The organism is Pseudonocardia sp. ICBG1142, from assembly GCF_020496255.1.
Lineage (GTDB): Bacteria > Actinomycetota > Actinomycetes > Mycobacteriales > Pseudonocardiaceae > Pseudonocardia.
Map to the genome: position 1 here is coordinate 1 of NZ_JAHLJC010000034.1, position 55,962 is coordinate 55,962.

Annotated in this window: 59 protein-coding genes, 1 tRNA gene and 3 pseudogenes; 39 read left to right on the top strand and 24 right to left on the bottom strand. The window is 66.8% G+C overall.

What is annotated here, in order from left to right:
• Positions 1-257: 257 nt before the first annotated feature.
• From KPL59_RS32410 to KPL59_RS32420, 3 genes and pseudogenes are all read right to left on the bottom strand, one after another.
• The gene (locus KPL59_RS32410) at positions 258-2,618 is read right to left on the bottom strand and encodes a UvrD-helicase domain-containing protein (protein ID WP_226363162.1); all 2,361 of its coding nucleotides are present in this window, start codon (positions 2,616-2,618) and stop codon (positions 258-260) included.
• A 36-nt stretch (positions 2,619-2,654) separates the two neighbouring features.
• Positions 2,655-2,921 (bottom strand): annotated as a pseudogene (locus KPL59_RS37925) (DUF5710 domain-containing protein); the annotation flags it as partial.
• A gap of 40 nt (positions 2,922-2,961) precedes the next feature.
• Positions 2,962-3,162: a hypothetical protein gene (locus KPL59_RS32420; protein WP_226360761.1), complete on the bottom strand. Its 201-nt coding sequence runs from the start codon at positions 3,160-3,162 to the stop codon at positions 2,962-2,964.
• 135 nt (positions 3,163-3,297) lie between these two features.
• Between KPL59_RS32420 and KPL59_RS32425 the strand changes: the two genes are divergently transcribed.
• The 6 genes from KPL59_RS32425 to KPL59_RS32465 all read left to right on the top strand — a co-directional run bounded on the left by KPL59_RS32425 (position 3,298) and on the right by KPL59_RS32465 (position 10,659).
• Entirely contained in the window at positions 3,298-3,432 is a 135-nt protein-coding gene (locus KPL59_RS32425) for a DnaB-like helicase C-terminal domain-containing protein (RefSeq protein WP_374111618.1), read from the top strand.
• 97 nt (positions 3,433-3,529) lie between these two features.
• Positions 3,530-4,294: a transposase gene (locus tag KPL59_RS32430; protein WP_226359944.1), complete on the top strand. Its 765-nt coding sequence runs from the start codon at positions 3,530-3,532 to the stop codon at positions 4,292-4,294.
• A gap of 124 nt (positions 4,295-4,418) precedes the next feature.
• On the top strand, positions 4,419-4,859 hold the full coding sequence (locus tag KPL59_RS32440) for a hypothetical protein (protein WP_226360777.1): 441 nt from the start codon (positions 4,419-4,421) through the stop codon (positions 4,857-4,859).
• A 319-nt stretch (positions 4,860-5,178) separates the two neighbouring features.
• Positions 5,179-9,384, top strand: coding sequence for a MobF family relaxase (mobF, locus tag KPL59_RS32455; RefSeq protein WP_308187867.1), 4,206 nt, complete (start codon positions 5,179-5,181; stop codon positions 9,382-9,384).
• The gene (locus KPL59_RS32460; protein ID WP_226360759.1) at positions 9,384-10,010 is read left to right on the top strand and encodes a hypothetical protein; all 627 of its coding nucleotides are present in this window, start codon (positions 9,384-9,386) and stop codon (positions 10,008-10,010) included. Before mobF ends, KPL59_RS32460 begins: the two co-directional genes overlap by 1 nt.
• Positions 10,011-10,230: 220 nt before the next feature.
• Complete coding sequence (locus KPL59_RS32465) at positions 10,231-10,659, top strand: nuclear transport factor 2 family protein (RefSeq protein WP_226360758.1); 429 nt, start codon at positions 10,231-10,233, stop codon at positions 10,657-10,659.
• A gap of 68 nt (positions 10,660-10,727) precedes the next feature.
• Here KPL59_RS32465 and KPL59_RS32470 read toward each other — a convergent pair whose 3' ends face one another.
• Positions 10,728-11,321: a hypothetical protein gene (locus KPL59_RS32470; protein ID WP_226360757.1), complete on the bottom strand. Its 594-nt coding sequence runs from the start codon at positions 11,319-11,321 to the stop codon at positions 10,728-10,730.
• 134 nt (positions 11,322-11,455) lie between these two features.
• Between KPL59_RS32470 and KPL59_RS32475 the strand changes: the two genes are divergently transcribed.
• From KPL59_RS32475 to KPL59_RS32520, 10 genes are all read left to right on the top strand, one after another.
• Positions 11,456-11,529, top strand: a tRNA-Leu gene (locus KPL59_RS32475).
• 176 nt (positions 11,530-11,705) lie between these two features.
• Positions 11,706-12,044 carry an Lsr2 family protein gene (locus tag KPL59_RS32480; RefSeq protein WP_226360756.1) on the top strand — a complete coding sequence of 113 codons (339 nt, stop codon included), beginning with the start codon at positions 11,706-11,708 and terminating at the stop codon, positions 12,042-12,044.
• A 45-nt stretch (positions 12,045-12,089) separates the two neighbouring features.
• Positions 12,090-12,236 carry a hypothetical protein gene (locus KPL59_RS32485; protein WP_226350831.1) on the top strand — a complete coding sequence of 49 codons (147 nt, stop codon included), beginning with the start codon at positions 12,090-12,092 and terminating at the stop codon, positions 12,234-12,236.
• A gap of 6 nt (positions 12,237-12,242) precedes the next feature.
• Entirely contained in the window at positions 12,243-12,779 is a 537-nt protein-coding gene (locus KPL59_RS32490) for a hypothetical protein (protein ID WP_226360755.1), read from the top strand.
• Between the two features lie 61 nt (positions 12,780-12,840).
• On the top strand, positions 12,841-13,473 hold the full coding sequence (locus tag KPL59_RS32495; protein WP_226363100.1) for a hypothetical protein: 633 nt from the start codon (positions 12,841-12,843) through the stop codon (positions 13,471-13,473).
• 342 nt (positions 13,474-13,815) lie between these two features.
• Complete coding sequence (locus KPL59_RS32500; protein ID WP_226363163.1) at positions 13,816-14,178, top strand: DUF4870 domain-containing protein; 363 nt, start codon at positions 13,816-13,818, stop codon at positions 14,176-14,178.
• A gap of 307 nt (positions 14,179-14,485) precedes the next feature.
• Complete coding sequence (locus KPL59_RS37930; protein WP_226363101.1) at positions 14,486-14,749, top strand: transposase; 264 nt, start codon at positions 14,486-14,488, stop codon at positions 14,747-14,749.
• A 190-nt stretch (positions 14,750-14,939) separates the two neighbouring features.
• On the top strand, positions 14,940-15,596 hold the full coding sequence (locus KPL59_RS32510) for a response regulator transcription factor (protein WP_226363102.1): 657 nt from the start codon (positions 14,940-14,942) through the stop codon (positions 15,594-15,596).
• A gap of 4 nt (positions 15,597-15,600) precedes the next feature.
• On the top strand, positions 15,601-16,998 hold the full coding sequence (locus KPL59_RS32515) for a HAMP domain-containing sensor histidine kinase (protein ID WP_226363103.1): 1,398 nt from the start codon (positions 15,601-15,603) through the stop codon (positions 16,996-16,998).
• Positions 16,995-17,936: a TAXI family TRAP transporter solute-binding subunit gene (locus tag KPL59_RS32520; RefSeq protein ID WP_226363104.1), complete on the top strand. Its 942-nt coding sequence runs from the start codon at positions 16,995-16,997 to the stop codon at positions 17,934-17,936. Before KPL59_RS32515 ends, KPL59_RS32520 begins: the two co-directional genes overlap by 4 nt.
• A gap of 63 nt (positions 17,937-17,999) precedes the next feature.
• On the opposite strand, the gene KPL59_RS32525 is transcribed toward KPL59_RS32520, so the two are convergent.
• The 3 genes from KPL59_RS32525 to KPL59_RS37935 all read right to left on the bottom strand — a co-directional run bounded on the left by KPL59_RS32525 (position 18,000) and on the right by KPL59_RS37935 (position 19,517).
• On the bottom strand, positions 18,000-18,308 hold the full coding sequence (locus tag KPL59_RS32525) for a transposase family protein (protein WP_226362093.1): 309 nt from the start codon (positions 18,306-18,308) through the stop codon (positions 18,000-18,002).
• A gap of 6 nt (positions 18,309-18,314) precedes the next feature.
• Positions 18,315-19,082, bottom strand: a complete 768-nt coding sequence (locus tag KPL59_RS32530) for a transposase (RefSeq protein WP_226361223.1) — start codon at positions 19,080-19,082, stop codon at positions 18,315-18,317.
• An 84-nt stretch (positions 19,083-19,166) separates the two neighbouring features.
• Entirely contained in the window at positions 19,167-19,517 is a 351-nt protein-coding gene (locus tag KPL59_RS37935; RefSeq protein WP_374111693.1) for a hypothetical protein, read from the bottom strand.
• Positions 19,518-19,591: 74 nt separating this feature from the next.
• Here KPL59_RS37935 and KPL59_RS32540 point away from each other — a divergent pair, with 74 nt between their 5' ends.
• Entirely contained in the window at positions 19,592-20,548 is a 957-nt protein-coding gene (locus KPL59_RS32540; protein WP_226363105.1) for a hypothetical protein, read from the top strand.
• Between the two features lie 298 nt (positions 20,549-20,846).
• Positions 20,847-21,092 (top strand): hypothetical protein, encoded by a 246-nt coding sequence (locus tag KPL59_RS32545; protein WP_226363106.1) that lies wholly within the window; start codon positions 20,847-20,849, stop codon positions 21,090-21,092.
• Between the two features lie 118 nt (positions 21,093-21,210).
• Here KPL59_RS32545 and KPL59_RS32550 read toward each other — a convergent pair whose 3' ends face one another.
• Positions 21,211-21,975, bottom strand: coding sequence for a transposase (locus KPL59_RS32550; RefSeq protein ID WP_226359944.1), 765 nt, complete (start codon positions 21,973-21,975; stop codon positions 21,211-21,213).
• 147 nt (positions 21,976-22,122) lie between these two features.
• Between KPL59_RS32550 and KPL59_RS32555 the strand changes: the two genes are divergently transcribed.
• The 5 genes from KPL59_RS32555 to KPL59_RS32575 all read left to right on the top strand — a co-directional run bounded on the left by KPL59_RS32555 (position 22,123) and on the right by KPL59_RS32575 (position 25,236).
• Positions 22,123-22,518, top strand: coding sequence for a hypothetical protein (locus tag KPL59_RS32555; RefSeq protein WP_226363107.1), 396 nt, complete (start codon positions 22,123-22,125; stop codon positions 22,516-22,518).
• 1,122 nt (positions 22,519-23,640) lie between these two features.
• Entirely contained in the window at positions 23,641-24,066 is a 426-nt protein-coding gene (locus tag KPL59_RS32560) for a hypothetical protein (protein WP_226363108.1), read from the top strand.
• The gene (locus tag KPL59_RS32565) at positions 24,036-24,464 is read left to right on the top strand and encodes a hypothetical protein (RefSeq protein WP_226351947.1); all 429 of its coding nucleotides are present in this window, start codon (positions 24,036-24,038) and stop codon (positions 24,462-24,464) included. The genes KPL59_RS32560 and KPL59_RS32565 overlap by 31 nt, the downstream gene beginning before the upstream one ends.
• Before the next feature lie 104 nt (positions 24,465-24,568).
• Complete coding sequence (locus tag KPL59_RS32570; RefSeq protein ID WP_226363109.1) at positions 24,569-24,955, top strand: hypothetical protein; 387 nt, start codon at positions 24,569-24,571, stop codon at positions 24,953-24,955.
• Complete coding sequence (locus tag KPL59_RS32575) at positions 24,952-25,236, top strand: hypothetical protein (protein WP_226363110.1); 285 nt, start codon at positions 24,952-24,954, stop codon at positions 25,234-25,236. Before KPL59_RS32570 ends, KPL59_RS32575 begins: the two co-directional genes overlap by 4 nt.
• A 430-nt stretch (positions 25,237-25,666) precedes the next feature.
• On the opposite strand, the gene KPL59_RS32580 is transcribed toward KPL59_RS32575, so the two are convergent.
• From KPL59_RS32580 to KPL59_RS32590, 3 genes are read right to left on the bottom strand one after another with little or no spacing between them, the layout of a single operon-like run.
• On the bottom strand, positions 25,667-26,134 hold the full coding sequence (locus KPL59_RS32580; RefSeq protein WP_226363111.1) for a DnaJ domain-containing protein: 468 nt from the start codon (positions 26,132-26,134) through the stop codon (positions 25,667-25,669).
• The gene (locus KPL59_RS32585) at positions 26,131-26,523 is read right to left on the bottom strand and encodes a hypothetical protein (protein ID WP_226363112.1); all 393 of its coding nucleotides are present in this window, start codon (positions 26,521-26,523) and stop codon (positions 26,131-26,133) included. Before KPL59_RS32585 ends, KPL59_RS32580 begins: the two co-directional genes overlap by 4 nt.
• On the bottom strand, positions 26,520-27,272 hold the full coding sequence (locus KPL59_RS32590) for a TraM recognition domain-containing protein (RefSeq protein WP_226363113.1): 753 nt from the start codon (positions 27,270-27,272) through the stop codon (positions 26,520-26,522). The genes KPL59_RS32585 and KPL59_RS32590 overlap by 4 nt, the downstream gene beginning before the upstream one ends.
• Positions 27,273-27,368: 96 nt before the next feature.
• Here KPL59_RS32590 and KPL59_RS32595 point away from each other — a divergent pair, with 96 nt between their 5' ends.
• Complete coding sequence (locus KPL59_RS32595) at positions 27,369-27,986, top strand: IS607 family transposase (RefSeq protein WP_226362080.1); 618 nt, start codon at positions 27,369-27,371, stop codon at positions 27,984-27,986.
• Positions 27,987-28,150: 164 nt separating this feature from the next.
• Positions 28,151-29,392: a zinc ribbon domain-containing protein gene (locus KPL59_RS32600; protein WP_226361076.1), complete on the top strand. Its 1,242-nt coding sequence runs from the start codon at positions 28,151-28,153 to the stop codon at positions 29,390-29,392.
• Here the strand turns inward: KPL59_RS32600 and KPL59_RS32605 are convergent.
• The 5 genes from KPL59_RS32605 to KPL59_RS32620 are packed head-to-tail and all read right to left on the bottom strand — an operon-like array spanning position 29,383 to position 33,714.
• On the bottom strand, positions 29,383-30,684 hold the full coding sequence (locus KPL59_RS32605; RefSeq protein WP_226363114.1) for a hypothetical protein: 1,302 nt from the start codon (positions 30,682-30,684) through the stop codon (positions 29,383-29,385). The genes KPL59_RS32600 and KPL59_RS32605 overlap by 10 nt on opposite strands.
• Positions 30,677-31,297: a disulfide bond formation protein DsbA gene (locus KPL59_RS32610; RefSeq protein WP_374111694.1), complete on the bottom strand. Its 621-nt coding sequence runs from the start codon at positions 31,295-31,297 to the stop codon at positions 30,677-30,679. Before KPL59_RS32610 ends, KPL59_RS32605 begins: the two co-directional genes overlap by 8 nt.
• Positions 31,298-31,306: 9 nt before the next feature.
• Positions 31,307-32,305 carry an MsnO8 family LLM class oxidoreductase gene (locus KPL59_RS32615; protein ID WP_255678272.1) on the bottom strand — a complete coding sequence of 333 codons (999 nt, stop codon included), beginning with the start codon at positions 32,303-32,305 and terminating at the stop codon, positions 31,307-31,309.
• A complete protein-coding gene (locus tag KPL59_RS37940; protein WP_374111695.1) occupies positions 32,289-32,930 on the bottom strand; it encodes a DUF6545 domain-containing protein in 642 nt (213 codons plus the stop codon). Before KPL59_RS37940 ends, KPL59_RS32615 begins: the two co-directional genes overlap by 17 nt.
• A gap of 19 nt (positions 32,931-32,949) precedes the next feature.
• Positions 32,950-33,714, bottom strand: coding sequence for a transposase (locus KPL59_RS32620; RefSeq protein WP_226359944.1), 765 nt, complete (start codon positions 33,712-33,714; stop codon positions 32,950-32,952).
• Between the two features lie 1,690 nt (positions 33,715-35,404).
• On the opposite strand from KPL59_RS32620, the gene KPL59_RS32625 reads away from it, so the two are divergent.
• The 9 genes from KPL59_RS32625 to KPL59_RS37950 all read left to right on the top strand — a co-directional run bounded on the left by KPL59_RS32625 (position 35,405) and on the right by KPL59_RS37950 (position 44,721).
• A complete protein-coding gene (locus KPL59_RS32625; RefSeq protein ID WP_226363117.1) occupies positions 35,405-35,896 on the top strand; it encodes a hypothetical protein in 492 nt (163 codons plus the stop codon).
• Positions 35,896-37,212 carry a MinD/ParA family protein gene (locus tag KPL59_RS32630; RefSeq protein ID WP_226363118.1) on the top strand — a complete coding sequence of 439 codons (1,317 nt, stop codon included), beginning with the start codon at positions 35,896-35,898 and terminating at the stop codon, positions 37,210-37,212. The genes KPL59_RS32625 and KPL59_RS32630 overlap by 1 nt, the downstream gene beginning before the upstream one ends.
• Positions 37,209-38,318 (top strand): glycoside hydrolase family 16 protein, encoded by a 1,110-nt coding sequence (locus tag KPL59_RS32635; protein WP_226363119.1) that lies wholly within the window; start codon positions 37,209-37,211, stop codon positions 38,316-38,318. The genes KPL59_RS32630 and KPL59_RS32635 overlap by 4 nt, the downstream gene beginning before the upstream one ends.
• A 166-nt stretch (positions 38,319-38,484) precedes the next feature.
• A complete protein-coding gene (locus KPL59_RS37945) occupies positions 38,485-40,545 on the top strand; it encodes a transglycosylase family protein (RefSeq protein WP_374111696.1) in 2,061 nt (686 codons plus the stop codon).
• Positions 40,542-41,687, top strand: a complete 1,146-nt coding sequence (locus KPL59_RS32645; RefSeq protein WP_226363120.1) for a hypothetical protein — start codon at positions 40,542-40,544, stop codon at positions 41,685-41,687. The genes KPL59_RS37945 and KPL59_RS32645 overlap by 4 nt, the downstream gene beginning before the upstream one ends.
• A 100-nt stretch (positions 41,688-41,787) precedes the next feature.
• On the top strand, positions 41,788-42,150 hold the full coding sequence (locus tag KPL59_RS32650) for a hypothetical protein (RefSeq protein ID WP_226363121.1): 363 nt from the start codon (positions 41,788-41,790) through the stop codon (positions 42,148-42,150).
• The gene (locus KPL59_RS32655) at positions 42,147-42,314 is read left to right on the top strand and encodes a hypothetical protein (RefSeq protein WP_226363122.1); all 168 of its coding nucleotides are present in this window, start codon (positions 42,147-42,149) and stop codon (positions 42,312-42,314) included. Before KPL59_RS32650 ends, KPL59_RS32655 begins: the two co-directional genes overlap by 4 nt.
• Before the next feature lie 5 nt (positions 42,315-42,319).
• Positions 42,320-42,949, top strand: coding sequence for an IS607 family transposase (locus KPL59_RS32660; RefSeq protein WP_226363123.1), 630 nt, complete (start codon positions 42,320-42,322; stop codon positions 42,947-42,949).
• A 1,079-nt stretch (positions 42,950-44,028) separates the two neighbouring features.
• Positions 44,029-44,721, top strand: a complete 693-nt coding sequence (locus tag KPL59_RS37950) for a zinc ribbon domain-containing protein (protein ID WP_226359788.1) — start codon at positions 44,029-44,031, stop codon at positions 44,719-44,721.
• 354 nt (positions 44,722-45,075) lie between these two features.
• On the opposite strand, the gene KPL59_RS32670 is transcribed toward KPL59_RS37950, so the two are convergent.
• From KPL59_RS32670 to KPL59_RS32680, 3 genes are all read right to left on the bottom strand, one after another.
• A complete protein-coding gene (locus tag KPL59_RS32670; protein ID WP_226363124.1) occupies positions 45,076-45,369 on the bottom strand; it encodes a hypothetical protein in 294 nt (97 codons plus the stop codon).
• Complete coding sequence (locus KPL59_RS32675; protein WP_226363125.1) at positions 45,366-45,755, bottom strand: hypothetical protein; 390 nt, start codon at positions 45,753-45,755, stop codon at positions 45,366-45,368. The genes KPL59_RS32670 and KPL59_RS32675 overlap by 4 nt, the downstream gene beginning before the upstream one ends.
• Positions 45,756-45,850: 95 nt before the next feature.
• Positions 45,851-46,267, bottom strand: coding sequence for a hypothetical protein (locus tag KPL59_RS32680; protein ID WP_226363126.1), 417 nt, complete (start codon positions 46,265-46,267; stop codon positions 45,851-45,853).
• A 1,151-nt stretch (positions 46,268-47,418) separates the two neighbouring features.
• Here KPL59_RS32680 and KPL59_RS32685 point away from each other — a divergent pair.
• On the top strand, positions 47,419-48,183 hold the full coding sequence (locus tag KPL59_RS32685; protein WP_226361573.1) for a transposase: 765 nt from the start codon (positions 47,419-47,421) through the stop codon (positions 48,181-48,183).
• Between the two features lie 24 nt (positions 48,184-48,207).
• Positions 48,208-48,522, top strand: coding sequence for an antibiotic biosynthesis monooxygenase (locus KPL59_RS37955; protein ID WP_226363127.1), 315 nt, complete (start codon positions 48,208-48,210; stop codon positions 48,520-48,522).
• Here KPL59_RS37955 and KPL59_RS32695 read toward each other — a convergent pair.
• The 4 genes from KPL59_RS32695 to KPL59_RS32710 all read right to left on the bottom strand — a co-directional run bounded on the left by KPL59_RS32695 (position 48,430) and on the right by KPL59_RS32710 (position 51,420).
• Positions 48,430-49,653 (bottom strand): ISAs1 family transposase, encoded by a 1,224-nt coding sequence (locus KPL59_RS32695; protein ID WP_226351754.1) that lies wholly within the window; start codon positions 49,651-49,653, stop codon positions 48,430-48,432. The two genes, KPL59_RS37955 and KPL59_RS32695, sit on opposite strands and share 93 nt — an antisense overlap.
• Before the next feature lie 230 nt (positions 49,654-49,883).
• Complete coding sequence (locus tag KPL59_RS32700; protein WP_226351808.1) at positions 49,884-50,189, bottom strand: hypothetical protein; 306 nt, start codon at positions 50,187-50,189, stop codon at positions 49,884-49,886.
• A complete protein-coding gene (locus KPL59_RS32705; RefSeq protein WP_226363128.1) occupies positions 50,186-50,776 on the bottom strand; it encodes a thioesterase family protein in 591 nt (196 codons plus the stop codon). The genes KPL59_RS32700 and KPL59_RS32705 overlap by 4 nt, the downstream gene beginning before the upstream one ends.
• 59 nt (positions 50,777-50,835) lie before the next feature.
• Entirely contained in the window at positions 50,836-51,420 is a 585-nt protein-coding gene (locus KPL59_RS32710) for a hypothetical protein (RefSeq protein WP_226363129.1), read from the bottom strand.
• 382 nt (positions 51,421-51,802) lie between these two features.
• Here KPL59_RS32710 and KPL59_RS32715 point away from each other — a divergent pair, with 382 nt between their 5' ends.
• The 3 genes and pseudogenes from KPL59_RS32715 to KPL59_RS36610 form a co-directional block, all read left to right on the top strand.
• Entirely contained in the window at positions 51,803-52,930 is a 1,128-nt protein-coding gene (locus tag KPL59_RS32715; RefSeq protein ID WP_226363130.1) for a glycoside hydrolase family 16 protein, read from the top strand.
• A gap of 765 nt (positions 52,931-53,695) precedes the next feature.
• The gene (locus KPL59_RS37960) at positions 53,696-54,625 is read left to right on the top strand and encodes a transglycosylase family protein (RefSeq protein WP_374111697.1); all 930 of its coding nucleotides are present in this window, start codon (positions 53,696-53,698) and stop codon (positions 54,623-54,625) included.
• A gap of 808 nt (positions 54,626-55,433) precedes the next feature.
• A pseudogene (locus KPL59_RS36610) lies at positions 55,434-55,769 on the top strand (NlpC/P60 family protein); the annotation flags it as partial.
• An 87-nt stretch (positions 55,770-55,856) separates the two neighbouring features.
• On the opposite strand, the pseudogene KPL59_RS32730 reads toward KPL59_RS36610, so the two are convergent.
• A pseudogene (locus KPL59_RS32730) lies at positions 55,857-55,934 on the bottom strand (antibiotic biosynthesis monooxygenase); the annotation flags it as partial.
• Positions 55,935-55,962: the final 28 nt, after the last annotated feature.

The window sequence follows — 55,962 nt, forward strand, 5'->3', positions numbered from 1 at the left end:
CGTGAACGTGTCCCGAGAAGCGACCGTACGGTCGGAATCTCCGCGTATCTTTCACAGCGTCTACGCCGCGCCGACCATCGTAGGCTGCTGTGCCATGAACGACCCTTCACGGTGAACCCCTGGATGCCTCGTGTAGTTTCCCCACCGTCTGGCCTGCATGACCCCATCCGGTGAGTCTGCTCACACTGTGGAGTGATACTCCTAAGTCGATGCCGGTGTCAACAGAAAGCCCGGTCACCAGCGGGAGGCGAGGCCGGTCACGACGCGGCCCAGCGCCGCGCCGCGGCGGGCACGTCGGGGTCGGTGCTGTGGCGGGTGGCGGTGCAGGCGCGATGGCTGGCGAGGATCTCCCCGATACGTTGCGGGTCACGATCGTGCTGCAGCTCCTGGACGGGGTCACGATCTCGGTGGTCTCGGTGGTTCCGGCCGTGGGTCTGGTGCCGGTGCACGGCGCCGCTGACGCCCCTGTCGCTGGTGTCCCTGTCGACGGGTTCGGTGCGGGTGCGGGGGTGGCCGGGTGGGTGGTGGATCCAGTCGAGGCTGCCGGGGTCGAGGTGGTGCTGAGCGCGGGTGACGGCGACGTAGGCGAGGCGGGCGTAGTCGGGGTCGATCTCCACGATCTTCTCCCCGGTAGCGGTCGGGTCGGGTCGGGTCGGGGGTGTGGGGAAGTCGTCGGCGATCCGCACGACCGGCCATTCACGGCCCTTGGCTTTGTGCGCGGTGGAGACCACGACCTCGGCGTCGTTCTCAGCGGAGAGTTCGTCGAGGGTGGCGAGGACGGCGGGGACATCGCACCGGTCGATGATGTCGACCAGGGGTTTCAAATCCTGCCCGGCGGGGTCGTGGTCGGCGTAGTCACGGACACGGTCCCAGCTGGTGAACAGCTGCAGCTCGTGGTGCTGGGTCGGCCGTCCGGCCTGCAGGTCGCGTGCGGCCAGAGCGAGAGAGCGCAGCGGGCCACCGCCGCCGCAGAGCGCGACCCGTCGGCCTGCGGCGAGCAGTGCCATGATCTCGCCCATGGCGCCGCCGTTGGTGCGACACAGCACCGCATCCGGCACACCCCCACCCCCGCCGTGCTCGTCGAGGGGGCCGGTGGTGCTGGCGAGGTCGGGGTTCCCGGTCAGGCGCAGGGTCTGTCCGGTGTAGGGGAGCCAGTGGTTGGCTTCCTCGGCGATCGCAGATCCGAAGCGGAACGACCGCGACAGGGTCAACCCGACACCGTCGAAGTCGGTCATGACGTCCCGGGCGCCGCGCCAGCCGTAGATGGCCTGGGCGGAGTCACCGACCATCACCAGCTGCGCATGATCGCGCTGGTCGCAGAAGATCTTCTCCAGGGCGGGGTTGGTGTCCTGAGCCTCGTCGAGGAGCAGGAACTCGCAGTCCAGACTCGGTTCGGTCAACGCCCACATCTTGAAGTAGTGGTCGTGACCGAACGGGAACCCGCCAGCGCTGCCGGGGTCGCCGGGGTGTTGGAGGTCGTTCCAGATCCGGCGGGCGTAGTCCACGACGATCCCGGCGAAGATCCGGTGGGATCGGCGGTCGGGCATCCCGGGCAGGTGGGGGACGTGGCGGCGGGTGATGGTGTCATCGGCGGAGTGGCAGAAGTTCAGGACGGTCTTCTGCGCGGCGGCGCACTGCCCGGCCGGTGTCACCCGCCGCTCACCGAACAGCAGCGGGGCGTCGATCCCGAGACGGGGAGCAAGTTCGATGCTGGGGATCCGGGGCGCGGCCAGGCGAGCCTGATAACGATGGCCGATCGCGGCGTAGGCGAGAGAATGGGAGGTCACCGCCTGCACCGACGGCGGGAACGACCGCCCGGCCTCGGTGGCGATGGACTTGTTGAACGCCAGATACAGGCCCCGCCCGGTGGTGGTCGCGGCGAGCGCACGCAAGGTGGAGGTCTTCCCCGCACCGGCACCGGCCTGAATGGTCAGGTCGTAGCCGGCGGTGAACGCCTCGACCGCGGCCTGCTGCTCGACGGTCAACCTCTTCTTCCCCGCCGCCCGGGCCGGTCGCGGTGCCGCGTCGCGTTGCTGGGGCACCGATGGCGAGCTGGCCGTGGTCGGTGCGGTGGTGTCGCGCCCGAGGGTCTTGTCGGCGATCTGTGCCCGCTGCTGCGGTGACGGGGGCCGCCCGACGGTGATCCCGGCGTCGGTGAGGATCCCCAGGTCCAGCTTCCAGGTCCGGGTCGAGCGCTGCTCCCAGACCCGGGCAGCGTCGGCGATGTGGGCGAGGGCCTGCTCACGGGTCCAGGTGTTCACCGTGCACAGATGAGCCAGGGCTTCGTCGTCGCGGCCCTGAACGGTCGCGTAGCCGAAGTGGGTCACCAGGTGACAGTCCGAACACAGACACACCAGCCGCCGCAACGTCTGCACTCCGGACGCTTCGTCGTAGGTCCAGCGTTCGTGGACCTCGAGCCAACGGCCGATGTCAGGGTGGCGGTCCTCGCCGCGCCCGCAGGCCTCGCAGCGGTACCCGGTCCGCCCCAGCACCGGACGACGCAGCCGTTCCCAGTCACCCGGCGCGACACACGAACGGACATTGGTGAACCAGCACGACGCCGGGACCAGATCCACGAACAGGCCGTCCCCGACCGTGCGGTCCTCACCCGGCAACACCTCAGGAACATCCGGGCGAGCCGCCCACCGGGCCAACGCCGCTGTCGGTGGGGCCGGGTCGAACCACCGCCGCGCCCGGGCATCCCAGCGCGCCCCGGCCGCTTTCGCCTCGTCCTTCTCAACGAACGGCACATCCAACCAGCACCGCCCCGCGCTGCGCCGTCGCTCGCTGCGCGGTTGCTCGCCGTGTTGCCGGCTGTCGCGGCGCGGCTCATCCTGTCGGGTCACGACCACCTCTCCGCCGATCCCGGGCACTGTTGAACGTGTCGACGATCCGTCACCAGGATCGCATAAATCGGGCACTCCCGGATTCTGCTCCGGCGCCGCTCAGGGGAACAGGCCGTCACGGATCCGGATCTCGGTGCGGTTCGCCCCAGGACACGCTCATCGCATCCCCACCGACCGTGGCGAGTAGCTGGGTCGCCTGTTCGAGGCCGAACTGGTCGGGCAGCGCTGCGACCGCGGCGCGGACCCCGGACCACAACGCCGCGATCCCGGCCTGCCGGCCCGGGTTGACATCGGCGGCGATGACCTCGACCCGCACAACGAGGACATCCCCACCCGGATCGGCCGAGCCGAGCGTCCGATCGGTGGTCCGATCGTGATCGGAGCCAGCGGAGCTATCAGTTCTCGCGGCGGTTGAAGGTTCTGACGAAGGAGCTGGAGGTGCCGGTGATCGTTGTCGCAGCTGAACCGTGACCCGAAGCAGTGTGTGAACAAGCGGTCATTGCTGTCGGATTTGCGGGAGTCCACCGCGATCGCGATCGAGCAGGACGCCGATATAGTGATCTTGAGGCTTATTCAGGCCCCGTGAAATAACGATCTAGCCCGGCGTGTCGGGTTGGGTGACAGCCCGTCCATCGCGAATATTGGTTTGCCGAATCAATCCGAGATGAACGGGCTGCCGCAGTATGTACTATACCACTGGTTTCCGGCGTGATGAAATTCAGGATCTTGTCGCTATAGTGTATGAGCAGGATCAGCGGGACGCGACGGAGGCACGTTTGTCTTGGCCGCCGGTTCTGGGGTTGTTCTGGTCGGTGGTGATCACGTTGGCGTATCTGCGCGGGAATCGTGTGCAGTGGGAGTTGGCGGAAACCTATGGGGTGTCGCAGTCGACGGTTAGTCGAGCGATCACGGGGGTGACACCGTTGCTGGCACAGGCGCTGCGGAGTGTCGTTCCGACGGCAGAGGAGCTTCGTGCCGATCGGCAGTACATCATCGATGGAACCTTGCTGCCCTGCTGGTCATGGGCCGCGGTGCCGGGTCTGTGGTCGGGCAAGCATCGCACCACCGGCGTCGTCGTCCAGGTCGCAGCCACCCTGGAAGGGCAGCTGTCGTGGATCTCCGACCCGACCCCAGGCTCCCGACACGACCTATATTGCCTCGACCAATCCGGCGCCCTCGACCACCTCGCCACATACCCCCCGATCGGCGATAAAGGATACATCGGGCGCGGCATGCTCACCCCGTTCAAAAAACCACCCGGCCGGGAACTTCTCGACTGGCAAAAAACATTCAACAAGAGCCTCAACCACACACGCGCCACCATCGAACGAGTCATCGCCCATATCAAAACGTGGAAAGTTCTCCACACAGACTACCGGCGGCCCTACGCCACATTTAAAACGACAATCTCGGCAGTCATCGGACTCATCTTCTACACACTTACCTGACGGAGCCTGAATAAGCCTCCTTGTTGCATCAACCGGACGCCTATGACTCGGAGGATACTCGTGCAGGTGAAGCAGATTTGATCCTGGTGAAGCATCGCGGGAGTCCCACGGCGACGGTGACGGTGTGCAGTCAGCTGCATTACTGCAGATTCGCGGGCCTGGCGTCGTGAGCGCTGTTGAGAATGGTGTCAGCCGCACCGTCAGGGTGGTCATCAGTACTGCGTTGTCGCGGGGTCGTGATCTACGGTATGTCGTTGTCGATGTCGCCACCGGGGATGTTATCGATGACGCGCAGGGGTATGGCTATAAGTCCGTGCACGATGCGTATCGTGCGCACGGCTGCAAGTCTGTGCCGCCGAAGAGAGATAATCGACGGGATGTTGTGAAGCGGGTAGTTAAGGCTTGGTGTGCTGCGCATCCGGAGTTCATGGCTGATGTCGAGAGGATGGCGTCCTGCACGGTGAAGGACGGAGAACCGCTTACGCAAGTCGGTGTGGAGCGGTTGCTGGCCGAGCATGGTCTGGAATTGCCGTTCTCGGTCGGGGTTTTGATGCGGCACTGGTGAGGGCGGCTGTTTTCCCGGAGTAAGGGGAGGGGCGGGGGTCAGCTCGGTGCTGCCGCGCCGCTTCCGGTCCTCGCCGCCTGGGGGCGGCTGTGGTCCGGGTCGGCTTGCCCCCGACTCGTCGGTGCGGCTGCTGTGCGGTGCCGGTCGGTGTGGCTGTTCGGCTCGTCCTCGCCTGCGGCTCGGTCTTGCCGCCGTGCTGGGATTGTTCGGCCCGTTCGGTCTCCTGGTCGTTGCGCGCCCAGTCGTCCGCCGGACCGAATCCCACCACACCCATGCATCATCTGATGATCTTTGGCCCGGGTCGGGTAGGCTGCGACTCGTGTTGCGGGTGACGGCGGTCGGTGCGGGTGCGGTGGAGTACCTCGTGCGCGGGTCGGGTTGCGCTGCGCATCAGTCTGTTCGGTCGGCTGGGGAGGGTGTGGACGCGCCCGGTTACTACGAGAAGGCGGTGGCTGCGGGGGAGCCGTCGGGGTACTGGTTTGGCACGGGGATGGCCGGTCTGGGGTTGTCGTTCGTCTCGGGTGAGGTTGCTGCGGCGGATGATGTTCGGGCGGTGTTTGGGCAGTTGCGTCGGCCGGAGTCGTCGGTGAAGGCGCCGGTGTTCATCGGGTCGCGTCCTCGGAATTATCTGTCTGCGGCCGAGCGTGTTGAGCGTGCGCTTGCGCGGGAGAAGGGTGTTCTGTCGGCGGAGCGGGTGGAGGAGATTCGGCGGTCGGCGGAGTCGGATGGTCGTCGTAGCGTGGCGTATTACGACTGGACGTTCAGTGCGCCGAAGTCGGTGAGTGTGTATTACGCGGCGTTGCTTGCGGCGGGTGCGGTGGAGGACGCGGAGCGGGTCCGTGGCGCGCATGCGAAGGCTGTTGAGGCGGCGGTGTCGTTTGCGGATGCGCGGGTGGCGGTGACGCGGACGGGGCGTCATTCGGGTCCGCGGTCGGCTGCGGGTATGGGGACGTTCGAGCAGGGGACGGGGACGGTGTGGTCGGTGTGGGGGCATTCGACGAATCGTGAGGATGAGCCGCAGTTGCACACGCACGCAGCTCTGTTGAACCGCACCGCGACCAGCTCGGGGAAGGTCGGCGCTCTGGATGGGGCGTCGTTTGCGGGTATTAAGCAGGCCGTGGACGCGGTGTATCAGCAGACCCTGGAGCAGCTGGTCACCGAGGCGACTGGTGTCGGGTGGCGGGATCGGCCGGATGGTCTGGTGCGGGAGATCGCGGGGATCGACGAGTCGTTGTTGGCGGCGGCCTCGACGCGGCGCGGGCAGGTCGTGGACCGGATTGCGGCGTTGACGGGGCAGTACCGGTCCCAGGCGGGGTCGGTGCCGGGGTCGGCGGCGTTGCGGAGGATCGCGCAGGCGGCGGTGCTGGACACGCGGGCTCCGAAGTCGGCGGATGCGGGGCCGGTCGCGTTGGAACGGTGGGCGCGGTCGCGGGTGTCGGAGTTGGCCGGGGCGTTGTCGGGGATCGCCGACGCCGCCGTCGGTGTGACCGAGCCTGGTGAGCGGTTGACCCGGGATGTGTTGTTGGCGGGTGCGGTGGATCGGGTGTCGGCGCGGTATGCGGTGTGGACGTTCGGGACGTTGGTGTGGGCAGTCAAGGCCGGGGTCAGGGACCGGTGGGCTGATCTCGGGCTAGAGGATGCGAGCGCGGCTGAGCGTGGTGCGGCGCTGGAGGCGCTGGCGCGGGAGGCGGTGCGGCGTGCGGATGTGGTGCAGGTGTCGATGACCGAGCCTGCGCCGATCCCGGATGCGTTGCGCCGTGAGCGGGGCGCGCGGGTGAACGCTGACGGGTCGGCCGTGGTCGGGGACGGCGGGTATGTGCTGCGCGGTGCGCACCGTGAGCGTTACACCTCCGCAGCACACCTGAGTCGTGAGGAGGCGGTGGTCGCGCGGGTGTCCTCGGCGCTGGATGTCGGCCTGGCGGCGGAGCGGACCGCAGAGGTGCGGGCGGAACTCGCCGGGCACGGCCTGTCCCCGGATCAGGTCCACGCCGCTCTGACGGTGCTGACCTCCCGGGTCGCGGGCGACGTTGTCGTCGGCCCCGCGGGGGCGGGGAAGTCCCGGACGATGTCCGCGCTGGCCGAGGTCTGGACCCGGGAGGTCGGGGGGCGGGTGATCGGGTTGACGACGTCGCAGATCGCGGCGAACAACCTCGCCGATACTCATATCGAGGCGGTCAACACGGCGGTGTTCGCGGGCCGGTTCACCTCGGGCGTGGACGGGCAGGTGAGGGACCGGCTCTCGGCGAGTGATCTGGTGATCGTCGATGAGGCCGGGATGACCTCCACCCACGATCTGCACCTGATCACCGAGCTCGCCGCCGGGGCGGGGGCGAAGGTCGTACTGACCGGGGACCCGGAGCAGCTCGGGGCGATCGGCGCGGGTGGCCTGTTCTCCCACCTTGTGGACACGGCGTCGTCGGTGACCGAGTTACAGGTTGTGCATCGGTTCGAGCAGGAGTGGGAGAAGGCGGCGTCGTTGCAGGTCCGTGCCGGGGATACGGCTGCGGTGGCGGAGTATCTGGCTCGGGGCCGGTTGCACGCTGGGTCGGTGGAGGAGATGGAGGCGGGTGCGTCGCGGGCGTGGCTGGCTGACACCGTCGCCGGGCAGCAGTCGCTGCTGATCGTCAGTGGGAATGAGCAGGCCGCGCAGCTCTCGGAACGCTTACGGGAGGAGTTGATCGGCCTCGGCCGGGTCCAGGCAGAGCCGGTCGGGCGGGTGCACGGTGTCGAACCTGCAGGTCAGCCGGTGTCGGTGGGGGATCGGGTGCAGGCCCGGCTCAACGACCGGTCGTTGCGGGTGGATCTCCCGGCTGGGTCCCGTGGGAGGAAGACCGGTGCGGTCACCAACCGGGAGATCTACACGATCATCGGCGCTGTCGGTGATGAAAACAATGATCACTTTCTGTTGGGGGAAGATCAGCACGGAGTGGTCGCGTACTTCCCGGCCGAGTACGCCGCCCGGCATCTACGATTGGCCTATGCGGGGACGGTGCATGCTGCGCAGTCGTCGACCGTGGACACGAGTCATTCGGTCATCGGTGAGGGCATGGGTCGGGAGTCGGTGTATCCGGCGATCACCCGGGGCCGGGTCGAGAATCATGTGTGGCTGGTCGCGGCCCGGTCGGCGGACGAGCACTCTCCGCAGGCCCTGGCCGAGACCGCCCGGTCCAGGTTCTCGGCGGTGGTCGAGTACAGCGGAGCGCAGGTCTCCGCGCTCGCCGCCCAAGCCGAAGGCCGTGAGCAGGCCCGGGCGTTGGTGACCTTGGCCGGGGACTGGTTCGACCTGGCCCGCATCCAGCACCGCGAACGGGCCGATGAACTCCTGGTCAGGGCGTTGGGGCCGGTCAACGCGTCGCGGGTCGCGGCCGAGGGCGGTCGCGGGTCGCTGCTGACCGTCCTCGCCGACGCGGAGCTGAGCGGTCACGATCCGGCCCGGTTGCTGGGCCAGGTCGCGGCCTCTCGGGAGCTCGACAGCGCCGAGAACGTGTCGGATGTGCTGCGCTGGCGCATCGCCGGAGCGGTCAGTACGCGGGTGCCGGAGGACCCGGTGGGTGCGGCCGGGCGGTTCGAGACGTGGACTGTTGCGGGTGACGGTGTTCATGATCGGCAGCGGAACGTGTTGGCCCCGTTGATCGTCGACCGCATCCACCAGCTCGGAGAGCAGGCCGCTGAGCGGCAGGCCGAGTGGGCGGTGGAGCACCTCGGACAGGTCCCCGACGACGCTGGTGAGCGTGCGGAGTGGGTGCGCCGCGCTGGTGTCGCGGCCGGGTACCGGGAGTACGCAGGGATCGACGCCACCGCGTTGAGTCTCGGTCCGGCCCCGGCCGCCGATGACGTCTACGCCCGCGCGTGGTGGACCCGCGCGGTCGAAGCCCTCGGCGCCGATGCTGCTCTGGTCGAGCATCGGCGTCTGTCGGATGCGGTGCTGGTGGAGAAAGTGCGGGTCTGGGAGCGGGTCCACGCCGGGGCACCGGTTTATGCGGCTGATCAGCTCTGGAAGGCGCACGAACGGCTGCATGACGCCCGGGTGACCGCACACCTCGCCGACGCGGCGCGGGACAACCCGCGAGGTGACCAGACCACTCGGGCGCTGGCCGGGGTCAGCGCGGCGACCGCGCACGTGCTGGTCGACATCGCCGCCGGGCAGGTCGAGACGTGGTCGGCAGCGCATGAGCGCCGTACCAGCTGGTATGGCGGGGTTCGTGATCTCGCCGAGGACGCTCGCCTCGCTGCGGACGAGCTGCACCGCCGCGGCCGCTCCCAGGACAGAGCGCCGGTGGTCCCGGTCGAGGAGCGGCCCCGCCCGCAGCGTGAGTACGCGATGCGGACCGGCACCGACCGCCTCCACACTGGGAGCAGTGCCTCGGCCGGGCAGACGGCCCAGCAGAGGGTGGACGCGGTCGGGGCGCGGGAACGTGCCCGGGCTGAGGAAGCGTCCCGCCGCTATCATCTCGACCAGCACGACGCGCACCACCTGGGACAGCGCGCCGAGCAGCGTCGTAGTCACGGCCTGGGATACCACTGATGCTCGACCCGTCGTTGCCGCCGCCGGAACAGCTGGCTGCGCTGGTCACAGCGCTGGACGCTCGGCTCGCCCGCCTCGAAACCATCGTCACCAGCGATAGCGACGGCGTCGGCGGGGCGGCTGCGGGGACTCCGGACGAGCTACGGCCGACGGCGTGGCCGGCGCTCGATATCGATGCCGCGGCGGCGGCGTGGGACGAGCTCGGGGCATGGGTCGCGACGGTGCTGACACCGATCCTGGAGCCGTCGGTGCGCCAGATCCCGCTCTGCTGGCCCGTCCACACTTGGGGTCGCGAGACCCTGTCGTGGCTGCATGCGGCGTATCGGCAGGCCTACGGTCCGCACGGTTCGGGTTTCCTTGCTGCGGAGTGGCATACCCGGTGGGTGGGACACGCCTTCACCGCGTTCGACGCCCCCGACACCGCCCGCGGCGGTGTCTGCGACCGGCCTGAGCACCGCACACCGGGCGGTGACCCGGGACGTCGGTTGCGGGTCGAGGAGTGGCGGCCGTGGTTCGACTGGGCCCGTGCCGCTGATCTGGAACGACGCCGGGCCGCCCCGGTGGCGGTCCAGGCAGAGTCGTCATCGTCGCCCGTTCCGGGGACAGCTGCCGGTTCGGCCGGGTGATCGTGGTCGGCGGGTCGGGGCTGGCTGGGGCGGGATGGGATAGGGATGCCGGGTGATGAGATCAACGTTGACACGGCAGCCAGGGACACAGGGTCTGGGGAAGCGGCGGGGATGGTCGGTGGTGGTGGCCGCATCCGCAGTGGTGCTGCTGGCTATGTCAGGGTGTAGCTCCGCTGGGCAGCCCCACGCAGAGCATTCTGCGGCCGTCTCGGCGACGCCGATGCCGACGACGACTCCGGTGCCGCCGCTGGACAAGGCGAAGTTGGTGACTGACTTCTACACCCAGGCGTTCGTCCACCGTGATGTTGCGGGTGCGTCGCAGACCTATGTGGCGGAGCACTACATCCAGCATAATCCGCAGGTCCCCAACGGGCGGGCGGCGTTCGTGGCTGCGATGGGCCCGTATGTCAAAGACAGCGGAGTGAGCTTCCGGATCGGCCGTGTGGTCGCCGAGGGGGACATCGTGGTGGTCCACGCCGAGTCGACGGAGAAGGACGGGAAACGGTCTGCGGTCGCGGACTTCTTCCGCGTCGAGGACGGGAAGATCGTCGAGCACTGGGACGTCATCCAGGCCATCCCCGCCGCCAGCGCCAACGGCAACCCGATGGTCCCCGCCGCCACGCCCTCGCAGGCCCCGGGGCACCCATAGGTGTGCCCGCGACCGGTGAGACCAACCGGGCTCGCCCCCCCCGGGTCACTCGGTGGGGCGCGCGGAGGTCATGTCACTGATCGCCAGCGTTCGTGCGCGGCCTGACGACTCACGCCGGTCACGGCACCGATCGTCGCCCACGACGCCCCGCTCTGACGGGCGGCCCGGACGGCGGCGGCCAGAGCCGTGTTCGCCGCCCGGGCCTCGTGCGCGGCAGCGTGCGCGCGCAGCACCACAGCACCGAGCTCCGCCAACGGATCAGGCACCGGTGGCGGCGCCATCTGCTCACCGGCCGCGCCCGAGGGGCGCTTCTGCCGCGGCGGGCGGCCCTGGCCGGTGCCTTCTTCACCCCCGTCGGGGCTGTCCAGGGGCGCAGGGACCCACTCGGCCACGTGTGTGCGCCACTGCGACGCCAGCTCCTCGCGGGACTGTTTGCGGTAGCGGCGCACGATGAGCGCCCCCTCGGCCCGAGGCGCGTCGTGCGGGGGCCCCGACCAGCCGCACGAGCACACCGCCCGCCGGGCCACCGCCGGAACGGTCTCCCCAGTCGGGTCGACCACGCCGTCGGCGTCGATCGACATCACCGACCCCACGTGCTCCGGTCCGCCGGGGTGCCCGCCCTCGATCCGCCACGGCCCGTGAACCTCAGTGTTGCGTGCCATCGAGGTCTCCTCGACTAGAGTTTCCTGTCAAGCTTGACTGACGCACTGAGTGTAGTGCCGTCAAGGAGGCGTGACAGCAGCTTCGTCAGGGAACGTTGGCGCCAATTGTCAGGCTACCTTGATGGTGAGCGTTGGCCCCCGTAGCCCAATGGCAGAGGCAGGCCTCTTAAAAGGGTCACCGGTGTCGGTTCGACTCCGACCGGGGGCACCGTGCGTGGTGCAGAATCTGTGCTGAACCGCTGTGGTTATCCGGCTGGCTGCGAGAGGACGCCGGTTCCGGGCGTCGCGGGGGGTCGGGTTCTTTCTGTAGTGTTCACTCGTGTTCGGGTTGCTCCGATTCCGGGGTGACCGTCACGGTGCGGTTTGGGATGTGAGGTCAGGGTTATGGCTCAGGTGACTCGGGTGGAGCTGCTGGATGATCTGGAGGGGGGTCCGGCGGATGAGACGGTGCGGTTCGGGGTGGACGGGAAGTCGTATGTGATCGATCTGAACTCGGAGAACGTGGAGTTGTTCCGGGCTGCGGTGGCGGATTTCGTGGCGGCGGCGCGGCGGGACACCGTCGGTGGGGTGCGGGCGGCGCGGCGGTCGGCGGCGGCGTCGTCGGATGAGGTCCGGGCCCGGAACCAGGCTATTCGGGGGTGGGCCCGGGAGAACGGGTACTCGATCTCGGATCGGGGGCGGATCCCGGTGGAGGTGACGCACGCCTACGAGCAGAGCCACTGAGTCCTGGCCGCTGAGATTCGTACGGGTGTGGTGAGGGAGCGCTCGATGGCTGTGCTGGCAGGTACCGACGACGGCGATGCCGTCCTGGACGTTCACGACATTTGTGATGATGTCGAGGATGTGGTTGATGGTGATGATCGTCGGGTCGGTTTCGGTGATGACGAGTACGACGTGTTCGTCGTGGGCGGGTGAGGCGGAGTGACTGAGCAGATGGCGGCGTTCCCAGAGTTCGCCCCGGCCTCTGCCCCGGCCTCTGCGTCGGTGGTGCGGTCGATTCAGGGTGAGCAGGCCGCCCGGTCGGCTGGGGTGCGGCCGCGGGCATCCGATGATGATGTCGACGCCTATGTCGATGGGGTGTCGGATGAGGTCCTGGCCTGTCGGGAACGGGGCCGGCATCTGTTCCCCACGATCCGGCAGGCGGGTATCCACTTCACCGGTGTGGATGAGACCGGGTTGCTGTTGCGCAGGTTGCGGTGTGGGTGTTGCCGGTTGGCGGTGAAGGTGGAGAAGTGGGAGGGCGCCCAGGTCGGGGGCCGGACCCGGTTCCGCCGGGTCGCCTCGAGTTTGGAGTACCGGGTCGGCGCTGACGGGGAGCAGTACCTGGCCCCGTCCGGGGCGGGGTTCATGACACCCCGGCAGGTCGGCGACGCGATCGCGTCGAAGGCATTGTCGGGGGCGACGCTCGCGGCACTGCAACGCGCCGCCGCCGAAGCCGGCGACGTGGACGAGGAGTGAGGACCCGCGCGGCCGGGCAGCCCGGCCCGGTCGGGTATCTGCGTGTGGTGGGTGGTCGGTAGTGGGTGTTCGCACGGTCCGGTTCTGCGACATCACCGGGGTCGAGTCCGACGACGTCGTTCACCACGAGTTGCAGATCGATCAGATGCGGATCGAGATCGACCTGGTCGACAGCGAGTACGAACGCCTCCTGGCCGCGTTACGGCCCTTCATGGACGCGGGCCGGGTCGAAGCCTCCATCCCTACCATCCCTACCGTTCCTGCTGTCTCCGCTTCTGCGTCCATCGCTTCTGCTCCCGTTCCCGCGGTTGCGGTCGGGGCTGATTCTTCTGCTCGGAGTCTTGGCGTGACGGGGGAATCCGTGGCTGGCGACACGGCGCCGGAGGGTGAGACTCGGGAACTGCTGGCTGATGTGGCGGTGGTGATGGCGGGTCGCCGGCGGGTGTTGTCCCGGGAAGTGGTCTTGTCGTTACAGCAGTTAGCTCCGGGGGTGTACGGGGCGTGGTCGCAGTATCGGCTTTCCCGGGAGTTACCGACGAGCGCTAAACCGTATGGTGATACCGGCGGCATGTATGTTTCACTACAGAAAGTCATCGCTGCGCGTAACGCGGCCCGCCGGGCCGCTAAAAAGAAACCTACTAAGAAGCAAATAACGGGTGCGGGTGTGTCGTCTGCGGGTGGGGGGCTGTTCTGATTCATCGCTGAGGCCCGTTGAGTTTCTGCCGTTAACGACTTTTCCTGAGATAGCGGGGTGGATCGATGCCAGGCGGCGGGAGCGATCCGAGTTACATGTACTCGAATGGCTGGTCCGGTAGCCGCGCGGATCATGACCCGGTGGTCGCGGCGCGCGCGGCGGGTGTGGTGGTGTCGTTCGCGCGTGACGGTGACGACGCGCGGTTATTGTTGGAGATGCTGGACCTTGTCGAGGGCGCGTCCCGGTTGGCGGACTCTTTCCGGAGTGAAGAAATATAGCCGCTGTGCGGCGTGTTTCGAGGATTATTCAGTGCCCGTGTGAGAGCGAGGAGTTGCTGTGGACATGAATGAGGTGTCTGAGGACAGTCGCGGCGTGGCGATCATCGCTCATCTCTCGGCGCTGTTCGCCACGGTGCTCAGTGCTGGGTCGTTGAGTCTGCTGGGTCCGTTGTTGATTTGGCTGGTCAAGAAAGACGATCCGTTCGTGCGGAGGGCTGCCGCGGCGGCGTTCAACTTCAACCTGCTGATCTGGATACTGTTCCTCATCGGCTGGCTGCTGGTCTTCACGATAGTCGGGATCATCGTCGCGATCCCGTTGATGGTGGGTCTGTTCGTGGTCTCTCTGTGGTGCCACATCAAGGGCGCGGTCCGGGCGTCGAACAACCGGGCCTACGACTACCCGTTCCAGCTGCGCGTACTGTCCTGACCGTCCCCGGGCGTGAGGTAGCCGGCCGCGGTGATCGGGGATGGCGCCGGAGGCGACGGTGTCGACGTCGCGGTGGAGCTGGTCGCCGTCGGGACGCTGGTAGGCGTCGAGGGTGGTGGCGCGGATGACGGGCAGGTGCCGGTAGAGCAACAGCACCTCACCGCGCGGCAGGGTGCGGATCGCCGCGGGCGGGTAGATGGGTACGTGAAGCGTCCACGGTGTGATGCCGCTTCCTTTTGAGTCTGGAAGGAAGATGTTCGTGCTGAAGCAGATCCCGGAGGAGACCAAGTAGCGAGCGGTCCGGCTCGTGCTGGGGCATCTCGATGAGTACCCGAGCTTGACCGCTGCCTGTCAGACCGTCGCTGCCCGTCTGGACTGTGGCGCGGAGTCGTTGCGTCGGTGGGTGCGTCAAGCCCAGATCGATACCGGGGACCGTGACGGTGTCACCTCGAGTGAGTCCGAGCGGGTCCGGTTGTTGGAACGGGAGAACCGCCAGCTTCGTGAGGCCAACGCGATCCTGCCGGACGCAACGGTTTTCTTCGCGGGGGAGCTCGACCCCCGTAGGCGTTGATCGTCGCTTTCATCGACGCGCAACGCCGACAGGGCTCGATCAGCGCCCACTGAGCACCGCTGGTGTCCGAGGGGTATCGCCGCTTACGCCGAGCCACCTGTCCACGATGGACCACACCTGGCCGGGTGCAGCGCTGACACGCCGACACTTCTCAAACACGCACTGAGGTGGTGCGGCACGATGTCCCATCGTGAGGGTGTTGGTGGTCGAGGATGACTTAGGCGTGGCAGGTGCCCTAGCAGAGGCGGTGCGTGTCCGCGGGCACGGCGTCGTGCACGCGCCGTCCGGGGGTGCAGCGATCGGGTTGCTCGGCGAGGTCGATCTGGTACTGCTCGATCTGGGCCTGCCTGATTGTGACGGCCTGAGTCTGTTGCATCAGGTACGGCAGGACTCTGCGGTCCCTGTGATCGTGTTGACCGCTCGCTCTGCGGAGGGTGACGTCGTGCGAGCGTTGCACCTCGGCGCCGACGACTACTTGGTCAAGCCGGTACGTCTGCGCGAGTTACTTGCCCGCATCGATACCGTCGTGCGCCGGGCTGCAAACGTGCTCGCAGACGCTACAGTGGTAGAGGTGGAGGACGTGCGGGTTGACCTCGGTGCCCGCCAAGTTACCGTCGGCGCAGTAGACATGCCCCTGACCGGGAAAGAGTTTGCCGTGCTCGCGTCGCTCGCCAGCCGCGTCGGAGTGGCCGTGAGCCGCCGCCAGATCCTCGACGAGGTGTGGGGCGCCGCGTCGGTCGCCAGGTCGAAGTCGCTGGATGTACATGTCGCGGCGCTGCGGGCTAAGCTCAACCGCCCTGGACTGGTCGCGACCGTGCGTGGGTTCGGTTACCGCCTGGGCCGGTGACGAGGTGCAGCGACGTCTGTTGCTCGTCCTGTCGTTTTTCTCCCTGCTCACGGTGGCCGCGTTCGTGATGCCGTTGCTGGAGCAGCAGGCGACCACGCGGGCCCAGGCTTGGGCGCTGACTCGCGGTGCCGACCTCGACTGGTTCGCCGAGATGGCCGCCCTCGAGGGAACCGATGATTCCCACGGCGTTCTGGACTGCGGTGCACGTCGTCACGCGGACCTCTACCGCGAAGGCGTACTCGTCGTCGATGCGCAGCGTCGATCGGTGGTATCGGCCGGCCTCGCGCTGGACGCCCCCGGTGTGCCCGCTGCGCTGGACGCGGCGCTGCGCAATCAGCCGTCGGTCGCCCCGACGTGGATTACGCCGTTCGCCCGCGACTCGGTGTTGCTGTGGCAGCCGGTCGGGACCGGGCACCGCGCCAACGGGGCCGTGCTGCTACTCGCCGACCCGGCACGAGCGGCCGCTGACGTGGCCCTTACCTGGGCACTTGTGCTGTGTGGGGCACTTGCTGCAGCGGTCGGGTTCGCTGCGCTCGCGCTGCTGCTGGCCCGCTGGGTGCTGCGTCCAATCGGGGTGCTGGCCCGCGGCGTCGGAGCCGTCGCGCAAGGTCGCGCAGGGGAACAGATCGCCGTCTGTGCTGGGCCGCGAGAACTACGTGAGCTAACTGAGTCGTTCAATCGGATGTCGGCAGCGGTCCGTGCTGGCGCAGCTGAACAGCAGCGCCTCGTCGCCGATGCGTCGCACCAGATTCGGAACCCGCTGAGCGCGTTGCGGCTGCGAGTCGACGGGCTTGACCCCCATATCGCTGCCAGCGGTCGCGCCACTTACGACTCCACGCTTGGAGAAATCGACCGGCTGGAACGACTGTTGGATGGGATGCTGGGACTCGCCTCAGCCGAGGCGCAGTCGGCGGCGGTCGCTGCCGGCACCGCTGCTCCCGCACACTGCAACGCCGCCGTCGTCGCCGCCGGTAGGGTCGACGCGTGGCGGTTGGCCGCCGCCGCCTCGGGGGTAACCCTCGAGGGCTGCTTCGGTGACTGGGAGTCCTTGGAGCTGCCTGTCGGCTGGCCCGACGGTGATCTGGAACAGGTGCTGGACGTGCTGTTGGACAACGCTGTGCGGCACACCGGCCGCGGTTCGACGGTGCGGGTGCGGTGGTCCAGCGGGCTGAACGGCGGGACGGTCGCGATCTCCGACGACGGACCCGGGATCGCCGCCGACGATTTGGCCCGCGCTCGACAGCGATTCTGGCAGGGCGCTTCCCCCGGCGCTGCCGGAGGCTCCGGGTTGGGACTCGCGATCGCTGACCGGCTGGCACACGCACACGGCGGCCGCCTCGACCTCGAGTGTGCGCCATCCGGCGGGCTACTCGCCACCGTCGTCCTAGGACCGATTCAGTGAGCGTGCAGGGACAGTCGCGGCGCTCGGTCCTCGGTGGGATGTGCCTGCTCCCGATGCTCACATCATGCACTAGCGCCGCGCTCGATGAACTCTCGCTGGCTGCAGGTGAGCCCGGTGGATTCTATGCCGAGTTCGCGGATTTGCTCGCAGCGGTCTCACGCTCGGCCGGGTGGCCACTGCGTCCCGTCACGACCGGGGGCTCGCGCAGCAACGCCGAGCTCGTCATCCGTGGGGGCGCCGATGTCGGGCTCGCCCTCACCGACCTCGTCCTGGCCGCGCGGGCCGGGGTGTCACCATTCGCCGCACCACTAGAGCTGCTCGCGATCGGAAGGCTCTACGAAAACTATCTACAGCTCGCGGTGCGATCGTCGGCGCCGTTCATCCGGCTGGCTGATCTGGCTGGCCGGGTCGTGTCGCTCGGCACACCTGGTTCTGGCGCGTCGCTGTTGGGGACCCGCCTTGTCGCCGCGGCTGGGATCGCAGTGCGGGCCTGCGAGCTCAACCTCGCCGCGGCGACCGCGGCGCTAGCCGACGGGCGGATCGACGCATTTCTCTGGTCCGGTGGGGTCCCGACGCCCGCGGTCAGTGCGCTCGTGGGCCAGAGCCCGGTCCGGCTGCTACCGCTCGCCGAACACCTACCCGCGCTGCGCGCCCGGTATGGCGCCGGTCCCTACTCCACCGCCGTTATGCCTGCTGGAGTCTATGGTGCCGCCACACCGATTGCGACGATCGGTGTGGCAAACCTGCTTGTCGCCGCGCCCACACTGCCTGGTCGAGCCGCAGAGGCTCTGGCCCGGCTACTCGTCGAGCGGGCCTCTGACCTGGTGCCCGCCGCGGCGCTGGGCATCCAGTACTTCGATCAGCCTGTGCTCGTCGATACCGGAGACGTGCCGCTACATCCCGGAGCCGCCGTCGCTTACCGGAAGCTGCACGGGTGAGATTCCAAAGATAGGGTTAAGAACAGGCGGTCGCCCGCGACCAGGAGGCTTATTCAGGCTCCGTCAGGTAAGTGTGTAGAAGATGAGTCCGATGACTGCCGAGATTGTCGTTTTAAATGTGGCGTAGGGCCGCCGGTAGTCTGTGTGGAGAACTTTCCACGTTTTGATATGGGCGATGACTCGTTCGATGGTGGCGCGTGTGTGGTTGAGGCTCTTGTTGAATGTTTTTTGCCAGTCGAGAAGTTCCCGGCCGGGTGGTTTTTTGAACGGGGTGAGCATGCCGCGCCCGATGTATCCTTTATCGCCGATCGGGGGGTATGTGGCGAGGTGGTCGAGGGCGCCGGATTGGTCGAGGCAATGAGGCTTATTCAGGCTCCGTCAGGTAAGTGTGTAGAAGATGAGTCCGATGACTGCCGAGATTGTCGTTTTAAATGTGGCGTAGGGCCGCCGGTAGTCTGTGTGGAGAACTTTCCACGTTTTGATATGGGCGATGACTCGTTCGATGGTGGCGCGTGTGTGGTTGAGGCTCTTGTTGAATGTTTTTTGCCAGTCGAGAAGTTCCCGGCCGGGTGGTTTTTTGAACGGGGTGAGCATGCCGCGCCCGATGTATCCTTTATCGCCGATCGGGGGGTATGTGGCGAGGTGGTCGAGGGCGCCGGATTGGTCGAGGCAATATAGGTCGTGTCGGGAGCCTGGGGTCGGGTCGGAGATCCACGACAGCTGCCCTTCCAGGGTGGCTGCGACCTGGACGACGACGCCGGTGGTGGTGCGATGCTTGCCCGACCACAGACCCGGCACCGCGGCCCATGACCAGCAGGGCAGCAAGGTTCCATCGATGATGTACTGCCGATCGGCACGAAGCTCCTCTGCCGTCGGAACGACACTCCGCAGCGCCTGTGCCAGCAACGGTGTCACCCCCGTGATCGCTCGACTAACCGTCGACTGCGACACCCCATAGGTTTCCGCCAACTCCCACTGCACACGATTCCCGCGCAGATACGCCAACGTGATCACCACCGACCAGAACAACCCCAGAACCGGCGGCCAAGACAAACGTGCCTCCGTCGCGTCCCGCTGATCCTGCTCATACACTATAGCGACAAGATCCTGAATTTCATCACGCCGGAAACCAGTGGTATAGTACATACTGCGGCAGCCCGTTCATCTCGGATTGATTCGGCAAACCAATATTCGCGATGGACGGGCTGTCGCCCAACCCGACACGCCGGGCTAGATCGTTATTTCACGGGGCCTGAATAAGCCTCCGGGTAGCCGGTTGAGGATGGCGCGGGCCTGGTCGGTGATCTGCGGCGCTGCAGTGATCGGGTGACCGCCGACGTCGACGCGGATGGTGCGTAGCGGACGCAGGGTCCTGATCAGTGTCTTGATGGTCACTCCGGTGGCGTCCTGTAGGTGCTGCGAGACTGCGAGGGCGGCGAAGACGACGGTGAGGTGGGCTTCGATGGTGTCGCGTTCGCGGTGGAAGACCGGCCGGGCGCGTAGGTCGGATTTGGTCATGCGGAAGCTGGCCTCGACCTGCCACAGGTCGTGGTAGGCGGCCACGATCGCGAGTCCACCCATGGTGGCCTCTGGCAGGTTGGTCCTCGACCGCCCTAGCCAGCCGGGCGCGGGTCGCGGTCATCGGCAAGCAGAACGTGCTGGCCCTACCGCAGCTGGTGACCGCGATCCTGGCCGCGCGCGCACAGATCGCCGCCGAACAGCACTCCGACCTGATCTTCCCCAGCCAGCAGGTGCCGGGGTGGATGTTCCTGCACGACGAGTACTCCTTCGTCGCGCACGATCCGAAGGTCGCCGCGTTGTGGACCGAGACGGTCAACACGGTGCGTGCGCTGGGGATCTGGTTGGTCGGGTTGAACCAGTCCCAAGGCCAGGGCGCCTGGGGCGGGGACCACGCCCGCTCGGCGTTCGCCTCGCAGGTGGTCGCGTTCCGGACGAATTCGAAGTCGTCCTCGGATCTGGTGCCCGGGTTGTTGTTCGATCCGGCGGAGTTGCCGCTCAATGATGGGCGGCCGCGGCGGCCGGTGCCGGGGATGGCGGTGCACGCCCATCTCGATGCGCCGGTGCGCTGGGACTGGCTGCCCAGCGATGCCGACGCGGCCCGGATGGCCAGCAAGGGCCTCCCGGCGCCGGCGTTGACCGCGTCGGCGGCGTTCGACCGGTTCTTCGCCCAGCCGGAGTTGCATCCGCTCGACGCGGCGGCGGTCACCAGCGTGCTCGGCCCGCCCGTGGGTGGGCGGTGGCAGGTCGGCGGCCTCGGCGCCACCCACCACCTCCGCGACGACGACAGCACCGTAGGCAGCGGTCGCGCTGTCGCCGTCCCGGCCGTCCCGGCGTCGCGGCGAGCGTCCTGGGGCACCCGCGCCAGCGGGGCCAGCAGCGCGACCGCCGACGCGGTGGAGCCGGCAGAGGTGGTGTTGTCCCCGGTCCAGGCCGAGGTCCTCGCGCTGGTCCAGGCCGGGACGGCGACGACCGGGGCGCTCGTCGCTGCGGCGTCCGCGTCGAAGGCCGCCGTGCACGACGCCCTGGACGTGTTGATCGGCTACGGCCGTGTCACCCGGGCCGCCCGGGGCCGCTACCAGGCCCGGTCGTGACCGCCGGGCCGCGACGCCGCGTCCATAGCCCGCACCGAAGACGACGCAGCACAGCACCGAAGACGCCGCCGAAGACGGAAGACGGAAGACGGTGCCGAAGACGGTGCCGAAGACGGTGCTGCCGCGCCGCTTCCGGTCCTCGCCCGCCCTGGGGGCCGGGCTGCGGTCCGGGTCGGCGTGCCCACGACCGTTCCTGGTGGCCTGCCCGGGTGGATGACCGGCGCCGCCTGACGCCGACACCATGCCACCAACTTTTTGCGAACTGGCTGCATTACTGCCGCTTTGCGAGTATGGCGTCATGACTGATTCTGAGGGCGAGTTCGAGAAGGCGGGCCAGGTCCGTGGGTATAGGATCGAGGCCGATGTGGAGTTGTCCAGCGACTGGCTTCCGGCGTCGGCGTTCACGATGGTCTACCCGACGATGGATGGGGCGATCGCGACGGCGATCGAGGGTGTTGAGGACCCGGAGGTCGATGAGGTGCGGATCGTGCACGTGGCCACCGGCTGGGTGGTATGGCGGTCCACCGATGAGGAATTCGAATGACCTTCCGGAAATTCTGTCGCAATGGATAAGCCGGTCTGTTTCTGCGTGAAGCACGTGGTGGTCTGATTGTCACGGTCATTGTCGCTCGCCTGTTGCATTGAGGCTTATTCAGGCTCCGTCAGGTAAGTGTGTAGAAGATGAGTCCGATGACTGCCGAGATTGTCGTTTTAAATGTGGCGTAGGGCCGCCGGTAGTCTGTGTGGAGAACTTTCCACGTTTTGATATGGGCGATGACTCGTTCGATGGTGGCGCGTGTGTGGTTGAGGCTCTTGTTGAATGTTTTTTGCCAGTCGAGAAGTTCCCGGCCGGGTGGTTTTTTGAACGGGGTGAGCATGCCGCGCCCGATGTATCCTTTATCGCCGATCGGGGGGTATGTGGCGAGGTGGTCGAGGGCGCCGGATTGGTCGAGGCAATATAGGTCGTGTCGGGAGCCTGGGGTCGGGTCGGAGATCCACGACAGCTGCCCTTCCAGGGTGGCTGCGACCTGGACGACGACGCCGGTGGTGCGATGCTTGCCCGACCACAGACCCGGCACCGCGGCCCATGACCAGCAGGGCAGCAAGGTTCCATCGATGATGTACTGCCGATCGGCACGAAGCTCCTCTGCCGTCGGAACGACACTCCGCAGCGCCTGTGCCAGCAACGGTGTCACCCCCGTGATCGCTCGACTAACCGTCGACTGCGACACCCCATAGGTTTCCGCCAACTCCCACTGCACACGATTCCCGCGCAGATACGCCAACGTGATCACCACCGACCAGAACAACCCCAGAACCGGCGGCCAAGACAAACGTGCCTCCGTCGCGTCCCGCTGATCCTGCTCATACACTATAGCGACAAGATCCTGAATTTCATCACGCCGGAAACCAGTGGTATAGTACATACTGCGGCAGCCCGTTCATCTCGGATTGATTCGGCAAACCAATATTCGCGATGGACGGGCTGTCGCCCAACCCGACACGCCGGGCTAGATCGTTATTTCACGGGGCCTGAATAAGCCTCATTGTAGTCGTTGTGGGGGTCTCGTCACATGACTGCTGAGAACCGCGATTCCATGGCAACGAGGGTGGTTATTAGTACGGCGTTGTCGCGTGGTCGGGATCTTCGGCATGTCGTTGTCGATGTCACCACTGGCGAGATTATCGATGACGCACAGGGTTACGGCTACAAGTCTGTGCAGAATGCGTATCGCGCGCATGGCTACAAGTCGGCACCACCGAAGAAAGAGAATCGGCGGGACGTCGTGAAGAGGGTGGTCGAGGTTTGGTGTGCGGCGCATCCGGCGCTCATGTCCGATGTCGAGAAGATGGCGTTCAACGCGTTGAAGGATGGGGAATCGCTCGCGCAAGCCGATGTGGAGCGGTTGCTGTCGGAGCATGGCCTGGAGTTGCCGTTCAGTGTCGGAATTTTGATGCGGTACTGGTGACGCGAGTGCCGCTACCTTGTGTTTTGGGTGGTGCGTCTTGGGTCGCGCTGGGCTTGAAGAGGGTCCTTTGTGAACTCGCCGCGGCTCGTTTGTTCTGACGGTCTTGTGTCGACGCCGCTATCGAGGCCGTGATTGGTGGACGCTGTTCGCATTACTAAATGCGAGGGTCTTCTCGTCGTCGCCACCGCCCGGGTTTTCTGGTCGGACCGTTGGTGGGGCGCGCCCCGTCCCGGGCTCCGCGCGGTGGTCCGCCCTGTCGGGGTACCCTCGGATTGGCTTATTATCTGCTCGGATTCCCTCGGATTGGCATAGATCATCTCCGGGGGGTGGTGAAGCCGGTTTGTGCGGTGTGACCTGTGGTTTTGTGTGCTGGGTCACGGAGTGACCCAGAGGGCAGAGTACGAAGTTCAATGCCTTTGAAAAGCAAGGTCAAGGTCAACAGACTGTGGCGGGGGTGGGTGGCTGAGCTGCTTTGGGTGTATCTGCTCGTAGGTGGGTTGTTCGCCTCGCTGCGCATCGGAGGAGATTATCCCTCGTCTTGTCGAGGTGGGTTGGTTTGGTGGTGATCTTTCTGTAGGGGGTGGGGTTGTTCGCCTCGCTGCGCATCGGCGCAGTCAAACCCTCGGTTTATCGGGGTGGTCGGGTTGGGTGCTGATCTTTTTGCGGTGGGTGGTGTTTTCCGCCTCGCTATCGCCTTGGCGTCGAGTGGCGCTGTTGGCGGCACGTGATGGATGAAAGGCGGCTATTGTGTTGGGTGAAGTGGGGGGTCGGGTGCGTGCGAAGCGTCGGGATGTTGGTGGTGTTCGGCAGACTGAGCGGGATGCGGTGTTGATGGAGGTGATGGCTCATCAGTATGGGTTGCCGGAGGATTTGTTGGGGAGTGTGTTGGGGGTGTCGGCGCAGTCGGTGCAGTCGGTGATGTTGCGGTGGCGGCGGGCGGGGTGGGTGCGGTCGGGGAAGGTGGATGCGGGGGCGACGTGGTTTTGGTTGGGGCAGGGTCAGGCGCGGGAGTGTTTGGGGTGGGATACGCCGGGGTGGCGGCCGACGCCGCCGGTGACAGGTCATGTGCGTGCGGTGGCGGCGGTGCGTTTCCATCGGGTGGGTTTAGATGTGGAGCGGTGGGTGTCGGAGCGGACGTTGCAGCATCAGGTCGGTTGGCGGCGGAAAGGTGAACGATTGCCGCATGTGCCGGACGGGATCGAGATTCGCCCCGATGGTCGGCGGATTTTGACTGAGGTGGAGTTGACCGCGAAAACCCGATCGCGTTATCTGGAGCCTCGCCCGCAGGACGGGGTCGGGGACATGGCGGGTGGGTTGTTGTCGAGTGTGGAGGCTCGGGCGCGGGATTTGGGTTGTATGGGTGTGGTGTATTGGTGCGCGCCGCGGATTCTGGAGCGGGTCCGTGATGTGATCGAGGAGTACGTGGTGCGGACGCGGGAGCGTCGTGGGCGGGCGCGGGATCCGGAGGCGTTGGGTCCGGAGCTGCGGTGGGCGGTGCGGAGCCTGGAGGAGGTGCCGTGCTGGGAGCCGCGGCGGGCGGTGCGGTGAGGACGATGAGGCCGGTGGGCGTGAATGTGAACGCGGTGTTGGTCATCTGTCGTCAGGATTTCGATCTACCGGGGAAAGACTTGCCCGGTGCGGCGGAGGTCCTCGGTGAGCACTTCATCGGGCTGCTGCGTCGCGGTGTGTTGTCCCGCGCGGTCGCGGCGGTCATCCTGAATCCGGCTCGCCACGGCCATGACCGTGACCTGCTCAGCGTGGAGATCGACGTCGTCGCCCGGAACCACGTCGCCGGGCTCGCGACCGCGCTCAACACCATCCGCGACGGTTTCCGGCTGCTCCCGATCGCGTTGCCTGACCGGTTCACCGCCGCCGAGGTCGAGCACCTTGCCAGCAGGGTCGTCGGTGCCGACAACCTCCAGACCAGCACCCGCAAGATCGACTAGCGCGGCATGAATCGGACTATCCTGGACCTGGACCTGGACCTGGACCTGGACCTGGACCTGGACCTGCGGGGGGCGCGCTGGTGGCGAAGAATTTTCATTGCGTGATGCAACTTCTTGAGGTGTCGCCGCAGATCGGGACAGCGATCGCGGCGCCGTTACGGACCGCGATGCGCCGCCAGCAGCGCGAACACAACGGGAAGCTGGTCGGGACGAAAGCCGACCTCGTCCCCGGTCTCGGTGTCGGCCTGGCGACGATCGTGATCGCCCGGTCCCCGCAGACCGCGATCGGTTTCGCCGCCCGGATCGCGAAGACCGCGTTCGTCCGGCTCGCCGCCGACCCGACGGTCTGCTACGACCTGGACATGACCATCGCCCAGGTCGAGAACCTCTACACCGCCACCGCGGCCCCGGCGTGGCTGGCCCCGGGGGAGTTCCTCGGCTGGCAAGAATGCACCGACCCGACCTGCCCCGACCACGAACAGACCGGATGAACCCGCAGCAGCTACCAGGCCAGGTACGCCAGATCGGCGCTGGTTTTGGGCGTCCCACGACCGTCCGGCTCAGCATCGACGTCCCCGCCGACCTCCACCAAGCATTCGCCGCGTGGCGGTCACAGACCGCGCTCGACCTCGGCCGCGGCGTAGTGAGCGTGCAAGACACCGTGCACACCCTGCTCGACATCCTCATCTCCGACGAGGCCGTCGCCGGGCAGGTCCGCGACCGACTCCACCCCGATACGGCCCCCACGAGCTCCCCGCCCGCGGACCGGTAGCGCCGGGCTGGGAACGGATCACGCCCGGCGCCGGGCGCGCGCCTCCAGCACGAGGAGCGCTCTCGGTGCCGGTCATCGAGGCGGTGTCGCGGTGGGCCCTCCCTCGAAGCGGCCCCAGTGTCGAACGGTGCTCAGAACCCGCCAAGGGCGCCGCACACGGCGTCGCTACGCGATCGACTCCGTCGCCCCTTGACTGAACCTGACCACCGCTCGGGCGGCCTTGTATCGAGGAAGAACGAGCCGACGAGACGGGCGTGGTGCCGGTCCGTCGTCGGGCATCCGGTGACCTCGTCAGACACAACGACGACCGGTTGAGGGCTATCGTCGCTGGTGGCGGGCGCCGGAGTTCCTGTTTCGCGGTCGGAGCAAAGCGCGGTCTGGTCGGCGCCCGCCCCACGACCCCACCGAGGCCTGCGACGAGCTGCTGGGTTCATCCCGGGCGACGAGTCTCGGTCCGGTGAGTCTCGGTGGCGAGGTAGACGTGCTGGGCGACCGCGGCCACAGCCAGCAACGCGACCAGGGCGGCCGCGACCGGTGCGGCGATCATGGCGGCACCGGCGGTGAGGACACCAGCGACGATCAGAAGACCGCCGACCCGCAGGATCAGGAGTCCGTCGACGGAGGCGCCCGGGATGTCGCTGCTTGGCGTGGCCGGGCCCGGCGGGCCCGGGGACGGTGTAGGCGGTGTCGACCGGGCCGGTGCGGGTGGTGTGGTGAGGAGTTCATAGGCGGCGTTGACCGCGATGAACCGTTCGGTGTCACCGCCCCGGTCGGGATGGTGGTGGCGGGCGGCGGCCCGCCACGCCGCCCGCAGAACCTCTGGCGGGGCGCCAGGTGAGACGCCGAGCAGGGCTGCGGCCTGGGTGCGGGCCTGGGCGGTGGGCGTGGGCGTGTTCATGGGTGCAGGTCCGGGTTGCGGTCGTAGAAGTCGTCGACGTCGACCGGCCCGGTGTAGCCGGGATACGGCGCCTCGTGGACGGTGTAACAGATGATGCTGGTTCTCGGGGTGCGGGCCTCCTCGAGGTCGATCGCGCCTAGATTTTCGAGTTCGAACAACGCCTCGAACGTCTTCTGCTCGGTCATCTCCGGGAGCGCGCTGACGATGCCCCAGATCGATTGACCGGGCGGTAGCTCGATCTCGGCGTAGACGCGCAACACATGGTAGAAGCGGTATGCCTCGGGAGAGGCACCGGACAGCAGGACCCACTGGCCGGCTGTCTCGGGTGTCGGAGACTGTCGGCCGACTCGGATGACATCGGGGTAATCCGGAATCTGTTCTGTACTCACTGCGGGCATCCGTTCGGGTCGTCGCCACCACTGTCGGTGCCGTCGGTGTCGGTGGTGTTGTCGTCCATCCAACTCGGTGTCGTCCACCGCGGCGGCGGCGGCGGTGGTGCGTCGGACTCGGCGGGCGCGCTGCTGCCGCTGTCGGGCCCGGTGGTGCCGGGCCGGCGGAGGCGCCGGTTGATCGCGGCGGCCTGCCCCGCGGTGAGACGTCGCCGGGACAATGCCGGCCCGGAGGTGGGTGCGGTACGCCGGGGTGAGCTGGTGATCGCGGCCGAGCGCCGGAGTGGGGCGACGACGCCGTAGAGGACCTGGTCGGTGGTGGCGTAGGCGAGGTGGTGGCGGGGCATCTGTCGGAGGCGGTTCGGGTCGAGTAGGAAGGTGTGCTGGCGCCGTATCGTGCCGACACCAGTTGTGCGGGCACCGTCGAGTTGGTAGCCGACTTCGTCGACCAGCCGGGTCCCGAACCGCTCCGCGAGCTGCTCGGCGCCTGTGGTGCGGCCGATGAGGGCGCCGCCGCCCATCGCTCCGAGCAGACGCCGGCGCTGGTCCTCGGTGTCGGCGAGACCTTCATACGATTGGGCGGAGACGATGACCGAGCCGCCCATCGACCGCAGCCGTTCGACCAGGTTGATGACGTCGCCTGCGGTGTCGCCGGAGACGGCGGAGAACTCGTCGATGACGAACAGCACCTGACGGCGTTGCCCGTGGTGGGCGACGCCGAGTTCGTAGGTCAAGAGTTCGATGAGCACGGCGGTCTTCGTGGCGGCGACGACCTGGTCGGTCGCGCCGGGAACGGAGCTGTGACTAGTGATTGAGTTCCTCTCTAGAGCTCTCTATACTTGTCTATTATGACCACGTACAGGATCGGCGAGTTCGCTTCCCGAGTGGGGAGGTCCGCGTCGACGGTGCGTCGGTGGGAGTACGAGGGCCGGATCACGGCCAAGCGGACGGCGAGCGGGCAGCGCTACTTCGACGAGTCGGATGTGCGGGCGGTGTTGCAGTTGGGGGCACCAGATGCGGAACGGGTGACGGTCGTGTATTGCCGAGTGTCGTCACCGGGACAGAAAGATGATTTAGCGTCGCAAGTCGCGGCAATGGAAATGTTTTGCTTAAATGCTGGAATTGCAGTCACGGAGTGGGTCACTGAGATCGGCGGTGGAATGAACTTCAAACGCAAGAAGTTCACGCGGCTGATCGACCGGATCGCTGATGGCGGCGTCGAGCGTCTTGTCGTGGCACATAAGGATCGATTGACGCGTTTCGGGTTTGACTTGATCGCCCATGTTGCGGACCGCAACGGATGTCAGATTACTGTCGCCAACACCGAGTCTCTGTCGCCGCAGCAGGAACTCGTGGAGGACCTATTGGCGATCGTTCATACGTTCTCATGCCGTCTGTACGGGCTTCGGCGTTACGAGAAACAGATTAAAGCAGACCGTGACCTCATAGAGGGCGGGGCCTGATGAAGGTCACCAGAATTGCTTACTCCGCAGGGATTAATGCAGGCAAGTACACTGCCTTGCTTGAACAGGCACAGCGTCTAGGGCGTGTGCGGTCAATGGTATGGAACCAGTTCGGTTCGATCGCTGGGGTAGGGCTCTCGGATAGGTTTATTCGAGATCGATGGATGGCTGATGGCACTGCTGAGGAATTCGACGTGCCAGCTAACGCCTGGAAAGAGACCGTACGGGACGCGGTCGCGGACATCCGCGCGCACCGTGATGCCGCGAAGGTCGAGGTACGGAAGAAGATCCACCGGCGTACCGCTTCCCCCCAGGAGAGGAAGCGACTGTACGCAGCATTGAAACGGGATCAATGGGTCGATGATCCGCTGCTGTCCCGATGGATGCGGCAGTGCTGGCGCCGCGGGCATAACCATACTGCAAACCAAATCATCATCCGTTCGGATCAGGTTCGCACGTTCACACGCGCCGAGGGCGGAAATGTTTGGCTCAAGGTTCCTGGGGGCTCCGGCTGTGCGCCGATCACGGTACCGCTGAACACTACAATCGCGCCAGAGAAAACTCTCCGGCTAATCCTGCGCGGTGGCCGGGTCGAAGTCCATTACCAGATCGACGACCAATCATTGCGGTCGAGTCACCGGCCCGTCGGTGATCGCGCCATCGGCGTGGACAAAGGATACACTGAAGTACTCACCGATTCCGATGGCCGCCGCCATGGTCAAGGGCTCGGCCCGTTACTGAGTGCCCGTTCCGACCAGCTCAAGATGCGTAACGCCCGGCGGGCGAAACTACGCTCGATCGCGAACGCCGCCGACCTACGCGGTGATCATGCGAAAGCGCTACGGGTTCGCCGTCATAACCTCGGGACGATCAAGAAAATCCGGCAAGAACGAGCCTGGAAAACCCGCGTCCGGGATATCACATATCGCGCAGTGAATGCTGTCGCTGACAATGCGAACGTGATCGTGGCCGAGGACCTCACCCGACGGATCAACAACCGGGATCGAGGCCCTGGTACCAACCGTCGGCTGGCCGCCTGGACCAAAGGTATCACCGCGCAAGCACTCCATGACGTGTCGGAACGGCGAGGTTCGTCGTTACGGCTGGTCAACGCTGCCTACACGTCGCAAGTCATCCCCGGAACGTCGACCCTCGGTCGTCGCTCCGGAGACTGGCTTCACTGCCCTCATAAGGGCGGGGTCGTGTGGGATGCTGATCATGCTGCCGCGATCAACATCCTGGATCGAGACGGAGACCCCGACATCTCCCTGTGGACCCCGCACACGCAGGTGAAACAGATCATCCAGGAACGCGATCGTCACCGGTCCAGACTGCCGGACCAGGACTCCAGCACCGCTGGCTACTGCAGGTGCGGAGAGCGAAACATCCGTTCTGATCAACAATGATCAATGAACAGGAAGCAGACATACAGGGCGTCGAAGTCCGAGAGCGGCGCTCCGGCGCCGAAGTCGCCGCCGATGCTGCGGAACAAATCCGCGAACAGCAACAGGTCGGAATCCAGCGACGACGCGCCCGCCCCACCCCCGCCGGTGTTCTTGGTTAGGGCGGCGATGCTGCGTTCCTCGACCGGATGCCCCGCCCACGCCGTAGCGAGCCAGGCCGGGTCGAGCCGCTTCAGGAACTCCGCCGACGATGCGGGTGGCTTCTCCGTGGGTGCGTCGATGATCAGGTGGAGCAGGCCGCGTTGGAGGACGTCGTAGAAGCGGTGGTCGGTTTTCGCGAGTTTGTGCAGGGCGGCGCGCAGCTGCGCCGCGGGCATGCGCCACATGTTCAGCCGGGTCTCGAACGGGAACACCCCGATCCGGTCCGGGTGCAGGCCGAGTGTCTCCATGGCGTCGGCCCACTCGTGGGCATCGTCGGCGGCGTCGGGGCCGCCTTTCGCGGCCAGGAAGATCACCAACGGCCGCGCCCCAGCAGTGGCAGTGCCGCGTTGTTGGTTGTAGAGGGTCCAGGCGATCTCCATCCAGCACGCCGAGCAGCGCACCAGCATCGTCGTTTTTCCGGCGCCGGTCTCGGCGATACACGCCATGTGCAGCGCGATCTGGCGCACCGGGAGTTCCAGCCACGGGGCGGTGCGGCGGGTCAAGGTCTCGGTGAGCAGGTCCGGCTGGGCGCGGACGGTCTCGTAACGGGGGCCGAGGACCACCGATGGTGTGCCGTCACGGCCGTGGCTGGCCAGTGGAATGCGCTCGCGCTGGGCGCGCCGCGCCGCAGCGGTGGCGCGGATACGTAGTTGCCGGCGGACGTGACGCTCCCCGGCGGCTTGTGCGGCGCCGGAGCGCATCCGTTTGGTGTAGACGTGCCACCACACCCAGGACGTGATCGCGATCAGGGGGGCGGTCGCGGCGGCGGAGTCGATCCCCGCGGACAGGTAGTGCCCGTCCCACGCCTGACGCACCGCCGAGCCCGTCAGCTCCACACCCCACCAGGGCAGCATCCCGACGATCGGCCCGGCCAGCGCCGCAGCGGCCACGACGACCAGGGCGAGGTTGCGCAGACGGTGCGGCTCCCAGCCGCGGGCCCACGCCCACAACACCAGCACATGCCCGACCACGGTGGCGGGCACCACGACCGTCGCCACCGCCACGAACACCTGACCGACCGTGACACCACCGAACAACGGGATATCCGGGAGGTCCGGGGCACGGGCGGCGAGCGCCTGCGCGAGGTCACTCATCGCTGTCGGTCGCCCGGGTGCGCTTGAGTTCGGTGAACTCCGGTTGCGCGATCAACGTCGCTACCGCATCGAAGATCGCCGCGCCACGTGCAGTGTCGGGGACGGTGGTGAGGACCGGTCCGAAGATCCCCGTCCCGCCGATCCGCACAACCGGAGTGCCGACGTCATCGCCGACACCGGCGAGGGCGGCGTGGTGGCTGGCGGTCACCGCCTCGTCCCAGATCGGATCGTCCGCGGCGCCGTACAGGCCCATGGCGTCGAGCGCGGCGAGTGTGTCGCGGAGGACGGTGTCGCGGGGGCGTTGCCGTAGATCGTGATACCGGTGTCCGTACTCGTCGAGATAGCGGTGACGATGCTCGGCCCCTCGGGCGGCGGCGATCGCTTCCGCGACCCGGACCGGGCGCCACGCACTCTCATATCCCCGCGTCAACTCCAACGGATCAGCCGAGTCCTGATTGAGGATCGCGAGCGACATCGTCCTGAAAGCTAGATCGAGTGGCCGGGCGCGGGCGACGTCTCGCAGCCACTGGGACGTGACCCACGCATACGGACACACCGGATCAACATAAGCAGTCACCACGACTCGACCTTCGGTCGGAGTATTTAACGTCATTTCGGTGCGTCACAGCCCTCTCATGGATTCTGCAACTAAAGAGTAAGATCTCAACCGATCTTCATGATCAAAGATGGGTGTAGAGATGATGAGCTCGTTTGCCTTCGTTCTGTCACGCAAGCCAGTGAGTTGTTCTCGAACGGCGGCGATGTCGCCGACACAGTATCCTTCGGTTGCACCTGCGAACGCCTGACGCTCCGCAGCGCTTCGCAGGGAGAGGCCAGCGGCCTTGTCGGGGTGTGGCAGGTGCATCCTTTCCTGATGAATCTTTCGGCGCATAACTTTCATTCGATGGGATCCCGCGAGGTACTGAGCAGTAGAAGTATCGTTCGCAGCAATAACTCCCACCGATACCGCTACATGAGGGGTCCATTCGTTGTCTTTAGCCGCAGTCTCGTGGTAGGCGGCGATCGCTGAATCCATCGCCGCGTAGTGCAAGTGTCCACCGAAAGCATATGCAAGCCGGAGCTCTGCTGCTAGTTGAGCACTTTCAGGATTGGTCCCTAAGACCCACATCTGAGGCTGGTTCTCAAATCCCGTGACTGAGCGTACTCCGTTGTGATACTGATTAGCGAAGTAGTTTTGCAGATTCTGCACTCGGAGCTTGAACGATTCGATATCTTGTGTTCTATGCGGATTGATCGCTGAAGCAACAGCTGCGGGCCCACCGAGTGAGCGCCCGAGCGCTAAGTCGACTCGCCCTGGATGCAGCGCTTCAATAGTTCCGAATTGCTCCGAGATGACGAGCTCTGGATGATTCGGCAGAAGAACGCCGGCGGCTCCTATCCGAATACGCTTTGTTTGGGCGGCTACTGCCGTGCACACGACAGCAGGAGCGCAGCTCGCGACAGCTCGCATCCCGTGAGTTTCTGCTGTCCAATAGCGGTGGTAGTGATGTCTATCGCCGAAGCGGGCTAATGCGATCGAGTTCTGTAAAGTTTCAGCTACCGTAGCCCCTTCAACGATTGGCGCAGTGTCGTGGATTATTAGGTTAGTCGTACTCGGCAAAGCGCTCCCCCAGGGACTCTGTGGACCTTTTCTGTAAAACTCCGAGCTTAGACAATTCGCGGGACAACTGAGCCATCCACTGGGTCCGCTCTTCGGGGGAGCTGAACTCGGGCTCCCATCGTGGAATTTCGTATCGATAAGTGAAGTCCGCCTCGTCAGGGTCCACCCAGCGCGCCGCTTCAATAACACGCTTTCTAGTGAGTGTCTGCGCAATCTGCGACTCAACCGATTCGGCAGCTGCGATCGAGCCACGGGACCAACTGGCTAGATAGGAGAGCCCGTCAGAGATTTCGTCCTGCATCCGAGTGAGCGGTGCGGGTCGACTACTCCGCCGCTCATCGTGGGGAACGTCCTTAAGTTCAATATGTGGAAATTCTCCCACTATGCATCTCCACAAAGAAGAGATGTCAGCGTACAAGTCCCGACTTGTTCGTATGTGAGATCTCGATGCTTGAAGACGACGACAGGAAGTGACTATCGGAATAATTGCGAATGCGGACGCCAGGATGATCTGTCCGCTCAATCTAGCTGTGTTGTACCAGTCGCGCATCGCTGGCCAACGCGACCCTGGGTACACGATGTAGAGTATCTGGCGGGTCAGACTGATTGCACTCATAGCCGCCATGAGGCTTATTCAGGCTCCGTCAGGTAAGTGTGTAGAAGATGAGTCCGATGACTGCCGAGATTGTCGTTTTAAATGTGGCGTAGGGCCGCCGGTAGTCTGTGTGGAGAACTTTCCACGTTTTGATATGGGCGATGACTCGTTCGATGGTGGCGCGTGTGTGGTTGAGGCTCTTGTTGAATGTTTTTTGCCAGTCGAGAAGTTCCCGGCCGGGTGGTTTTTTGAACGGGGTGAGCATGCCGCGCCCGATGTATCCTTTATCGCCGATCGGGGGGTATGTGGCGAGGTGGTCGAGGGCGCCGGATTGGTCGAGGCAATATAGGTCGTGTCGGGAGCCTGGGGTCGGGTCGGAGATCCACGACAGCTGCCCTTCCAGGGTGGCTGCGACCTGGACGACGACGCCGGTGGTGCGATGCTTGCCCGACCACAGACCCGGCACCGCGGCCCATGACCAGCAGGGCAGCAAGGTTCCATCGATGATGTACTGCCGATCGGCACGAAGCTCCTCTGCCGTCGGAACGACACTCCGCAGCGCCTGTGCCAGCAACGGTGTCACCCCCGTGATCGCTCGACTAACCGTCGACTGCGACACCCCATAGGTTTCCGCCAACTCCCACTGCACACGATTCCCGCGCAGATACGCCAACGTGATCACCACCGACCAGAACAACCCCAGAACCGGCGGCCAAGACAAACGTGCCTCCGTCGCGTCCCGCTGATCCTGCTCATACACTATAGCGACAAGATCCTGAATTTCATCACGCCGGAAACCAGTGGTATAGTACATACTGCGGCAGCCCGTTCATCTCGGATTGATTCGGCAAACCAATATTCGCGATGGACGGGCTGTCACCCAACCCGACACGCCGGGCTAGATCGTTATTTCACGGGGCCTGAATAAGCCTCATGGTAAATGATTCGTTCCTGTTGGGGCACTGGCGCTCGGTAGTCATGTAGAACACGATCTCTGCGTTTTCCAGGAAGCAGATGTCCAATCGCGGTGACCCACCCTAAGTCGCGGGCCTCCACGCTGATTACGCGCCCGCGTTTCTCGCTAAGGCGATGGCAGAACTGCCATGCAGTGAACGGTGGAACGAGGCCCAGTGTTTTCAACAGCTCACGACAGAGCTCCCGCAGCTCTTCTTGGGTCGGACAAATGAGGCCATGCTGCCACCGCTTTATGTCAGGCCATTGAGTGCTGTCATCACCTGAACGGCAGGATATGAAGGCGGCCTTGCCGCTCTCGATTGGCGCGTCAGGAGCCATCGCGCGAGTCTTGATCTTCCTCAAGCAATGCCTCCGTGAGCGCCCTCATCATCATCGCTCGATGTTGCGGCGCGGCACCAGACCCTCGGTGAGCAAGTCGAGTAATTCCAGATTTACGTAGGGCCTGCTGGAGCTCAAGCGCTGCCTCCCGTTCCTGCCTTCTCGCCGCTTCTTCAGCGGCCAGCGCACTGCGAGCCGCCGTCTCCCGACGCCCCAGCTCTCGTTCGTCTTCATCCGTGTCCGCGTCAATTAAATATCCAACTCGAACATCGAAGAACCAAGCCAGCGCCCCCAGGGTCTTGCTAGTCGGATTCGTTTTTAGTCCTCGGCGGAGCTCACTGAGGTGCGACTCGGATATATCGAATCCGTTTGAACGACAGATCGATACGACCTCATTATTCCGCCACTGCCGATTTAAAGCCCGGGGTGGCCGGTTCGCCTCAAAGAGTCTGTCCAGTCGTCGGGCTAGGCTGCCTGTCTTGTCCGGCTGATTTTCTCTCACTCCTCCTCCTCCTCCTCCTCCTCCTCCTCCTGCCGGTGGTGGGTCGGCCGAGGGGCCCACCGGTCAGCTCATCGCGGGCGAGTGGAGGAGGCGGCGCCCAGTCAAGGCCCCGCGCGGTGGATGCCTTGAGGGGTGCAGTCTGGAAGCCGCTGGTCCGAACCTAGAGCGTAGCGGAGTGCCAGCTAGAGCAGCTAGAGCGAAGATTGCATTACTCTTGTGTTGCGAGATATTCGCTGATGTGGTGTCCTGTCGCGCAGGGTCCCGTCAGCTGCTCCGTCAACACGTGGCCAGCTGCGGCGGGGATGCTGCCCATAAGACAGCGGTCGTAGTCAGCTGGCTCGGATGTAGGAGGAAGGCCGTGATGCCTCGTCGGTCTCGCCCCGGGCCAGGAGCTGCGCCGGATTTCACGCCGTGGCAGGTAGCGCCGGGGCTCGCTGCACGGGACGGCATAGGCCCTCGACCAGCGACAGCATCGGTATGCGCCATTACCTCGCGGCGCTCGCAAGCGGTCCGACCGGCGGGGCCGTGCCAAACGCCTGTTGCTCCCTGTAGCTCTGCGATGCCAGACACCGGTGAACATGTCGAGCTCGCGGCACCGGACATCAAGTTCGACGGGGAGATCCCGCAGCCGGCTCCGCAGGCCCGACGGTCGATCGCCCGAGTGCCTGTGGAGTCGTCGTTCACGCGGTCGGTGCGGTCGTGGGAGCCGGTGTCGGATGTGGAGGCGTCGGCGTTCGCGGGCCGGTTCGCCTGCGACTTCCAGTCCTTCGACGAGGACGCCCCGTGGCGGCGCGCGGAGGTCCTGCGTGAGGTCCTCGCGGATGCGTCGGCGTGTACGTGGGGCTGGTCGGGCGCGGGCCGTCAGCGGGCGGACGCCCCGTTACCGGGCCGGATCTACCGACGCTCGGACACGGTGGTGTTCGTCGAGGTCATCGTCCGCGCCACCCCGTATGTCCGCACCGCTGCTGCTCCCGATCCTGACGACTATCCCGAGGGCGAGGACAGCGAGTCCTGGGTGGAGCTGCCGGGGACGATCGGCCGCTCGTGCGCGCCGCCGGAGTCGGACGCGTCGTGGACTGCGGTCGAGCCGCGCTGGGTGCGGATGACCGTGCCCGTTACCCGCGCACCCGAGGACGGTCGTCTGGTCGTCGATCCCGGTCTGCTTGCCGAGTCCGCCGGTGACCCGGCAGGTGACCGCTGATGCCGAGTAGCAACCACGTGCCGCCGCCCGAGACGTCGACGCCGGACGAGGCGCCGTCGTGGCTGACCGGAGATGCGGCGGCGTGGGCCGCTCCCGGCGCGCCGCCCACGCCCGCGCCAGTGGCGGCCGCAGCAGCGGCTCCCGAGGTCCCGGCCGAGCGGCCGGTGTCCGACGAGTCCTCGGAGCAGCTGGTGACTACCGGTCCTGGTCCGCAGCCCGTTCGACCGGCGCCCGAGCCGCCGGGACCGGCGGCGATCTGGAACACCGACACCGCCGCCGGGCCCGGCGACCAGGACACCGAGGTCGCTGGTTTCTCCGATGGTGGCGCGTTCGCCGATGTGGTGCGCCCGAAACTCGCGGCGCCGACGCATGGTTGGCGTGCTGCGGTCTACGCGGTGACGGCTGGTCGGTGGAATCCGGGCCTGTCCGAGGCCGAACTCCGTCTGAAGGACCAGGTCCGCCGGGTCACGACACCGTTGTCCGGGCCGTTCAGCGTCGCGGTCGGGTCGATCAAGGGCGGTGTCGGGAAGACGACGTGTACCGGTGTGCTCGGTTTGGCGATGGCCGAGTACCGCGGTGACCGGGTCATCGCCATCGACGCCAATCCCGACGCCGGGACACTCGGGGACCGCCTTGTCGGCGAGGCGCAGGCGGGGCGGCGGACGGTGCGGGACCTGTTGCGGGACCTGGACCAGGTCCGTACTTCTACGCAGCTGTCGGGCTACACCCATCTCGCTGGACGCCTGCGCGTTCTGACGTCGGAGCAGGCGCCGGAGTTGTCGGAGATGTTCTCCGACGGCGACTACGAGCGTGTCCTGCGCCTGCTGTCGATCTACGCCGAGCTGCTCCTCACAGACTGCGGCACTGGTCTCGTGCATTCGGCGATGCAGGGCACGCTGCGGCATGCGGACTCCCTGGTCGTAGTGGGCGCCCCGACGAAGGACGGGGCGTCGCGGGCGGCGCGGACGTTGCAGTGGCTGGCCACCCACCAGGACAAGGTCGGCCGTTTTCCGTATCGGGACCTGGTCCGCGACGCCGTCGTTGTCCTCAGTTGCGATCGGCAGTCCCGGTATGTCGATGACACCGTCATCCGCGACTACTTCGCCTCTCGGGTGCGGGCGGTGGTCGAGCTTCCCGCCGACCCACACCTCGCGACCGGCGATGTCATCGACCTCGACGCCCTCGCCCCCGCCACGCGGGATGCGGTCCTCGAACTCGCCGCGGTCGTCGCCGACGGCTTCCAAAGTCGCACCCACGGCCTGGCCTCGCACGGCTTCCGCGCCGACCTCGCCGACCGTCAGGTCGGTATGCGGTGATCGGGTCCGGACTGGTCGGCGCCGTGGTGGGGGCGGTGACGTCGTTGGCGTTCGGGTTCGCCCCGGCCGCACCCGTACCCGCGGACGCACGCGTGGAGTGCGGGTGGCGGGTCACTGCGGTGCATGTCCTGGCCGAACTCGACGGCGACACCAGCGACCGGGCCGCGATGTGGCGGTCGGCGTTGACCAGCGTCGGCGCCGATCAGCCCGGTTTCGTCCCCGCCACCTGCTACCAGACCGGGAACCACCCGGATGATCATGAAAACGGATCCACCGAACATCCAGCACAGACCGGACAGGTCGGGCAGGACGCACAGGGCCCGGCCGGTTCTTCCCCGCTGCCGTCCGCGACCGGCCAGGGCGACACCGCAGGTGCAGTGTTCGGCTGGGGCGCCCCGGACGTCGTCGACGACTTCACCGGCACCACGCTCGGACCGGGATGGAACGCCTACGACGGACCGGGACACGCCGGGAACGGTGTTCGCTCCCCGGCCGCGGCGACCGTTTCTGGGGGTGTCCTCACGATCGACGGCACCGGGGACGGGACGACCGCCGGCCGGGCCTGGACCGCGCACTCCCAGAAATACGGACGGTGGGAGACGCGGATGCGCGCCCCGACCGGTTCCCCGTCCTACAACGCGCTGGCCCTGTTGTGGCCCACGCAGGAGAACTTCCCGGTCGGCGGGGAGATCGACTTCGCCGAAATCATGGACCCAGCCCGGGACAAGGTCGAGTTGTTCCTGCACTACGGCGCGGACAACTCCCAGGTCCACGGCGAACTCCAGATCGACGCCACCGGGTGGCACAACTACGCGGTCGAGTGGACACCAGGCGGTGTGACCGCGTTCGTCGACGGCCGCGAATGGTGGAAAACCACCGACACCTCGATCTTGCCGCCCGGCCCGATGCACCTCTGTTTGCAGCTGGACTGGTTCCCGCGCGGCGACAACGAAGCCGGGCGGATGCAGGTCGACTGGGTCAAGCAGTGGGGCCTGGCCGCAGGTGAGGGCTCGTCCACGACCTCCGGCGGCAGCGCCGGTTCGACCGATGCGGATTCGTCGACGTCGATCTCTGACGAGATCAACAACAACACCGGCAGGTCCTAGCCGCGCCTCATCTGCCGCACCCGCTTGTGCTCCTCGGCTCCCCTGCTGACCTGGAGGTTTTCCTCGTATGTCTCCGCTCCCGCGTTCGTCTCGGCGGCGTGCCGTGCGGCCGTCGTGGGCCGACCACGTCCCTCGCCGCCGCCTGTCCGACCGTCTGCCTGCTCAGGTGCCGACCGTGGTGGTGCGCCGCAGCGCGGTCGCGGTGCTGACCGCGACCGCGCTGCTCGGCGGCGGCGCCTACACCGCCACCGCACTCACCACCGCACCGGACGAGCCGGTGACGGTGCTCGGGCTGACCGCGACCGGAGCTTGCGATAATCGCAAGGCCGCACGTCAGCACGCCGCAGCGACCGCGACACGAGCGCAGGCGCGGACGCTGCTCACCGACCTCACCCTGTCCGACGACCCGGCCGACCGAGCCCTGGCCGGGCAGATCACCGATCTCGGATTCCGGCCCGCGACCGAGTCGGTCGAGTGGCGCCAGCACGCCGTGGACGTCTCCGACCAGCTCCACCACCTCAACAGCGCCGATCCGCAGGTCCAGGAGGTCGGTGTCCGGCTGGCCGCGGCCGGGCTCGGTCCGACACCGGCCGACCTGATGACGCCGCCGCCCGCGGCCGATCTCGTCGATGACACCGCCGCCGGCGCCGGCGCCGATGCCGCGGTCGGCGCACTGGACCAGGCGCGCTCCGCGATCACCACACCAGCCACAGCAGCAGCACCGACAGACCGGGCGGAGCAGCCGCGGGCTGCGGCGCCGCCGGTCCCCGCAGCCTGCACCGCCCAGCACCACCCGGCCCCGCCACCGGCCCCGCCTCCGGCGTCGCCGGGACCACCGCCCGCGGAGAAAAAGACCGGTGAACCCGCAGCGCATCTGCGGCATCAGCAGCTGACTCGCAGCGCCGACCCCCGCCCCAACCCCGGCAACGGTGAGAAGACGGGCGCGCGCACCACCGGTAGCGGCCGGGACGACGACAACCAGGTCGCGACCGATCCCGCACCGAGCAGCGCGGCACCGCCCCCAGCGTCCTCGTCGTCGAACCGCGTGGTCACCGACGTGCAGACCAGCCCAGGACAAACACCGTCAGCGGAGGACGCTGCGACCGCGCGAGCGGCGATCGGCATGGTCACCGACCTGCTCACCGCGATCCGCGCCGACGGCAGCGGCGACGCCACACAGGTCGGCGTCACCGTCCTCGACGCCCTGGATCGTGATCGGCTCGCCGCGCTGGGCGCCGACCCCGCCGACCTGGCCGCCCTCGACCAGCTCCGTACCACTACCGACACCGGCAGCAGCGGCAGCAGCGGCAGCCGAGACGGTGAAACCGAGGTGTCCAGCGCGCAGACCAGCCGGGATGACGACGGGGCGACGGACCCATCCCCGACACCGAACTCGACACCGAACTCGGAGCCGGCGGCAGAGACCTCAGCCGCGGCGGTCGATCCCCGGCCCGGCGCGGCGATCACCCGCACCCAGACCAGCCGCAACGGCACCACCACCAGCAACAACACCAGCAGCAGCAGCGGTAGCAGCGGCGGCAGCACCGACGGCAGCACCGACGGCAGCACCGACGGCAGCACCGACGGCGACGGCGCCGCTGGTGGCGCCGCAGGTGGTGGGGCGGTGTCGTCGAGTGCGGGAGCGGTGTCGGCGGGCATCGAGAAGCTGACCGCGCAGGCCCGCGCCGCAGCCGAGGTCGACCCGGTCGCCCAGGACCTCCTCGACGCCCTCGACCGCACCGCCGGCCCCAGCACCGGTGCCGGCACCGGTGTGAAGGGCAGCCGCACGACCAGCACCGACAGCGGCACCGGTGCCGCCGGGAACGACACCACCGGAGACGCCGCTGCTGGTGAGCGGGCCGAGGACGGCGTGGCCGCTACCGATGACCACGCCGCTCGTGGCGGCGCTGCTGGTGAGCAGCCGCGTAGGGCCGGGGTGGGGGCCGAGCCGCCGCCGGTGACAGACGGAGGAGTCGCAACCTCAGCGGCGGGCTCGACCTGGGACAAGCTAGCCCACTGCGAGTCCGGCGGGAACTGGAGCACCAACACGGGCAACGGCTACGCCGGCGGCCTGCAATTTTCCCCGTCGACCTGGCGGGCCTTCGGTGGGGAAGGCCCAGCACACGAGGCGTCGCGGGCCGAGCAGATCGAGGTCGCCCAGCGAGTGCAGGCCGTGCAGGGCTGGGCGGCGTGGCCGGCCTGTTCGAAGCGACTCGGGCTCCGATGACCGCCGCCACCAACTCGACCGACGACACCGCCGCTGCGGAAGGTCCCGACCTGCCCACGACCGCGGCCGGTTCGGCGGCGCGGCCGCGGTCGGTCCCGCAGCTGTGTCACCTGCTCGGTACCGCCGCCCGCCGAGGCGGCGGGGCGGGCCTGGATGCAACGGATGTGGAGATGATCGTGGATTTGACCGCGGCCGCCGCGGCCCGTACCGCCCGCTCCGGTAGTCCTACCGACACGCTCGCCGTAGCTGAGCAGATGGGCGCCACGGTCGCCGCCGTGACAGCCCGGGGACGGCAGGTGTGGCCCGACCACGTCGGGGCGGCGGACTGGACACCGTTCGGCGCGGTCATCCCCGTGCTGGCCGGGTCCCCCGCCGCGGGGGCATCGACGGTCGCCGCGGCGATCACCGACATCGCCCACCAGGACAAACGCTGCTGCCTGCTCATCGACGCCGACGATCCGGCCCGGTCCGGGCTCGCCCAGGCCGCCGGCGCGGACGGGCCGTGGACCCGCCCGGTCACCGACCAGGTCCAGGTCCGCTACAGCTGGCGCGGGGGCCGCCCCGGCCGCGGTGCGCTGCTGGCACGCCTCGACACCACCATGCCCGGTGTGACGCCGGGGATGGTGCCCGCACCGCCGGACTGGCTCCCCGACCCGCCACCGCGACCGCTGCACGTCACCGTCGCCGATCTGGGCAACGGCGGCTGGCGGGCCGCAGCGGCGGTGACCTCCGGCGCCGGAGGCTGGCTGCGCGGCGGGGAGCCGATGCCGCGCCCGGTGCTGGTCGTGCGCGCCACCCGGCCATCGCTGCGCGCCGCCGAACAGGTCCTGGCCCGCCACGACACCTGGGTACAAGCCGGTGTCGCGGCACCGGTGGTCGCGCTGGTCGTCAACGGCGCCAAACGCTGGCCGGTCGGGATCGACGGCGCCACCGGGCCACGACTGTCGACGCTGCTCGACGACGCGGTGTTCATCCCACCGAACGCCGCGGTCGAAGCCGACGGTGTCACCCCCGACCCGCTACCGGACAAAGTCACCGACGCACTCCGACCGCTGCTCGCCTCCTGGGGCGTGATCGACCTGCTGGCCGGCTCGGCCGCCGCCCGCGACACCCCAGGACCAGGCCGAGGACCAGGCCCGTGACCAGCACACCGCCGTTGACAGCTGGTTCCCGTCGTGTCCGTGTCCGTGTTCGCTGCTCTGAGGAGCGCCCCCCGTGTTGAGAACTATTTCCGATAATGCTGTGTGGTTCGGCGCCGGCCGGTTCGGTGCTGGGCTTCCGGGTCAGCAGCCGCCGCCTGCGCCGCCGCCGGGCGGGCAGGAGCAGGGCCTGCCGCAGCTGCCGACGGTGGTACCGAGGCCGTTGCCCGGCCGGTTCGGTGACACCGCCGACTACCTCGGCGGGGTGATCATGTCGCTGGCCGGCTGGTCGGTGCCGGTCCTGTTCTTCCTCGGTGTCCTGACCATCGGCGCCGGACGACTGTGGGGCAATCGGATCGCGGCGACGATCGGTGCCGGGATGGTCGGCACATCGGTCTTGGCCGGTGTGCTCTGGGCGTCCGGCCAGAACCTGCTGAAGACGATCGCGACCGGGGACTTCGGATGACCACTCCGTCTACGCCGCCGGTGGTGCGGGAGCCGAACCGGCGCCGCGGCTACGCGATCGCCGCCGGCGCCGGCGTCCTCGCCACACTGCTGCTCGCCGGACTGGCCTACACCGTGACGGGCTCATCGACTGTTGACAAAGTATCCGGTACTAGCTCATACTGATTTAGATGCGTATAGCGCGAGCTGCCGAGTACATGGGCATGTCGGTGGTGGGTGTTCGGAAGGCTGCCCGAGAGGGTCGGCTGCCGTGTCGAGTTTCAGCCTCTGGTCAGCGTTTGTTTGATCGTGCTGATCTTGATGTCTTCCTTGGGCGCGAACCGATTCAGCCGGAAGCGGCGGAGCGGGTTGAGGCGTTGTATTGCCGTGTTTCTGGTTCGACGGGTCAGGAGTCGTCGTTGGCGAACCAGGAATCGGTGTTGCGGGAGACGTCCAGGGGGACAGTATTCCGAGTGTATCGTGATCGCGCGTCCGGTTTGCGAGAAAATCGGAAGGGGTTGACTCGGCTACTTGATGACGCCGCTGCTGGGCGGTTCACGGTAGTTCGCGTAGTGTGGCGTGACCGACTGGCTCGGTTTGGTGTCGCCTATATTGAGCGGTATCTGGCGCAGGTCGGAGTTGCAGTTGAGACTGTTCATGCTCATGCGGACAAGTCGCTGCTTGAAGAGCTGATGGATGACTTCATGGCGTTACTTGCGTCCTTTTCTGGTCGGTTCTATCAGTTGCGGTCAAAGACGAATCAGAAACGACTGCTTGATGCCGCGCAGGCACGCCTGCAGGAGCAGGGACCTCCGACGTGACGGGTTGGCAGAAATCCAATGTATTGACGTCTTCAACGACATCTCGAGCTTCACGAGCAGTGTGTGAAGTGTCTGGTGCTGTCGTGTCGCGAGATGACTTGACGGAGCGGGTGCGTTGGCTGCTCGACATTGTGGAGGGCGCCGAACGCGATCTGCTCTCCGAGTTGTGGGTTCCGGAAACTTTTGACCGTATACATTCCGGTGTGGATGAGGGCGGCCGTCGATTGCCTGCGGCTGCAGCGGTAGTGGGGCAGCGTTGCGGATGGCGACCTCAGTTTCCGCAGGATATGTACGTTCCATCTCGTGTGATGCGGATCGTGACGGCACAGGTGATATCAACGTTGCGAACCTTGGCTTCTCGGGATGCCGCCATTGCAGCAGAGGTGTCTGGTGGTGCGTCAGACGGCACTGCGGGCCTCGGGGGTGCGTTCGCGAGGAATGTGCATAGGCAGATCGCTCGGTGGGTGCGCTTGCATCCCGGGGTCGATCCGGCAGGCTTGCGGATCACGACGCTCCAACCCGTTCCATCTGTCGCTCGCCGGGTCCGTCTCGGAGCCGTTGACGCCCAGCTGGCGACGCTTGTTACCAGTACGGCCACCGAGCTGACACTGCGGATCAAACTTCCTGTACGTCAACATCCAGATTCTCGGACCGATTGGCGTTGGGTTCAACTCGATATCCCGATTCCTCAACATTTACATCATCGGTCAATCACCGGATGGCATCTCCCCGAGGTGACCCTTGATCGGCGCGGGGCACTATTCCGTTTCGCTTTCGCTGAAACAGTGCCTCGGCCACCGACCGTTGCGGACGCAGCGTCTGCAGTCGGGGTTGATTGGTCACCTAAGGATATGGTCGTTGCGGCGACTGTAGTTCGTGACACTCAGAGCAACGCCATGTACAGCGATTTTCGCGGGCGCCGTTTCGATGACCATGGACTCTCCGTCAAGTTAGCTCGACTTCAGCGACAAGGACAGTTCCTCCGCCGTAAAATCGCTCGTCTTGAACAGCTTATTCCTCAAGCCTCGATACCCACGCGACAGCGCCTTGAGGGGAAGATGTCTGCGCTGCAGGCAGAAATGCTCTCCTGTGGGCAGAAACGGGCACGCATCAATCGAGATTTAGCTTATCTGGCCGCGCAGTATGTCACGGTAATCGCCCGAGCCTCCGGTGCATCGATCATTGCACTGGAAGATCTTGCCACTCTAGAGGCCCGAGGGTTGGGTAAAGATGTCAACAACACAGTAGCTCAATCAGCGCGTCGCGTCGCCGCAAACGCGATCGAACACATCGCGACCCGCGATGGTCTCACTGTCGTGGATGTCCCACCCCGAGGAACATCGGCAAATTGCCCAACATGTGATAACCTCGTTAGTCGACCAGGGGGATACCACAGCGCAGCATGCGCCACGTGCATGTTTACGGTCAATCGAGATGACGTCGGCGCGGTGAACACTGCGAAACGCGCATTAGCTGCCGAGCGGGTTACGCGGCGCCGAGGATCTCAGCGTCAACGGGTAACCCGGCAACAACACAGGCCAGTCATCCGGTGCCGGGATAAAACAACTCCCACTCCCAAGCGACGGCGACACCGCAGAGTTCGCCGCACTACACCAGCCACAACGCCGACGATCACCCGCGCTGAAGCGTCGCCGCGGGGCACGGACCAGAAGAAGCAAGTCACCCTGACCTGCCGAAACACCCGTGTGACTACCGATCACTCACACCGACAGACATCCACTCGGGTGTCCATAAGTGTCAGAGATCCGTAGACGCTGAACCCAGCAACTCGTCGTAGGCATCAGTGGGGTCGTGGGGCGGGCGCCGACTAGACCGCGTTTGCTCCGACCGCGAAACAGGAGTTCCGGCGCCCGCCACCAGCGACGATAGCCGCCAACCAGTCGTCGTGTGTGTCCGCCGACGTCACCGGACGCCCGACGATGTACCGACATCCCGCCCGTCTCGACGGCTGCTCTTCCTCGATACAAGGCCGCCCGAGTGGTGGGCAGAACCTGTCAAGGGTCGACGGAGTCGATCGCGCAGCGACGCCGTAGGCGCCCTTGACAGGTTCTGAGCACCATTCGACACTCTGGCCGCTTCGAGGGAGGGCACACCGCAACTTTGCGCTACCGGTCCGCGCCCGGGGGGCCCGCGGGGGCCGTAGCCGGGGCGGGGTGGAGTCGGGCCCGGACCTGCCCGGCAACGGCGGTGTCGTCGGAGACGAGGACCTCGAGGAGGGCGTGCACGGTGTCTTGCACACTCACCGTGCCGCGGTCGAGGTCGAGCGCGGTCTGCGACCGCCACGCCGCGAACGCTTGATGAAGGTCGGCGGGGATGTCGATGCTGAGCCGGACGGTCGTGGGACGCCCGAAACCGGCGCCGATCTGACGTACCTGTCCCGGTGGCTGCTGCTGGTTCATCCGGTCTGTTCGTGGTCGGGGCAGGTCGGGTCGGTGCATTCTTGCCAGCCGAGGAACTCCCCCGGGGCCAGCCACGCCGGGGCCGCGGTGGCGGTGTAGAGGTTCTCGACCTGGGCGATGGTCATGTCCAGGTCGTAGCAGACCGTCGGGTCCTGCCCGAGACGCAGAAACGCGGTCTTCGCGATCCGGGCGGCGAAACCGATCGCGGTCTGCGGGGACCGGGCGATCACGATCGTCGCCAGCCCGACACCGAGACCGGGGACGAGGTCGGCTTTCGTCCCGACCAGCTTCCCGTTGTGTTCGCGCTGCTGGCGGCGCATCGCGGTCTGTAACGGCGCCGTGATCACTTGCGCGACCTGCGGCGACACCTCAAGGAGTTGCAGCACGCAATGAAAACTCTTCGCCACCAACGCACCCCCCACAGGTCCAGGTCCAGGTCCAGGTCCAGGTCCAGGTCCAGGATAGTCCGATTCATGCCGCGCTAGTCGATCTTGCGGGTGCTGGTCTGGAGACCGTCGGCACCGACGACCCTGCCGGCGAGGTGTTCGACCTCGGCGGCGGTGAACCGGTCGGACAACGCGACCGGTAACAGCCGGAAACCGTCACGGATCGTGTTCAGCGCGGTCGCCAACCCAGCGACACCGTCACGGGCGACGACGTCGATCTCCACGCTGAGCAGGTCACGATCATGGCCGTGACGAGCCGGATTCAGAATGACCGCAGCAACCGCACGAGACAACACACCGCGGCGCAACAGCCCCGTGAAGTGCTCCGTGAGGACCTCCGCCGCCCGCCGAAGGTCCTTCCCCGGCGGCAGATCGAAGTCCTGACGGCAGATGACCAACACCGCGTTCACGCCCACCGGCCTCACCGCGCCGCCCGCCGCGGCTCCCAGCACGGCACCTCCTCCAGACTCCGCACCGCCCACCGCAACTCCGGACCCAACGCCTGCGGGTCCCGCGCCCGCCCGCGGCGTTCCCGCGTCCGAGCCACGTACTCCTCAACAACATCCCGGACCCGCTCCAGAATCCTCGGCGCGCACCAATACACCACACCCATACAACCCAACTCCCGAGCCCGAGCCTCCACATCCGACAACAACCCAGCCGCCATGTCCCCGCTCCCGTCCTGCGGGCGCGGCTCCAGATAACGCGACCGGGTTTTCGCGGTCAACTCCACCTCCGTCAAAATCCGGCGCCCATCCGGACGAACCTCAACACCATCCGGAACATGCCGAACACGCTCCCCTTTCCGCCGCCAACCCACCTGATGCTGCAACGTCCGCTCCGACACCCACCGACCCACATCCAAACCCACCCGATGAAAACGCACCGCCGCCACCGCACGCACATGACCCACCACCGGCGGCGTCGGCCGCCACCCCGGCGTATCCCACCCCAAACACTCCCGCGCCTGACCCTGCCCCAACCAAAACCACGTCGCCCCCGCATCCACCTTCCCCGAACGCACCCACCCCGCCCGCTTCCACCGCAACATCACCGACTGCACCGACACCCCCAACACACTCCCCAACAAATCCTCCGGCAACCCATACTGATGCGCCATCACCTCCATCAACACCGCATCCCGCTCAGTCTGCCGAACACCACCCACATCCCGACGCTTCGCACGCACCCGCACCACTTCCTCCAACACCACAACCACCCTCCTCAGCCGTTCATCCACCACATTCTTTTCACAACACCCCACTCGACGCCGAGGCGACAGCGAGGCGAACAACCCCACCCCCTACAGAAAGATCACCACCAAACCAACCCACCTCCACAAAACGAGGGTAATCTTCGCCGAAGCGCAGCGAGGCGAACAACCCACCCACACCACAGATACACCCAACCCAGCCCAACCACCATCCTCCCCACAGTCTGTTGACTTTGACCTTGACCTTGCTTTTTTAAAGGCATTGAACTTCGAGGCTTATTCAGGCCCCGTGAAATAACGATCTAGCCCGGCGTGTCGGGTTGGGCGACAGCCCGTCCATCGCGAATATTGGTTTGCCGAATCAATCCAAGATGAACGGGTTGTCGCAGTATGTACTATGCCACTGGTTTCCGGCGTGATGAGATTCAGGATCTTGTCGCTATAGTGTATGAGCAGGATCAGCGGGACGCGACGGAGGCACGTTTGTCTTGGCCGCCGGTTCTGGGGTTGTTCTGGTCGGTGGTGATCACGTTGGCGTATCTGCGCGGGAATCGTGTGCAGTGGGAGTTGGCGGAAACCTATGGGGTGTCGCAGTCGACGGTTAGTCGAGCGATCACGGGGGTGACACCGTTGCTGGCACAGGCGCTGCGGAGTGTCGTTCCGACGGCAGAGGAGCTTCGTGCCGATCGGCAGTACATCATCGATGGAACCTTGCTGCCCTGCTGGTCATGGGCCGCGGTGCCGGGTCTGTGGTCGGGCAAGCATCGCACCACCGGCGTCGTCGTCCAGGTCGCAGCCACCCTGGAAGGGCAGCTGTCGTGGATCTCCGACCCGACCCCAGGCTCCCGACACGACCTATATTGCCTCGACCAATCCGGCGCCCTCGACCACCTCGCCACATACCCCCCGATCGGCGATAAAGGATACATCGGGCGCGGCATGCTCACCCCGTTCAAAAAACCACCCGGCCGGGAACTTCTCGACTGGCAAAAAACATTCAACAAGAGCCTCAACCACACACGCGCCACCATCGAACGAGTCATCGCCCATATCAAAACGTGGAAAGTTCTCCACACAGACTACCGGCGGCCCTACGTCACATTTAAAACGACAATCTCGGCAGTCATCGGACTCATCTTCTACACACTTACCTGACGGAGCCTGAATAAGCCTCAGGAAGTGGACCTAGAGTACCGGTTCGTTTCCTGTCGTGCAGATATGGGTGATGTTCCAGGATTTCGCGGGTTGGAGTTGCTGCGTCCGGCTGATGGTGGCGGCCGGTATTTTGTGGTGTCGTGGTGGGATTCCGACGACTCGTTTTATGATTGGTTAGCGTATGGCCGGGAGATGGCGCATGGGGTGTCATCGGCTCGGCTGGGTGTCAGGGCCCCGGCAAAGTCGCTAGATGATCTTGTAGGTGGTCAGTGGTCGATGGGGGTCGCGGGCGTGGTGGCGGAGTGCTGCGGCGATGTTGCTGACGCCGTGCAGGCGTAGCGCGGTGATCGCGAGGTTCCGCAACGCCGACATGACCTGCGGGGCGTGACCGGTGTGGGCGGTGGCGCGGTCTTCGTCGAAGCAGACATCACGGACCCAGTGCAGGCGATTCTCGATCGACCAGTGCCCACGGATCCAGCGGGCGAGCAGTCCTGGATCGGCGTCGGTGCTGGTCAGGCTGGTGATCGCGTAGGCGGTCTCGGTTCTCCACTTCCCGCCAGGCCGCAGTGGGCGACGCCGGCGCACCAGCTTGATCGCCTGGGATGCGTGGGGGAAGAACTCTGCGCCCAGGTCGGGACAGGGGTGCAGGCTGACCACGCTGATCGTGCGGGTCTCGACGCGGCCGTGCCCACGCCCGCGTTGACGATCAGCGACGCCGATCTGGGTCCAGGGCAGCGCCCGTACCCGTGCCAGCAGCGTGGGCTGGTTCGCTTTGATCGTCATCAGGTAGTGCCCGCCGCGGCGGTGTAGGTAGTCGGCGTGGGCTCGCTGGGTGTGCAGAGCGTCCGCGGTGACCAGTACATCGTCGAGGTCGAGGGGGTCGAGCAGCGCGGTGAACGCGGTGATCTCGCTGCCCTTCTCTGCGACCTGAACCTGGCCGAGCACGCCACCGCTGGTCTGGTCGAGCACCGACACCAGATGCGGGAGCCAGACCCTGCCGTCGGCGGCACGGACGCGGGCGCCGCGCAGGGTCTTGCCGTCCAAGGCCAGCACGCGACGCTGTTCTCGCCGGGGTGTGCCCTCCGCCGCCGGCTGGGCGCTGAGCTGGGGCAACACCCAGGACTGCAACGCCGCCTCCAGCGCCGAGGCGTCGACCCGTTGCAGGACCCGGCGGATGGTCGACTCGTGCGGAGCGACCGCGCCCACCCCGAGCACGTCCAGCACGGCGCGGCCGACGTCATGGGCGTACTCGGCGATCGCGGTGAACGACCGGGCCCCCGCCAACACCGCGCACGCCCCCAGTAGCAACACCGCGAGGACACCGTGGCGGACACCGCGTGGTTTCCGCGGGTCCGGCACTCGCGACAGGGCCTCCACCAGCGACAACCCCGCCGCCTCACCGACCGGCGCGGCTCTCCCCGCGTCAGGACCGACCTCCAGGCCTTCCAGAGCAGCAACGATCGGAGACACTGACACTGCGGACACAGGCTTCCTGACGTGAGCAAGGATTCGACACCCTCATGATCACGCCAAGCCTGTGTCCGCACCCACCCCCACCCCCCACATCACCGCAGCTCAGGACCCACCCATCACGACTTTGCCGGGGCCCTGGGCTGGGTGTGGAGTCGGAGTTACTGGAGTTCGAGGTCGTCGACCTGCCCGGTCTCGCTGCTGGTCGGAGATAGACCTGCGGCAACGGTTTACGCGGCCGCGCGCGGCGCCTCCGTCGCGATCGCGGCCTCGGCTGTGTCGGTGGCGGGGTGGTCGAGGCATCCGCGGTCGCGGTGCTCGTGGTCGACGGCGTCTCTGTCCCAGAAGCCGTAGCTGCCGGTGGCGAGGTGGGTGGGCCAGTAGGTGGCGCAGTCGCTGCAGAGGAACACGTCGGTCGGCCCGAGTCGTAGGTTCTGTGGTGGTTGGTCGCAGGTCGGGCATCGGTAGAGGCCGTGGGTGTCGTCCCAGCGCAGCGCCGCGGGCCGCTCCTCGGTGGCGTTGATGGCGATGGTCATGTCGTTGCTCCTGCATTCTCGTCGGTGTCCTGCGGGTGGGCGGCGCGGCGGTGAATGAAGCCGTGCTGGCCGAGGCGGTGGGCGAGTTCCCCGGTGGTGTACGCCGTATACGCCGCCGACTTGTTGTCGTCGCTCTCGTTGTCATCGTTGTTTCTGCTGGTAGGCGACTCGTGAAGACGGTTCATGGGCGGCTCTCTTCCCGGTGTGCGCTGGTGGAGCGTCGTGCGGAATGTGGTGGTGTCGACGAGGTGCTGGACGACGCGTCCGTCAGCGACGAGGACCCCGTACTGGTCGTGCGCGGTGACGGTGAAGACGTACCGGCTGCCGACCTCGCTGGTGCAGCGTGCGGTGACGTGGAGTCGGTCCCCGGGGATCGACGGCGCCCGGTGGGTGATCTCGATCTTCGCGCCGACCGGCGTCTGTGCGGTCGTGGCGCGGTGGTGGCGGAGGAAGTCCATGCAGGGCGCTTCGAGGAGTCCGACGAGGTAGCCGGTCGCGAACACCGCTTCCCCGACCTGGAACGCGTCGAGTGTGGGGTGCAGGTCGGGGACGAGTTGGTCGTCGGGGACGACGTAGAAGATCGACATCTCGTCGCCGGCGCCAGCGCTGTGGCTGCGGCTGGTCTTGGTGGGGCGGAGTGCGGTGGTCATGGCTGGCGGGCCCTGGCTGTCGAGGTGGACGAGGCGTCGTCCCTGTCGTCGTCGGGGTCGGAGTCGTTGTCGTCGGCGCTGTCGGTCCCGTCGCCGTCGCCGTCGCCAGTGTCGGTGTCGGTGTTGTCGGCGGTGGTGCTGATGGCGTGTCGGTGGTGTGGGGGGACCATGCTGGTGATCAGGGCGGAGACGATGTCGCGTTGGCGTTCGGGTAGCAGTGCCCAGTTGTGGAGTAGGTCGGTGCCGGCGGGTTCGCGGACCAGGATGTGCAGGGTGTGCGCGGGTCCGTCCACGGTTTCGGGGTGGTCGGTGTAGAAGAAGTCGTCGGCGACGTTGTAGTAGCGGGCGAGCCAGCGGGTGTAGGTGGGTGAGGGTTCCTTGCCGCGGGTGCCGTTGAGGATTTTGGTGATGTAGACGTCGCTGACGCCGCCGCCTTGGCTGCGGATCCATCGGACGATGTCGGTGGCGGGGAAGACGGTGCCGTTGGGGCGTCGGATGGTGCTGGCGAGGTAGTTGAGGCGTTCGCTGATGGTGCCGAACCGGTTCGGGTCGGGTGCGCCGGGCTTGATCCGCGGCGGCATCGCCTCCCCTTCTGTCGTCGCGCTGGCGGAAGGGGGTTTTCCGCTGGTCGTTGCAGTGTTGCTGGCGTTGTTGGGCTGTGCTCGTCGACGGGCCATGGTGCTCCTCCTCGGGTTGTGGTCGTTCCGGGTTGTCCCTGCTGACCCCCCGGTTCCCGGGCGTGAAGGTCCGGGACCGGTAGGTCTCGGGACTCTATCCCCGGTCCGGGTTGGCGGGTGTGTATCACACGCTCTAGTGGACGGATATACAACAGTGGATAGGGTACAGTCGCGGCGTTGTTCCGGACGGGCGCCGATGGGTGGAGGCGGTGGAGCGGGTGGTGAAACGTCGGGTCTCGCCCGGAGTCGGGCCTGCCGGTGTGCGTAGTCGCCGGGGTGCGCGCTGATGGGTCTGGTCGGCGGCGTCTCTGCGCTCGCGGCTGCTGCGGCTCTGCTGCTTGGCTCGGCCACTCCGGACAAGGGCCCTGCGGAGACGGCGGATGCCGTGTGTGGGTGGCGGATCGCCGCCACTCATGTCCTGGCTGAACTCGACCTCGGCAGCGTGAGCGGTAGTAGTGCGGGTGTGTTGCGGGCGGCGTTGCTCGCCCTCGACGCTGATGAGCCCGGTTTCGTGCCTGTCACCTGCTACGCCACCGGAGTCACCGGTCAGTCAGGCGATCATGAAAACGGTTCCAATGACCACCAGCCGCCGGGCACGCCGCCGGGAGGGTCGTCGTCGCCAGCTGGTTCTTCCTCCCTGCTGTCCGCGCAGGACCAGGGCCAGGGTCAAGGCGACACGGCTGGTGAGGTGTTCGGCTGGGGCACCCCGGATGTTGTCGACGACTTCACCGGCACGCAGCTGGGTCCCGACTGGAACGCCTATGACGGGTCCGGCCATGCCGGGAACGGTGTCCGCTCCCCCGCTGCGGCGACCGTCGCCGGTGGCGTGCTCACGATCGACGGCAGCGGGGACGGCACGACCGCCGGCCTGGCGTGGACCGCGCACTCCCAGAAGTTCGGCCGGTGGGAGACGCGGATGCGCGCACCTACCGGTTCGCCGTCCTACAACGCCCTCGCCCTGTTGTGGCCGACCCAGGAGAACTTCCCGATCGGTGGGGAGATCGACTTCGCCGAGATCATGGACCCGTCCCGAGACAAGATCGAGTTGTTCCTGCACTACGGCGCGGACAACTCCCAGGTCCACGGCGAACTCAAGATCGACGCCACCCAGTGGCACAACTACGCGGTGGAGTGGACCTCGGCCGGTGTGACCGCGTTCGTCGACGGCCGCGAATGGTGGAAGACAGAAGACACCTCGATCTTGCCGCCCGGCCCGATGCACCTGTGCCTGCAGCTGGACTGGTTCCCGCGCGGCGACGGCGAGTCCGGGCGGATGCAGGTGGATTGGGTGAAGCAGTGGGGCCTGGCCGCAGGTGAGGGCTCGTCCACGACCTCCGGTGGCAGCGAGGGCTCCACTGATGCGGATTCGTCGACGTCGATTACCGATGAGGTGAACAACGTCGACGGTCGGTGATGGCCCCGCTGATGGCCCCGCTGATGGCCTCGGTGTCGTTGGGTCCTGCCCGCTTTGTTTGTTGATCATGAAGGGAGTTCGTTGATGTCTGCTCGTTCTAGTTCTTCTCCTTTGTCCTCGGTCTCGTCGTCGTTGGTAGCGGGGGTGGTGCGTCGTTCGGCGGTTGCGGTGTTGGCGGCGGGGGCGATGCTCGGTGGGACTGCGGTGACGCCGGTCTTGCTTGCCACCGCTGCGGCGGCGGAGCCCGAGCCCGCGGCCGAGGGACCGTCGGGGGAGGGCGCGGTGGGTGTCCTGGGCGGTCTGACCGACGCGGGTCACAGGGCCGTGGACGCGGTCGGCGCGGCGGGTGGTGCGGTCACCGACGTGGTGAACGGCCCCGCCCCCGCGGCGGCCCCCGCGGCGGCCCCGGCTCCTGTGTCTGAACCACCGCCCCGCCCGACCCCGCCCCAGCCTGCACCCGTGGCGCCACGGGCCGCCCCACCCCAGCCGGCTCCTGTTCCGCGACCCGCGCCGCCGCAGAACCTCCCCCCGCCGCCCGCGGCTCCGGCTCCTGCTCCTACTCCGGCTCCGGCCGTATCACCGGCGCCGTCCGTCACACCGCCGCCGCCGCCGTCGTCGGCTGTTTCGGTGCCGGATAAGGCGGTGCCGGTGCGGCCTGCTGCCGTCACCGCGACGCCCGTCCCGGTCGCTTCCGACAGCGGTGGTGAGTCGCCGTCCGGCCCGCCCACGAGCCGACCAGAGGAGAACCACGGCAAGGACTGCTGCGTGGACGTCGCTGACCGGGGCAGCTCTGCCGGTGCAGGTAGTGGCGGCGGTGAGCAGGTGAGTCGCTCGGTGGAGGATGCGCGGGCTGCGGTCGCGTTGTTGGACGAGTTCCTCGACGCCCTGGAAGCCGAGCCGGCCAGCCCGGTCGGCGCGGGGGGTGAGGCGGGCCGGGCGGTCCTCGACGTTGCTGCGGGTAGTGGCCGCAGCCCAGCGGTCGGCAGCGCTGTGGGTGAGGTGTCTGTGCCTGTGGCCCCGTCGGAGCGCCCTGTGGACACCGCGGCGCCGAAGTCGCCTGCCAGCGGCTCCGGCACGGTCACGCGAACTGCGGATGAGCACACCAGCGCTGGTCAGAGCAGCGGGCCGCAGGGCGAAGCCCCGGGCGGTGCCCAGCAGAGCGAGGGCCTGGCCGCCGGTGTGGAGAAGCTGACCGAACAGGCCGCCCGTGCGGCGGTGGCCGACCCGGACGCGGTCGCGTTGCTGGAGACTCTCACCGACCCGGAGCTGAACCTCGACGATCTCGACAGCACCACCAGTAGCAGCACCGACAGTGCTGGTAGTGCTGGTGAGACGGTCTCCCGAACCAACGGCGCTCCCGCGGCCGAGGCGTCGTCCGTCGCTGCTCAGGAACCCGACGCCGCTGCTGCGGAGTCGTCGGCTCCGGTCGTGGAGAAGAGCTCGGGCGCGGTCCCGGAGCGGGTGTGGGATGCGCTGGCCGAGTGTGAGTCCGGTGGGGACTGGGCGACCCGTACCGGGGACGGTTTCGCCGGTGGGCTGCAGTTCACGCCGTCGACCTGGGCGACCTTCGGCGGTACCGGTGCCGCCCACGAAGCGTCTCGGGCCGAGCAGATCGCGGTGGCGCAGCGTGTGCAGGAAGGCCAGGGGTGGGGCGCGTGGCCGGCGTGTAGCAAACGGCTCGGCCTCACCGACTGACCTCACCGCCTGACCGGCCGCGACACGGTGAGAGGGAGGCGGGGGTGGGCGTTGGCTCCGGGCCTGTGGTGTGGGAGGGACTGACGCAGGGGGACCCGTGCGTCACCTACACCAGGCCGCCGTTCCCACACGAGACGAGGAGGTTCGGTGGTGTGCAGGCCCGGAGACAACCCGCCCGGGCCGACCGGCCGAAGGGCTCTCAAACCTCGGCGGGTCTCGGCCCGAGCACCACGAACCGTAGCGGGTCGATGCGGCCTGTGTCACCACCCTGCCCGTCTCGATACCGAGGCCAGGAGAGAAGAGCGAAGAGGAGGCGACCGCGGTGAAGACCGCGACGAGTGGGCTCGCGTGTGTGGTCGCGCTGGTGGGCGTGGTCATCGTGCTGTTCGTGATCGCCCTCGGCGGCGCGATCACCTCAGGCGGACGCACGTCCTCGCTGGGCGTTCCCGGGGTGGTCTGCGCCCCCGCTGGGGTCGACCCGGCCGACCTGGTCGACGGTTTCGGCCCCGCCCAGGTGTCCAACGCCGCGCACATCGTCGCTACCGGTGTCGAGATGGGTGTCCCAGTGCGGGGGCAGGTGATCGCGGTCGCGACCGCGATGCAGGAATCCAGTCTGCTCAACTACGCCAACACCACTGTCACCGAATCGTTGACGCACCCGCATGAGGCGGTGGGGGCCGATCATGACTCGGTTGGGTTGTTCCAGCAGCGGGCCGCCGGGTGGGGACCGGTCGCCGTCCGCATGGACCCGAAGGCCTCGGCGCGGCTGTTCTACGAACGCCTCCTTCAGGTCCCCGGCTGGGAGACGATGCCGCTGACCCGCGCGGCCCAAGCGGTGCAGATCAGCGCGTTCCCCGACGCCTACGCCCGATGGGAACACCCCGCCGCACTACTCGTCGGCGCCCTGGACAACATCACCTGCACCAGCCCCGGCACCCCGGACAGCCCGCCGGGCTCCCCGGTGTTGCCCGGCGGGGTGGACCCGCACATCCGCCAGGTGATCGACCGCGCCCTGACCCAACAGGGCCAGCCGTATGTCTGGGCCGGAGGCGACGCCCACGGCCCCACCCTCGGCGGGTTCGACTGCTCTGGGCTCATGACCTACGCCTTCGCCGGCCTCGGGATCGACGTCCCCGGACAGACCCAAGCCATCTGGCAACGCTTCCAGCCACCCATCACCGACCCCGCCCAGGTCCAACCCAGCCACACCACCCATGCAGCCCTGCGCGAACCGAGCAGCGAACCGCGCCTCCAACTCCGGCCCCTGCCCATCAGGCACCGTGATCGCATTGATCTTCACAACAGCCATAGAGCGACATACTACGCGGGCCCGTGCA

What these genes read in the sequence shown, in the direction of transcription:
- KPL59_RS32430 (WP_226359944.1), top strand. Translation starts at nt 3,530, where the DNA reads ATGTACTATACCACTGGTTTCCGGCGTGATGAAATTCAGGATCTTGTC.
- KPL59_RS32460 (WP_226360759.1), top strand. Translation starts at nt 9,384, where the DNA reads ATGCTCGACCCGTCGTTGCCGCCGCCGGAACAGCTGGCTGCGCTGGTC.
- KPL59_RS32465 (WP_226360758.1), top strand. Translation starts at nt 10,231, where the DNA reads ATGCCGACGACGACTCCGGTGCCGCCGCTGGACAAGGCGAAGTTGGTG.
- KPL59_RS32470 (WP_226360757.1), bottom strand. Translation starts at nt 11,321, where the DNA reads ATGGCACGCAACACTGAGGTTCACGGGCCGTGGCGGATCGAGGGCGGG.
- KPL59_RS32480 (WP_226360756.1), top strand. Translation starts at nt 11,706, where the DNA reads ATGGCTCAGGTGACTCGGGTGGAGCTGCTGGATGATCTGGAGGGGGGT.
- KPL59_RS32485 (WP_226350831.1), top strand. Translation starts at nt 12,090, where the DNA reads ATGGCTGTGCTGGCAGGTACCGACGACGGCGATGCCGTCCTGGACGTT.
- KPL59_RS32500 (WP_226363163.1), top strand. Translation starts at nt 13,816, where the DNA reads ATGAATGAGGTGTCTGAGGACAGTCGCGGCGTGGCGATCATCGCTCAT.
- KPL59_RS32530 (WP_226361223.1), bottom strand. Translation starts at nt 19,082, where the DNA reads ATGTACTATACCACTGGTTTCCGGCGTGATGAAATTCAGGATCTTGTC.
- KPL59_RS37935 (WP_374111693.1), bottom strand. Translation starts at nt 19,517, where the DNA reads ATGGGTGGACTCGCGATCGTGGCCGCCTACCACGACCTGTGGCAGGTC.
- KPL59_RS32545 (WP_226363106.1), top strand. Translation starts at nt 20,847, where the DNA reads ATGACTGATTCTGAGGGCGAGTTCGAGAAGGCGGGCCAGGTCCGTGGG.
- KPL59_RS32550 (WP_226359944.1), bottom strand. Translation starts at nt 21,975, where the DNA reads ATGTACTATACCACTGGTTTCCGGCGTGATGAAATTCAGGATCTTGTC.
- KPL59_RS32555 (WP_226363107.1), top strand. Translation starts at nt 22,123, where the DNA reads ATGACTGCTGAGAACCGCGATTCCATGGCAACGAGGGTGGTTATTAGT.
- KPL59_RS32570 (WP_226363109.1), top strand. Translation starts at nt 24,569, where the DNA reads ATGCAACTTCTTGAGGTGTCGCCGCAGATCGGGACAGCGATCGCGGCG.
- KPL59_RS32575 (WP_226363110.1), top strand. Translation starts at nt 24,952, where the DNA reads ATGAACCCGCAGCAGCTACCAGGCCAGGTACGCCAGATCGGCGCTGGT.
- KPL59_RS32580 (WP_226363111.1), bottom strand. Translation starts at nt 26,134, where the DNA reads ATGAACACGCCCACGCCCACCGCCCAGGCCCGCACCCAGGCCGCAGCC.
- KPL59_RS32600 (WP_226361076.1), top strand. Translation starts at nt 28,151, where the DNA reads ATGGCTGATGGCACTGCTGAGGAATTCGACGTGCCAGCTAACGCCTGG.
- KPL59_RS32605 (WP_226363114.1), bottom strand. Translation starts at nt 30,684, where the DNA reads ATGAGTGACCTCGCGCAGGCGCTCGCCGCCCGTGCCCCGGACCTCCCG.
- KPL59_RS32610 (WP_374111694.1), bottom strand. Translation starts at nt 31,297, where the DNA reads ATGACGTTAAATACTCCGACCGAAGGTCGAGTCGTGGTGACTGCTTAT.
- KPL59_RS37940 (WP_374111695.1), bottom strand. Translation starts at nt 32,930, where the DNA reads ATGGCGGCTATGAGTGCAATCAGTCTGACCCGCCAGATACTCTACATC.
- KPL59_RS32620 (WP_226359944.1), bottom strand. Translation starts at nt 33,714, where the DNA reads ATGTACTATACCACTGGTTTCCGGCGTGATGAAATTCAGGATCTTGTC.
- KPL59_RS32630 (WP_226363118.1), top strand. Translation starts at nt 35,896, where the DNA reads ATGCCGAGTAGCAACCACGTGCCGCCGCCCGAGACGTCGACGCCGGAC.
- KPL59_RS32645 (WP_226363120.1), top strand. Translation starts at nt 40,542, where the DNA reads ATGACCGCCGCCACCAACTCGACCGACGACACCGCCGCTGCGGAAGGT.
- KPL59_RS32655 (WP_226363122.1), top strand. Translation starts at nt 42,147, where the DNA reads ATGACCACTCCGTCTACGCCGCCGGTGGTGCGGGAGCCGAACCGGCGC.
- KPL59_RS32660 (WP_226363123.1), top strand. Translation starts at nt 42,320, where the DNA reads ATGCGTATAGCGCGAGCTGCCGAGTACATGGGCATGTCGGTGGTGGGT.
- KPL59_RS37950 (WP_226359788.1), top strand. Translation starts at nt 44,029, where the DNA reads ATGCTCTCCTGTGGGCAGAAACGGGCACGCATCAATCGAGATTTAGCT.
- KPL59_RS32670 (WP_226363124.1), bottom strand. Translation starts at nt 45,369, where the DNA reads ATGAACCAGCAGCAGCCACCGGGACAGGTACGTCAGATCGGCGCCGGT.
- KPL59_RS32685 (WP_226361573.1), top strand. Translation starts at nt 47,419, where the DNA reads ATGTACTATGCCACTGGTTTCCGGCGTGATGAGATTCAGGATCTTGTC.
- KPL59_RS32700 (WP_226351808.1), bottom strand. Translation starts at nt 50,189, where the DNA reads ATGACCATCGCCATCAACGCCACCGAGGAGCGGCCCGCGGCGCTGCGC.
- KPL59_RS32705 (WP_226363128.1), bottom strand. Translation starts at nt 50,776, where the DNA reads ATGTCGATCTTCTACGTCGTCCCCGACGACCAACTCGTCCCCGACCTG.
- KPL59_RS32710 (WP_226363129.1), bottom strand. Translation starts at nt 51,420, where the DNA reads ATGCCGCCGCGGATCAAGCCCGGCGCACCCGACCCGAACCGGTTCGGC.
- KPL59_RS32715 (WP_226363130.1), top strand. Translation starts at nt 51,803, where the DNA reads ATGGGTCTGGTCGGCGGCGTCTCTGCGCTCGCGGCTGCTGCGGCTCTG.